Genomic DNA, 57,671 nt, shown 5'->3' on the forward strand with positions numbered 1-57,671 from the left:
GCGGTGCCGGTGACCACCCGGGCGTCGCCGATCGCCCGGTGCGCGGTCAGCGTCTCCTCGATCTCGCCGCGCGGGACGCGGACCTGGCGGACGTGGATCTGCCGGTCCTCGGGGCCGAGCACTTCCAGCAGGCCGTCCTCGCGGAACCGGCCGAGGCTGCCGCTGGGCGTCTCGTCGCCGAGGTCGGCGCGGCGGGAGACACAGACGCGGCCGGGCGCGCCGACCGGGACGAGCCGTCCGGCCGCGTCCCTGATCCGCACCGCGAGTGCCGGGTCGACGGTGCCGGCCAGGTCGTGTCCGGCGGGCGCGTCGCCGGCGCAGCGCCGGGCGGCGATGTCACCGATGCCCTCGGCGCGGTGGACGGTCCACAGTTCGGTGCCGGGCAGCAGGCGCAGGCAGCGGCGTTCGAGCGCGAGGGCGAGCGGTTCGTCGGCGACCACGATCCGGCGCGGCTTCAGCGCGAGGCCGCCGTGCTCGACGGCGTGCAGCACCTCGGTGAGCAGGGCGGGGGCCAGCCGCAGGGTGTCGACGTCCTCGGTGGCGAGGGCGTGCAGCACCGCCTCGCGCAGCGGGCGTCCCGGTTCGGGGACGAGTAGTTCACCGCCCGCCTCCAGGACCCACAGGGCCTCGTCCGGAGCGATCTCGCCGGGGGCCGCGGCGATGAGCACCGGTGCTCCGGGAGGCAGGTCGAAGGCGCGCCGGCGGCGGTCCACCGCGTGCCGCAGGGCGGGGTCCGCGGCCGGGTCGGGCAGCGGCGGCAGCGATCCGGTGCGGTCGCCGCCGCCTATCCGTACGGCGGTGGCGGCCGGGCGGCGCGGGGCGGGTACGCCGGTGAGCGGCTCGGCGGCGCCGCCGACGCGCCGGAGTTCCGCGAGGTCCTCGGGGCGGAACAGGTCGAGCGCGGTGAGCGGGGTGTCGGGGGCGGCGACGGCGGCGGTGAGCAGCCGCTCCAGCAGGGCCGCGAGCCGGTCGACGGCCGCGGCCGGGAACAGGTCGCGGTTGTACAGCCAGGTGCCGCCCATCTCGCGCTCGCCGACGAAGACGTTGAACTCCAGGTCGAAGCGGACGATCCCGGTGTCGAAGGGCACCAGGTCGGCGTCGAGTCCGGGCAGCCGTACCCGCTCGTCGGAGGCGGTCTGGAAGTTGAACAGCACCTGGAAGACGGGGGTGACCGTGGGATTGCGGTCGGGCTGGAGTTCGACCACGAGTTTCTCGAACGGCATGTCCTGGTGGGCGACCGCGCCGACGGCGGTCTCCCGCGCCCGGGCGGCCGCCTCGCGCAGGCCCGGCTCCCCGGTCAGGTCGAGCCGCATGACGAGGGTGTTGACGAAGAAGCCGACCATGTCCTGGAGGCCGCCGTGCGTCTGCCCGGCGGCGGGGACGCCCACGACGATGTCGTCCTGGCCGGTGAAGCGTTGCAGCAGCGCGGCGAACGCGGCCAGCACCACGACGAACGGGGTGGTCTTCTCCCGGGCGGCGAACTCCAGGACCCGTTCGCGCAGTCCGGGCGCGAACCGGAACTCCCGTACACCGCCGTTGGCCCGGTGGTGCACCGGGCGGGCAGCGTCCAGCGGCAGTTGCAGCAGACCGGGCGCGCCGTCCAGCCGCTCGCGCCAGTAGCCGTTCAGCTCCTGGAGCCGTTCGCCGGAGAGCCGGGCCCGCTGCCACCGGGCGAAGTCCAGGTACTGCCGTTCCACCGGTGCCAGGCCGGCCGGTTCGCCGGTGCGTTCCTGCCGGTAGAGGGCGTCCAGCTCGCGGAAGAGGGTGACGATCGACCAGCCGTCGCAGACGATGTGGTGCACGGTCAGCGCGATCAGGTGGTCCTGGTCGCCGGCCCGGACCAGCAGCACCCGCAGCAGCGGTCCGGCGGCCAGGTCGAAGGGCTGCCGTACGAAGTCGCGGACGAGGGCGTCGGCGCGGGCGGCCGGGTCCGGCCCGGCGGCGACGTCGCGCACCTCGATCCGCGGCCGGTACGGCGGACGGACCCGCTGCACGGGGACGCCGTCGGTGCCGGCGAAGACGGTCCGCAGCACCTCGTGGCGCCGGATCACCTCCGCCAGCGCCCGGCCGAACGCCTCCGGGTCGGGTGCCGTACGGCTGCGCAGCACGATCGGGACGTTGTAGGCGCTGCTGCCGGGCACCAGGCGGTCGAGGATCCACAGCCGGCGCTGTGCGAAGGAGACCGGGCCGGTGCGGTTGCCCTCCGTCCCCGCGGAGGCGGCGAGCAGCGCGGCGAGCCGTCCGCGCTTGTCCTCGATGTCGTCGTGGGTCTGTGGGTCCCGCATGGCAGCCGTTCCTTCCGAGAGGTCGTCGGGGTGGTGCCTCAGACAGCGACGCGAAGCTCCTCGGGCACGTCGTCGGCGAGCCGGTGCACCGAGCCGAGCACGATCCACACGGTGGCGGCCCACGCCAGCACGGTGGCCACGAGGAAGGTGGCGGGGGTGCCCGCCGCCGCGGAGATCGCGCTGCCGAGGAGCGGTCCGAGCGCGTTGGCGCCCCAGACGAACGGCAGCGCGACCCCGCCGACCCGGCCCATCGCCTGCGGCGGGGTCGACTTCTGGATCAGGGTCATGATGCCGACGTTGGCGATCGGCACCGTGAAGGAGGAGACGCACTGGGAGGCGATCAGCACCACGATGGCGAAGGTCTTGCCGCCCTGGCCGGCGACCGGGAGCAGGGCGAAGGCGAGGCCCAGCACGAGGTGGGTGAAGATCAGCGAACGGCCCAGGCCGAGCGCGGCGGTGATCCGCCGGGACAGGACGGCACCGGCCACCACGGCGACGCCGCCCGCGCCGAGCGCGAGGCCGACCTGGCCGGCGCTGAACCCGAGGTCGTCGTAGGCGAAGACGATCACCATGGCGAGGACCATGGACACGGCGGTGTTGCCGAAGGCGGCCATCAGGGTGAGGTTGCGCAGCAGCCGGTTGTCGAAGGTGAGCCGGACCCCGCCGCGCAGGTCCTCCAGGGTGGCGGCGAGGCCGCGCCGGGCGGGCGCGGGGGCGGGTTCCGGGGAGCGGATCGACAGCAGGGCGAGGCTGGAGAGCAGATAGGACAGGGCGTCCGCCGTCACGGCCTTGGCCGCGCCGATCCCGGCGACCAGCGCGCCGCCCGCGGAACGCCCGAAGACGATCGACAGCGACCGGCTGAGCTGGGTCTTGGCGTTGGCGTCCGCCAGGTCCTGGCGCTCCAGGAGCTGCGGCAGGTACGCCTGGTAGGCGAGCTGGTAGACGACGTCGAAGACGCCCTTGACCACGGCCACCACATAGAGGTGGGTCAGGGTCAGGTGGTCCAGGGCGGCCAGCAGCGGCAGCGAGCCGAGGGTGACGAACCGCCCGATGTTGGCCAGGTGCATCAGGGGCCGGCGGCGCAGCCGGTCGGTGTACACGCCCATCAGCGGAGCGAGGAGGACGAAGGGTATCCACTGGAGCGCGACCAGCAGGCCGACGCCCAGCGCCCCTTCGCCGAACACGAGAACCGCCAGCGACGGGAGGGCGATGATGCTGATCTCGCTGCCCAGCAGGCTCACCGTCTCGCCGGACCACAGCAGGGCGAAGTCCCGGTTGCGGAACAGCACCGATCTGGTCTTGCCAACCATGGGGTCTACCCAACCTCTCTAGAGCTGTCGGACGCGGTGCGGGGATGCGCGGGGTCCGGCCGCGGTGCCGGTACGCCGGCCGGACCGGCCGCCCGCGGCACCGCTACGCCGGTAGCACCGGCCGCGTACCGGCCGGCCCAGTGTCGGACGGCCGGGTGCCGGACGGTCGGCCGGCGCGGTGCCGCGCCTAGGACACCCGTACCGTCAGGGAGCCGAGACCGGCGGCCCGGGCGACCCGGTCCGCCGCGGCGTCGAGGTCCTCGCGGGCCGGGGCGGAGGCGCCGGGGAACAGGGTCACGGCGAGCTGCCGGTCCGTGACCTCCCAGACGCCGGTGACGCGCCCGCCCACGACCACCAGGGGGGAGATCCAGCCGGCGGTCTTGCTGACCTTGGCCCGGTGCGCGGCGGGCAGGATCTCCTCGGCCTTGGTGCCGGGCCCGAGGATGTACTGGTCGAACCCGCCGAGGAGGTGCACCGAGCGGGCCGGCTCGGTGCCGGCCAGCTCCTCGGCGTGCTCGGTGAGCACGTACGCGGGCCGGCCCTCCACCTCCACCTCGGTGAGCCGGTCGCCGAGTCCGTCCACGAAGGCGCGCAGCACGGTCTTGCGCAGGCTGCCCCGGGAGAGCCAGGCGTCGAACGTCTCCGGCCGGGCGGGTCCGTAGGCGCCGAGGTAGGCGGCCAGCGCCCGGGGGCCGGCCTCGGCCGGGTCGGGCAGCCCCTTCCAGCCGGCCACGCGGGTACGGGGGCTGGTGAAGGTGATCCGCCCGCCCTGGCCGGAGCCATAGCAGAGCGCGCCCTGCCAGGCCAGCGGCTTCAGCAGGGCCCCCCAGCCGGACTTGAGCTGCTTCTCCATCCCGGCGAACCGCTTGTCCCGGATCAGCTCGGCGGCCAGGTCCTCCCGGGACAGCTCGGTCCCGTCGAGGATCTCGGGGACCTTCTCCGCCAGCGCGGCGACCTGCTCCGGTGTCGCGCCGAACTCCCGGGTCCAGGCCGGTTTCTCCCAGGTCCGCGCGGAGGCGAGCAGCGAGAGGAAGTCGGCGCCCTGGGCCGGGGTGACCCAGTGCAGGGTGCCGCGCATCACCCAGGTCTTCATCAGGGCGCCCTCGCGCAGCGCCGCCGCCAGCGGGCCGGTGTCCGCGCTCGCGCGGCGCAGGGCGATCGCCAGCTCGGCGGAGGAGGTCACCTGGGCCTGCACCCCGCACAGCCGGCCGACCACCTCGGCCGGGCCGGGATCGGCGAGCGGTTCCAGGAACTGCCGCCGCAGCCGCCACGCCAGCACCTGATCCCAGCTGACCTTCATGACGTACTCCTCGCTGACTTTCGGAAGGCGACTGTCCCGGCGGGCCGTCCCCGGGCGCCGGACGCGGGGCCGCGCGGGCGGGCCGCCCGGGGCCCCGTGCCCGCTCGCCGGACCGGCCGCCACGCGGGACGTGATAATCCAATGCCCTTGCCACGCACGGCAGTTGGCGCAAAGGGATGCGCGACAGCCTAGCTGACGAGGACCGCTTTCAGGACGGAACCACGCGCGACCGCGTCCAGCGCCGCATCGTGTTCGGCGAGCGCGAAGGTGGTGACCAGGCCGGCCAGGTCGAACCGCCGGACCAGCGCGGGCAGCAGCCGTACGTACTCCACCAGGTGCGCCCCGCTGAAGGCCCAGGAGCCGACCACGTCGAGCTGCCGGTGCACGATCTGGTGCGGGTTGACGAGGGTGTCCCCGCTGTCCGTGTACTGGCCGACCACCAGGTACGACCCGCCGCGCCGGCACAGCCGCAGGCCCTGGTCGACCGCCGCCGGCACCCCGGTGCACTCCACCACCAGGTCGGCGCCCCGGCCGCCGGTCAGTTCCCGCACCCGGGCCAGGGCGGCGGCGGGGTCGGCGGCGCCGGCCACGTCGACGTGGTGATCGGCGATGCGGGACGCGGCCGCGACCGCGAGCCGCCGCTCGGGACCGCCGGCCAGGATCACCCGTCCGGCGCCGGCAAGCTGGGCCAGCGCGGCGGCGGCCAGGCCGACCGGCCCGCTGCCCTGGACCACGACGGTCTCGCCCAGCCGCACCGGCCTGCGCTCGTACAGCGCGTGCACCATGGTCGGTCCGGCGCAGGCGAAGGACATCGCGGCGAGCGGGTCGACCCCGGCGGGCAGCCGGACCACGGTGGTGCGCGGCTGGAGCACGATCCGCTCGGCCCAGGACCCGGCCAGCGCGGGATCGTCCGTGACCGGCCGGTTGACGCCGTAGGTCCGCCGGTTCTCGCACAGGGTCGGTTCGCGGTGGGTACGGCACGGGACGCACTCCCCGCAGGCGATGGAGGACGCCCACATCACCAGGTCCCCGACCGAGAGCGGGTCGCCGTTCGCGTCGCGCTCCGTTCCCGGGCCGAGTTCCGTCACGGTGCCCAGGCCCTCGTGGCCGAGGACCAGCGGGGTGGGGATGGGCAGGTGCCCCTGGCGGAGGTGGAGATCGGTGCCGCAGATCCCGGCCCAGCGGCTCGCCACCACCAGCCCGCCGGGCGGCGCGGGCGGCACCTCGAACCGTCTGAGCGCCAGCGGTTCGCCGAAGCGCTCCAGGACCACCGCGCGGGCCGTGGTCCCGCCGTCCGTCCGCACCGCCGTCATCCGTCGCCTCCTCGGCCTGCGCCCACCAGGGGTTCGTCGCTGACCCGCAGCGGCCGGTTGTCGCGGCAGATCAGGTAGTCGGGCCGGGGTTCGCCCACCGGCCGGGGTTCGTTGCCGACCGCGTTGTAGGTCGCGATCAGCAGCTTGCGCGGGAAGGGTGACATGTTCGGCGCGGAGCCGTGCACGATCTCGGGGTCGAAGAAGACCACCGACCCGGCCGGGCCCTTGGGGCTCTCCATGCCGCCCCCGCGCACCAGGCCGGCGAGCTGCGCGGGCGTGAGGCTGATGTCGTCGGGGTCGAGATGCTGCGCGGACTTCGTGGCGCGCCGTTGGCCGTCGCCCACCAGCCCGGCCCGGTGCGAGCCGGGCACGAAGATGACGGGGCCGTTGAACTCGGTGACGTCGTCCAGGAACACGCCGACGTTGACCAGCCGCGGCTCGGGCAGGTTGTCCGCGAGCCGCCAGGCCAGGAAGTCCTGGTGCCAGGCCCACTGTTCGCCGGTGAACGGCGGCTTGGCGTTCACCTTGAACTGGAAGAGGTACACGTCCCGTCCCAGCAGCCGGCGCACCGGTGCGAGCAGCCGGCCGGTGCGGACCAGGGCGGCGAACTCGGGCTGGCGCAGGTGCGAGCTGTAGACCGCGCGCACGGTGTCGCCGCGCTCCTCCAGGATGCGCTGGTCCCCCGGGATCCGGCTGTCGCGGTCGAACGCCGCCCGCAGCGCGTCGAGTTCCGCCGCCTGGAACACCGACTCGACGAGCAGAAAGCCTCTCTCCCGGTACCGGCGGACCTGTTCGTCGTTCAGTTGCATGCGTCCCCCCTGGACGTGGTGGTGGTCCCGCGAGGCACCGCCCCACCGGACAGAGAAGTCGGACGCCGCGCCAGGCGGCGGTTCAGGACCAGATCGCGAGCGGGCCGCGGCCCGTGACGCCCAGGAAGAAGGAGAGGCTGACCCTCCGGCCCGCGCCGGCGACCGGGCGCACCGAGTGGAAGTTGCGGGAGTCGAACAGGACCGCGTCCCCGGTCTCGGGGGCGACGACGGCCGCGGGCAGGTGCGCCACCGACGCCTCCGCGTAGCCGTACCCGTCGCGGTGGCGCTCGTCGGCCGGGTCCCAGCGGTGGCGGTGGACGACCGTCTCGCCGCCGGCGTCCGGCATGGACAGGTACCAGTTGAAGGTCAGGAAGCTGGCGGGCGGTTCGTCCAGGGCGCCGGGGAACTCCCGGAGCACCTCGTCGAAGTGGATCTTGGCGCCGTGGGTGATCTCCCGGATCATCCCGGCGAACATCGGGCGTCCGCCGGAGGTGGCGGGGACCAGGTCGTCGCCCCAGGCCGCCCGCAGCCGGCCGGCCGCCAGGTCCATCGGGTCGCCGCCGCGCAGCAGCGCCGACCGGGTCCGCACGGACTCCTCGGCGTGCTTCCAGTAGTGCTCGTCCAGACCGTGCGCGCTGTAGAAGTCGTAGGCGGCCGGACCCAGCTTGGCGATCCGGGGGTGAATCAAGGCCTCGTCGTACGCTCCGAGCGGGCAGGTCTCCAGCGCGGACATGACGTCCCGGCAGTCCTGGAGCGAGGAGAAGCCCCGGACGCGGACCGCGCCGACCACACCCGCGGCGAGACGCAGAATATGGTCCCTGGTGAGGGTGTCGGTCGTCTCCACATCGAACAACGTGTAAATAGGCGAGCCGTTCGTGCTGACGTCTTCGAGCGCGGAATCCGTCACTGTCCCGTCCATCATCGCACCCTCCCCGAAGCGAATGACTCTTATTCCCCGGCCGTGCACCCGGCCGATCCCCGGACTTCGCCGGGACTACAGTATTTTCCTCAGCCACCCCGGGCGGCGGAAAGTCTGCCGCCGCCACTCCTGCGGATAACCGACCGACACCTCCTCGAATCTCACGCCGTCGTACACGGTGGTGCGGGGCAGATGCAGATGCCCGTACACCACCGCCTCGGCCCGGAATTCCCGGTGCCAGCCGGCGGTCGCCTCGGTGCCGCACCACTGGGCGAACTCCGGGTGGCGCAGCACGCGGGTGGACTGCCTGACGAGGGGCCAGTGGTTCACCAGGACCGTGCGGCTGCCGCCGAGCGCGGCCAGCTTCGGCCTGGTCTCGGCGAGCCGGGCCGCGCACCACTCGGCCCTGCTCGGGTAGGGGTCGGGATGCAGGAGGTACTCGTCGGTGCAGACCACACCGGCCGCCCGGGCGGCGGCCAGCCCCTCCTCGGGCGTGCGCGCTCCCCTGGGCAGGAAGGTGTAGTCGTACAGCAGGAACAGCGGCGCCACGACCACCCGCTCCCCGTCCCGCTCCCACACCGGGAACGGGTCCTGCGGGGTGAACACCCCGCGGCGCCGGCACACCTCTACGAGCCGTCGGTACCGGGCGTCCCCGCGCGCCGGGTCGGGGTCGTCACGCGTGGTCCACAGTTCGTGATTTCCCGGGACCCATACCAGTGTCGGGAAATGCCGGCCCAGCTCGTCCAGAGTCCATTCCAGCTGCTCCACGGTTTCACCGACGTCCCCCGCGATGATCAACCAGTCGTCGTCGCGCTCCGGCCGGAGCCGGAGGACCAACTCGGAATTCTCTTCATACGACACGTGCAAGTCGCTGATCGCCCACACGTTCCCGGAGGGCCTCACCCGGTCCAACCTACCTCCGCCACTCCGAATCAGGCCAGTGTTCGGCCGAATTCCCCTTCCCTCACCGACGACCGCCGTATCAAGGTACCGGCGAACGACGACTTTTCAAGGGGGTGGCGGCGGAGGGTCTGCTTCCGTAATTCCCGGGCGGGCCGGGGCCCCGGAGGGGGAACACCACGAGGGCCCGTCCGGCGGCTCGCCGGACAGGCCCTGGGTCTTTCCATACGGGTCCGGCGCTCCGGCCCGGCCCCGTGTTCTCGCGTTGGCGCGTTGTCGCGTTGTCGCGTTGTCGCGGTCAGCCGGCCGGGACGGCCGCCTTCGCGTCGCTGTCGGCCGCCGCCTCCCGCAGTACGGCCGGCAGCGCGGTCAGCTCCTCGTGGGTGGGGGCGGTGATCCGCACCCCGGAGACGCGGCCGGGCTCGGTCCCGTCGAAGGCGCGCACCGCGATGCCGGACTCGGCGAACAGCCGGTGGATCTCCCCCGGTTCGTCGCTCTCGACGAACCGGTAGTGCACCGGGACCCCGGTGATGGTGCCGGGGAAGCGGGCGCTGAGCAGACCTTCCAGGCGGTCGGCGCTGTCCAGGAGGGCCAGCCGGGTCCGGTCGATCCAGTCGGTGTCGGACAGCGAGGCGGTGACGACGGCGGCGTCCAGGTAGGACAGCGTCCAGTTGATCTTGCGTTCGGCCACCCGCCTGCGCAGCTCCGTGTTGCGGGTCCACAGCGCTCCGGTGCGCGTGCCGGCCACGCCCAGCAGCTTGTTGGGCGAGCGCAGGACGACGACGTTGTCCAGGCCGGCGTGGACCATGGACAGTTCGCGGTGCTCCGCCATGAAGTCGATGTACGCCTCGTCGACGATGAGGACGGAGTCCGGGTGCGCGCGGCAGAGGTCGGTCAGGTGGTCGCGGTGCAGGTACAGCCCCAGGGGGTTGTTGGGGTTGGAGAAGAACACGTACGGGTATCTGGCCATGGCCGACGCGACGCGGTCCAGCCGGGACTGGGCGGTCTCCGTGACGCCCGGCAGCGGTCCCTCGTGCACGGGGAACCACCGGATGGTGTCGGTGTAGTCGGGGGTGATGACGGCGACCTCGGAGGTCGGCAGCAACTGGGCCAGGACGCGGATGAACTCGGTGATGCCGCGCCCCGGGACCAGGTGCTCGGGCGCGACCCCGAGGAACGTGGCGTACGCGTCGACGAACCGTTCCTCCATGCCGTAGGGGTGGGCCAGGATCTCGCGGGGGTCGACGGACCGCAGGACGGCCTCCACGGCCGGCGGGGGGCCGTAGCGGTTGACGCAGGTGCTCAGATCCAGATGGATGGAACCGGAAAGGGTGCGCAGATCCCCGCCCTGCAACTCGGTGATCTTCATCGGCGGTGTCAACGGAAGCTCCTCAGGGGTCACATGCGTTCGAAGGACCGGAAGCGCTCCCAGTCCGTCACGGCGGTGTCGAAGGCGTCCTGCTCGACGCGCGCCATGTTCAGGTAGTGGTCGACGACGTCCTCGCCGAACGCGTCCTTGGCCAGCTCGCCGGAGTGCCACAGGGCGGCCGCGTCGCGCAGCGAGGCGGGGACGCGCGGGATGCCGGGGTCCGCGTAGGCGTTGCCGGCGCACGGCTCGGGCAGTTCGAGCCGCTGGTCGACCCCGTGCAGACCGGCCGCGATCATGGCGGCGACGGCCAGGTAGGGGTTGACGTCGCCGCCGGGCACGCGGTTCTCGACGCGCAGACCGGCGCCGCGGCCGACGACGCGCAGGGCGCAGGTGCGGTTGTCGTGTCCCCAGGCGACGGCCGTCGGCGCGAAGGAACCGGGCCGGTAGCGCTTGTACGAGTTGATGTGCGGGGCGTAGAACAGCGAGAACTCCCGCAGCCCGGCCAGCTGTCCGGCGAGGAAGTGGCGCATGACCGGGGACATGCCGCCGTCCTCGTCGGCGAAGACGGGCCGGCCCTGTTCGTCGCGCAGCGAGAGGTGGATGTGACAGGAGTTCCCCTCGCGCTCGTCGTACTTGGCCATGAAGGTGAGCGCGGAGCCCTGCTGGGCGGCGATCTCCTTGGCCCCGGTCTTGTAGATCGCGTGCTGGTCGCAGGTGACGAGGGCCTCGTCGTAGCGGAAGGCGATCTCGTGCTGGCCGAGGTTGCACTCGCCCTTGACGGACTCCACGGTGAGTCCGGCGGCGCTCATCTGGTTGCGGATGCGGCGCAGCAGCGGCTCGACCCGGCTGGTGCCGAGGATGGAGTAGTCGACGTTGTACTGGTTGGCCGGTTCCAGGCCGCGGTAGGCGCCGCGCCAGGCGTCCTCGTAGGTGTTGTTGAAGAGCAGGAACTCCAGTTCGGTTCCGACGTACGCGCTCCAGCCGCGCTCGGCGAGCCGGTCGAGCTGGCGGCGCAGGATCTGCCGGGGGGAGACGGCGACCGGGTCGCCGTCGTGCCGGACGAGGTCGGCGAGGGCGAGGGCGGTGCCCTCGTGCCAGGGGGTGAGGCGGAGGGTGGCGGGGTCGGTGCGTACGACGAAATCGCCGTAGCCCTGCTCCCAGGACGAGGTCGCGTAGCCGTCGACGGTGTTCATGTCGGCGTCGACGGCCAGCAGGTAGTCGCAGGCCTCGGTGCCGTGGCCGAGGACTTCGTCGAGGAAGAAACGGGCCGAGAAGCGCTTGCCCTGGAGCCTGCCCTGCATGTCGGGAAAGGCGAGGACGACGGTGTCGATGGCGCCCGACGCGACGAGCCGCGTCAGTTCGTCCACGGACAGCGGCGGTGTGCGGTCTGCCACGGAGCGGGGACCTTCCGGGTTCGGGTGCGGGGTGCGGGGGCTGCGGGCGGCGGCCGGGCGGGTCAGCCGGCCGGGACGCGGGCGGGGAGGCGGAACAGCGAGGCCATGTGCGCGAGGTAGCCGGGCTCGTCGAGCAGGAAGGCGTCGTGGCCGGCGGCCGACGTCGTGTCGTGGTACCGGGTCACCGTCAGTCCGGCGGCGGTCAGCCGCTCGTCCAGTTCCCGGGCGGCCTGCGGCCCGAAGAGCCGGTCGGAGGCGAAGCTGACCAGGTGGACGTCGGGCGTGGCGCCGGGGACGAGGGCGTGCGGCCGGGCGAAGGCGTCGTAGGCGTCCATGGCGGCCGTCAGGGTGAGGTAGCTGTTGGCGTCGAACCGGGCGACCAGCTTGCCCGCCTGGTGTTCGAGGTAGCGCTCGACCGCGAACGGGCCGCGCGCGGCGCTGGTGCCGTCGGGGGCAGGCTGGAACCGCCGGCCGAACTTGGCGTCCAGGGACTCGGCCGACATGTAGGTGAGGTGGGCCAGCATCCGGGCGACGCCGAGGCCGTCCACCGGTCCGGGGTTGTCCGGGTCCTCCGCGTACCGGCCCTGCGCGAAACGGGCGTCGGAGCGGATCGCGGCCCGGCCCACGGCGCTGAAGGCGAGGTTGTCGGTGGTGAGGGCGGCGGCCGTGGCGACCAGGACGAAGCCGGCCGCGTCGCCGGGGTGGCGCAGCAGCCACTCCAGGGCCTGCATGCCGCCCAGGGACCCGCCGACCACCGCGTGCAGCCGGCCGACGCCCAGGTGGGCGAGGAGTTCCCGGTGCACCCGCACCATGTCGCTCATGGTGACGGCGGGGAAGTCCGGGCCGTAGGGCCGCCCGTCCGGTCCCGGGGTGCGCGGGCCGGTGGTGCCGGCACAGCCGCCGAGCACGTTGGCGCAGACGACGTGGAAGTGGTCGGTGTCGATCGGCCGGCCGGGGCCGATCATGGGCTCCCACCAGCCCGGCAGGTCCTCGGGGTCGTGCCGGGCGGGGTGCGCGTCACCCGTAAGGGCGTGGCAGACGAAGACCGTGTTGTCGCCGGAGGGGGCCGGTGTCCCGTACTCCTCGTACGCGACGCGGACGTCGCTGAGGGTCCCGCCGGCCTGGAGCCGTAACGGGCGGCCGGCCGGGAAGAGGTGCGCGAAGCGGAGGTGCCGGCTGAGGGGCGCGGCGACGTCCGGCGGCGCGGGCCTCTCAGGCGGCACGGGAAGGCTGTCCACGGCTGAAATCTCCCTGTCGTCCGTCGTTTCAGCGGTCTGCGGCGCGTTTGCCGGCGGCCGTCCCGAAGGCCCGGAACAGCGCCTGCGAGACCGGGTCCGAGGCCGCGTACCACTCGGGGTGCCACTGGACGGCGAGGGCGAAGGAGCGCGCGCCGGCCACGGAGACGGCTTCCACCACCCCGTCGTCGGCGGTGGCCTCCACCCGCAGTCCGGGCGCGACCCGGTCGATCGCCTGCATGTGCAGGGAGTTGACCCGGACGGACGGCGGGCCGCCGAGGATGTCCCGGAGCCGGCCGTCCGGGGCGAGCCGTATCTCGTGCGCGGGCAGGTACTGCTGGTCGCGCGGGAGCGAGAGGTCCTCGCGGTGCGCGGTGGTGGGCAGGTCGCGCAGGGTGCCGCCGAAGGCGACGTTCAGCTCCTGCAGACCCCGGCAGATGCCCAGCAGGGGCAGTCCCGCGTCGAGGACCGGGCGGACGGCCGCCAGCGCGAGCGCGTCGCGGTCGGGGTCGCGGGAGCCGGAGGCGGGCGGACCGCCGTAGCGCTCGGGGGCCACGTTGCTCTCGTGTCCCCCGAGCACCAGGCCGTCGAACCGCCCGGCCAGCGCGGCGAAGTCCACGGCGGGCCCGGGGATCAGCGCCACCGCGCAGCCGGCCACCTCCTCCAGCGCCCTGACGTACGCGCGGCGGACGGTGGCGTACGGCACCGCGTCCCAGGTCTCGGTGGAGCAGGCGAGGGCGACGAGCGGGCGCGTCATGCAGCGTCCAGGGCCTGGGCGAGGTCGTCGATCAGGTCGCCGGGGTCCTCCACGCCGACGGCCAGCCGGATCGTGCCCGGGGTGACGCCGGCGGCGATCTGGTCGGCCTCGGGGAGCTGGGCGTGGGTGGTCGACGCGGGGTGGGTGGCCAGCGTGCGGACGTCGCCGACGTTGGTGACGTGGGAGACCAGGCGCAGCGCCTCGATGAACCGGCAGCCGGCCTCGCGGCCCGCCGACAGCTCGAACTGGACGAGGGGTCCGCCGTTGCCGCCGAGGTAGCGCTCGACCAGCTCCGCGTCCTGTCCGGTGACCAGGCTCGGGTGGCGCACGGAGCCGACCTTGGGGTGTCCGGCGAGGAAGGCGGCGACCTGGGTGGAGTTCTCGCCGTGGGCCCGCATCCGCAGCGGCAGCGTCTCCAGGCCCTGGATCAGCAGCCAGGCGTTGAAGGGGCTGAGGGCGGGGCCGAGGTCGCGCAGCAGGGTCTCGCGGGCCTTGAGCAGATAGCCGCTGCGTCCCAGCGGGGCCTTGAGGTCGCCGCCGGTGTTCGTCCACACCGCTCCGCCGTGGGCGACGTCCGGGGTGGTCATCAGCGGGTGCCGGGCGGCGTGCCGCTCCCAGTCGAAGCGGCCGGAGTCGACGATCAGCCCGCCGAGGGTGGAGCCGTGCCCGCCGATGTACTTGGTCGCGGAGTACACCAGGATGTGCGCCCCGTGCTCCAGCGGGCGGCACACGTACGGCAGCATCGTGTTGTCCAGGATCAGCGGTACGCCCTCCTGCTCGGCGAGTTCCGCCACGGCCCCGATGGGGAACAGGCGCAGCCGGGGGTTGGGCAGGGTCTCGCCGAACCAGCAGCGGGTGTTCTCGTCGGTGGCGGCCGCGAAGTTCTTCGGGTCCGCGGGGCTGACGAACCGGGTCTCGATGCCGAACCGGGAGAAGGTGCTGGACAGCAGGTTCCAGGTGCCGCCGTACAGCTCCTCGGAGCTGACGATGTTGTCGCCGGCCTGGCAGATGTTCAGCAGCGCCAGCGCGATGGCGGCCTGCCCGGAGGCCACGGCGAGACCGGCCGCGGCGCCGTCCACGGCGGCCATCCGCTCTTCCAGGACGTCGCAGGTGGGGTTGTTGAGCCGGGAGTAGGCGTGGCCGTCCTCGCGCAGGTCGAAGATGTCCGCAGCGGCGGCGGTGCTGGGCAGCTCGAAGGCCGCCGTCTGGAAGATCGGGGTGACGACGGGCGGGGTGGGCCCCATGCGCCACTCGTACCCGGCGTGCACGGTCGCGGTCCGCGGGCTGCGGAACTGCTTGCCCTGGGCGGGTGTCTCATGCGGTGGCATGCGCGGTCTCCCCGGTCGCTGTGGTGGGCGGGTTCAGGTGCGTGTTCGGATCGGTGTCCGTGGGCGTGGTCATGTACCGGACGATGGCGGACATGGCGCTCTGCTGGCCCTGCGGCCCCTTGTGGAACAGGCCGCCGAACTGGGCGTCCACGGCCGCGTACGCGGGGTCGCGCAGCCGGATCGCGCGCGCCTCGGGCAGCCGGTAGAAGGGGGTCCGGGGGTCGAGGTGGTGCTCCAGGTGGAAGTGGTCGTTGTGGATGCCGGTCAGCAGCCGTTCCCACAGCCGGCTCTTGCGGTTGCGGGTCATGTAGAGGTCCACCCGGGAGTCCCGGACCAGCGGGGTGTGCTCCGACAGCTCGATGTACCAGCCGAGGATCTGGAAGCTGGTCAGGTACGGGAGGAACCAGAACAGCACCAGTCCGACGAGCCACCCGCCGTACCACGCGAGGCCGACGACGGCGGCCCAGAAGACCCAGAAGCCGATGCGGTCCAGCCGCTGCTTGCGGCGCTGCACCGGGTTCGCCGCCGCCGCCTGCGCCTTGCCCTCGCCCTTCAGCACGCGGTACCGGTTGCGGACCAGGTAGCGCAGATAGCCCCAGGTCTGCGAGCCCAGCAGCGGCATGACGACGACCCGCCGCACGTACGCCCCGTTGCCCGCGCGCCGGTAGGCACCCTGCTCGATGAAGAAGCGGAGGTCCGGGTCCAGGTCGGGACTGCCCAGCCGCGGGTGGTGGGTGTAGACGTGCGACACCTTGTACGCGTAGTGCTGCTGGAAGATCGGATACGCCGTGAAGACGGTGCCCATGGCCATCTGCCACGTCCGGTTGGCTATGCCCACCCCGTGCGCGCAGTCGTGCAGGATGGTCGACAGGCCGCGCTGGCGGGCCCCGATCAGGACCAGGGCGAGGGGATAGCACCAGTAGGAGCCGTAGACACACAGCAGGATCAGACCCGCGATCCAGACGGCGTCCGCCACCCAGGCGAGCGCCGCGTGCCAGTTGTCCGGGCGGTTCAGCTTCCGCAGGTCCGCCTCGACGTCGGCGGGGAAGCGGTACATGGTGTAGCGACGTCCGTTATAGGCCCACTGCTCGTCTTGCACGTCGTGTCCAGACATGCCGTGGATCTCCTTCCTTTCCGCGACACCAGAATCCAATCAAGGGTGGCATGCGGGGAGTTGGGGGCGGGTAAGCGAAGTGCGCAGCCGCAGAGGGGGAAAGTCAGCGCGTCGTGGACGCGCGCGGGGTGGGTGGGTCTGTAGTGTCCGCCGACACGGCGGACCGGGAGGGTGCCGTCAGGCGGGCCGGCTCCCGGGAACCAAGGTCATATGCCGGTGGCACCCGGGCACCGGCGGGACGGCGCCCCCGCCGGCGGGGTTTGCGGACGGGAAACGCCGTCCGGGCACGGCGGCGGGCCGGCAGCCGGCCGGGTAACGCCCCCGGAACCCGGGTAACGGCCCCGGAACAAAGGCCCGCGCGAACCGGGGTGCGGGGGTGCCGGGCGTCACGGGGTGCCGGCCGGGGAGGCGCGCGGCCGGACGGGCGAGAGTGCCGTACGGCCGGTCAGACCAGCCCGACCTCGTAGGCGCGGGAGACGAGCTGGGCGCGGTCGCGGACGCCCAGCTTGGTGCGTACGCGGTACAGATGGGTGAGCACGGTGGCCACGCCGATGGTCAGCTCGCGGGCCACCTCCTCGGTGGACATGCCGCGGGCCACCATCCGCGTCACCGTCCGTTCCCGCGGGGTCAGTTCGGTCACCTCCGGGTGCGGCGCGGGCTCCGGGGCGTCCTGCGCCCGGAACCAGGTGACCAGGCGTTCGGCGACGTCCGGAGCGAGGACGGTCCGGCCCGCGGCCGCCGCCCGGATCGCGGTGACCAGTTCCTGCGGGCTCGCGTCCTTGCCCAGCAGGCAGTTCGCGCCGGCGTGCAGTACATCGCCGACCGTCTCGTCGGCGTCGGTTATCCGGGTGAACACCACGGTGCGGGGCGGCGCGTCCTCGGTGCGCAGCCGGCGGATCAGCTCCAGACCGGACAGGGCGCGCAGGCTCAGATCGGTGACCACGACATCGGGCCGCCCGGTGCGCACCAGGGCGAGGGCCTCCGTGCCGCTGCCGGTCGTGCCGATCACATCGATGTCCGCCACGGCGTCCAGCAGTGTGCTCAGCCCGTGCCCGATGACCGGCAGTTCGTCGCAGACGAGCACCCGGATGGTCATGCCGTTCCCCGCACGGCCGTGGTGGTCCGCCGATTCGGAATGGCCGGAAACATCGGCTTCCCGGAGGCGCCGGGGCAGAGCCCCGGTGGACCGGTGCGGCTGTGGGTGGGATCTCCGACCGTGCGGCGCAGGCAGACCAACGCGTCTTCTCCTCGGCTCCAGGAGCGCCATGACCCGGTGGTGCGGTCCGTGGCGTCATGCTCGAACTCTCGGCCCATTCACATGAGTTGACGACCCAGGTGGACACTACAGTGATCAACGCCGCACGGCAGGAGCCTTTCCGGCCACGCGGTACCCTCCGCTTCCGCGGCCACTGGAGTTCCCGCCGCCGTCCTCACTAGAGTTGACGACGCGGATGGGGGTTGAAGAGAGGGCAAGGCCGATGGGCGACGACACGCCGGCACTGGGCGGCGCGACGGATTCCGCGCGGACCCTCGCGCAGAAGATCGACCGCCTGTTCACCACAGCGTTCGCGAACGGACGGAAACCCTCCCATGAGGAGGTCGCCACCGCGATCAACATCGCGGCCGGCGAGAAGACGATCAGCGGGACCTACGTCTGGCAGCTCCACACCGGCAAGAAGGCCAACCCGACGAAGCGGCACCTGGAGGCTCTTGCCCGGTATTTCGGGGTCAGCGCGGCCTACTTCTTCGACGAGGTCGAGGCGGCACGGATCGACGAGCAACTGGACCTGCTCATGGCCCTCAGGAAGGCGGGCATCACCGACCTCGCCCTGCGGGCCAGCGCCCTGTCCGAGGCCGGCCGGCGCAGCGTCGCCGCCCTCGTCAGCGAGTTACGGGAACTGGAGGGCCTGGACCCGTCGAACGTCCCGCCGGCCGACAGGCCGGCCTGAGCGCCGCCACCGGCCCGGGCCCCGGGCCCTTCCGCCCCCGCCAGGCACCGGCCGGACGGGCCCGGCAGCCGTGCCCCCCGCGCCGGTCCGCGCCGGTCCGGGCCGGCGGCTGCCGGGACCGGCCGAGGTGTCACCGGCGACGCGCTGTGCCCGCGCACCCCCGGCCGTCGGCGCCTACGCTGGAGGAAGGGGCCCGCGCAGTCGCTCCTGGAGGACCCATGTCGCAGATCGACGACAAACACGACGCGCTGATCTCCCGGGGAGTACTCGACCTGGGCGCCGCGACCGGGGACGAGGAGCCGCTGTACGACGGCGGGGCGTGCCGGGCCTATCAGTTCGGCCGCATCTACTTCCACCCCCGTATCGGTGACGCCTTCGAGCTGCACGGCCTGATCCTCGACACCTACCTGGAGCTGGGCGCCGAACGCAGCGGACTCGGCTACCCGCTCACCGACGAGTCCGACGCCCCGGACGTCGCCGGCGGTCGCGTGAACGGCTTCGAGCAGGGCACCCTCCTGTTCGACCCGGCCTCCGGGACCGAGGTGCGGCTCACCGACCGGGAGGTGCTGCCGCAGGTGATCGTCAAGGTCGCGGACGGGGTGTCCGTGCCGCTCGAACCGGGCGGCAGCCTCGGCCTCGACGAGCTGGCGTCCCAGGTGCTGGGGCCGGACGGCGAGGCCGCCGTGGAGACGGTCCGCGCGCTGCTGCCCGACCTGACGGCGCACCGCGTCTTCGACTCGGTCTCCGCCGGGCAGCTCCAGGCGATGACCGACCGGGCCACCCAGGACGAACCCGACTACACACCGCCGGACTTCAACACCTACCTGGAGATCGACTGCCCGACGGGGTGCGACACCGAGGCGCTCGCCACCGCCCTCGCCTCGGTCCCGGGCACGGTCGAGTACGCCTACACCGTGCCGGTCGCCTCCGATCCGGTGGTCGGTACCGCGAATCCGCTCTTCGCCCAGCAGGGTTACCTGAGGCCGGCCGGGGACGGCGTCGGCGTGCAGGCGGCCTGGGCCAAGGGCGCGGACGGGGGCGGCACCCAGTTCATCGACCTCGAACAGGGCTGGTTCGTCGGCCACGAGGACCTGCCCGCCCCTCTCCGGCTGATCGACGGGGTGAACCGCAACAGCAGCTTCGCACACGGCTGTGCCGTCGTGGGCGAGGTCGCGGGCACCGACAACGCGCGGGGCATCTGCGGGATCGCGCCGAAGACCTCGGCGCGGCTCATCTCGTACTTCCGCCCCACGGAGGAGCTCAATTCGCCGAAGAGCCGGCAGACCGTCGCGGACATGATCATGCGGGCGCAGTCGGAACTCACCCCCGGCGACGTGCTCTTGCTGGAAGTCCAGCTCGTGGCACAGATCGGCGGCACCGACCGCCCCGTACCGGTGGAGACCGACCGGGTCTGCTTCGAGACCATCAGACTGGCCACCGCCCTCGGCGTCGTCGTCGTGGAGCCGGCGGGAAACGGCGCCGCCGACCTGGACGGCTTCGTGGACCATCTCGGCCGGCACGCCCTGAACCGCACGGCGCAGGGTGAGTTCCGGGACTCGCGGGCCGTCATGGTCGGCGCCGCCGCGTCCGTGCCGCCGCACCGCCGCGGGCCGTCCAGCAACTTCGGCAGCCGCGTCGACTGCTACGCGTGGGGCGAGAACATCGTCACCTCGGGCAACCCGAACGCGCCCACGAAAGCCGACGCCTACTGGACCGGACCCTTCTTCGGCAACACCTCGGGCGCGGCACCGATCATCGCGGGCGTGTGCCTGCTCGTCCAGAACCTGTTCACCACGCTGAACCCCGGCACCGGCGGGCCCGGCAGGCTCAGGCCGGCGCGCATGCGCGAGGTGCTGACCGATCCCCGCAACAGTACGGCGGGTGCTCCGGGCGCCTCCATCGGCGTGATGCCGGACCTGCGGAAGCTGATCGCGCACGAGTTCGTCTGATCGGGCGCCGTACGGGCGGTGCCGTCGGCCATCACTGACACGAAGTCAGTGATGACCGAACCCGTCGTGTCCGTGGTCGTCATCACGTCCGTCGTCGCGGTCGTCGTCATGGCCGTGGTGGCCGGGCGGGAGATCGACGGTGTCGCAGTAGATCACCGGTCCCTGGGGTGCGGAGGGGGCGGCGGGGCCGTCGGCGGGGATGCCCTCCGTCTCCATGACCAGCAGGCGCAGCGGTGCTCCGTGCCGTACGGCCGGTACGGTGAGCGCGCCGCTGTAGGACGGCGTGCGGGTCGACTCCGCCTCGGCCGAGGTGAGGACGGTGGCGGTGTCCTCCAGGGTCACCCAGCCGAGGTCGTCGTCGCCGACGACGTCGTGCCGGCGCTGGAGCGTGGCGGTGATCCGCGGCCGCGTCGACGCGGTGGGGTCCCAGGAGGGGCCGGTGACCGTGACGGAGAGCGGCGGGCCGGGCCGGACCGTGAGCTGCCGGTCCGGCAGGGTGCGGACCAGATCGGCGAGGACGACCGACGAGACCTCCTCACCGGGGATCGAGGCGGGCTGGTACCGGACCAGTGCGAGCCGTACGAAGGGCAGGCAGGCGTCCTTGGTGTCCAGTTCGAGGTCGCAGAACCAGCGGCCGCCCGGCTCCCCCGCGTCGAACTGCGGGACGAAGCCCACGACCGTCACGGGCAGCGAGCCGCCGGGCAGAGACAGCAGGAGCTTCCTGGGCTGCCCCACCGCGTTGGTGAACACGTCCGGGGTGGGTGCCACGACGGGCGCGGAGCGGTGGACGGGGTCTCGGCCCATCAGGGTGACCCAGGTGTCGCGCAGGGACGCGGGGTTGCCGCCGGGCGGCTCGCCGAGGACCACACCGAGCAGTTCGCCAAGGCCCGAGGAGAGCCACTGGCGGGCCAGGTACACCCGGATGCCGCCGCCGCGCCGGCGCCGGACGACGGCACCGGACGGCCCGGCGGTCTGCTCCAGGGACAGGGTGGGGACGCAGTACAGGACCCGCGGTGCCGTGGGTGCCGCGCTGCTGGGCACCGAGTGCTCCCGCGCGGCGCCCTGGACGGTCAGCGCGTTCGGGCCGGGTCCGGCGGACCCCGGAGGGGGAGCGGGCGGGAAGCAGTCACCGAACCGGCTGCCGGCCAGCGGGCGGTAGCGCACCTCGCGGTGCTTGGTGTCACCGAACTCGTGCCGGGTGAGCAGGGGCGGCGTCTTGTCGGCCGTGGCCCTGTCCTCGGCCGCCTGGGTGTCGAAGGTCAGGACACCGTCCTGGAGGACGGCGGGGTCCGTGCCGGGGATGCCGGTCCGGGAGGCCCGCGCCGTGAGCAGTCCGAACACCGGCGCGGTCATGGGCCGGGCGACGATTCCGTCGGGCCCCTCGTCCGTCACCTCGGTCCACTCCGCGACCAGGTCGATCCGGCCCGTGCTGCTCTCGTCCAGCGCGATGGTGCCGGCGAGCTGCTCGGACGTCGCGTTCCTGGCGCGGGTCCGCGTCGGCGGGGACAGGGTCAGCACGGGGGTCCGCAGCGGCCGCTGGACCGCGTGGACGAGGGTCAGCTCGTGCCAGGGGGTGAACATCCAGTGGCCGTTGGCCGCCGCCAGTTCCAGCGCGTGCTCGGCCTTGCGCAGCTCTTCCGCCCGCTCGGCCTCGGTGCCCGGCGCCGGTTCCCGGGACCAGGCGGCCATGCCCATGAGGTCGGCGTCGAAGTCGAGGGCGGAGCAGACCCGGACGGTGACCGCGGCGCCCGGTGGCAGCGACACGGTCAGCACCCGGGACGCCCGGTCGAAGCGGGGCGGCGCGGTGCCTTCGGCCAGCCTCAGCCTGAAGGACCGCGGGCGGTGCCAGGCATCGCCGTCCCAGGGGATCAGGAACGGCGTGCCGGGGGGCATGCCCGGCAGGTCCCACAGGGCGGCGCCGCGGGCCAGGGGGTCGGGGAGGCCGCGCATGGGGACGTCCTCGCCCGTGTGCAGGGCGACCACCGCCGGGTGGCCGGGGTCCGTCAACGGGTGGCCGGGGTCCGCCGCCGACGAGCCGACGGTCTCCAGCCGTACGCCCGGGCCGGGATCGTTCAGGGCGCCGCTCTCGCGCACGGCCAGTTCGTAGACCGCGTCCTGCACGGCGTGGTCGGTGGAGCCGATGGCCGCGTCCAGCAGCCCGTGCCACTCCACACACCGCAGCGATGTCTTCGGTGCCACGACGTGACGTTCGTCGGCGCCCTGGTAAGGGACGTGTCCTTCGCGGGTGACCAGCGGCGACCGGTTGAACTCCGCGGCGTACTGCTCCGCCGTGCGGCCGGCTCCCGGGGCCGGCTGCGGGCCGTGGCCGCAGTCGGCGGTGAAGCCGGCCTTGCGCCCCAGGTTGGTGAGGCTCTCACAGCCGGGAACGCCGTCGGCGTCGGCCCCGGAGAAACCCTGCTGCCGCTGTTCCTCGGCATAGGCGGCCCTCGTCATATCGCCGAAGAACCTGTCCACGCCGCCCACCAGGCGGTGGCCCACGGCCATGAGGGCCGCTTGGACGACCGCGATGTCGTCGTTGGTCAGGCCGGGCTTGACACGGGCCAGGAGGACGGTCGGCTCGTTGTCCGCGGGTTCGTCCGGGGCGGCCGGTGGCGGCTGGTCGCCCGGGCTGCTGCGGAGCACCATCCGGAAGGTGGAGGCGCCTTCGGCGAGCGGCAGTCTCGGTACCACCGCCGGCGCCGGGACGGCCTCGAACCGGCGGAAGACCAGCGGCGGATCGGGGACCGCCACACCGGGCAGCCGCATCAGGGCATCGGCCTGCGCCAGGTCGAGTCCGTTGCCCGCCAGGTCGACGGTACGCAGCCGCAGCCGGTAGCGACGGCCGTAGCGCAGGGCCGGCAGCGAACCGCGTGCCGCCCTGACCGTGATCTCCAGCGGCAGTCCCGGCGGCGCCTCGTTCTTGAGGGGCACCGGGGCGTTGGGAGCCTTCTGGGTGTCGGGGTCCCCGTCGTCGGTGTCCAGCACGAGGCCCGGGAGGGGCGCGGCCAGGGACCATCCGCGCCAGACGACCAGCGGTTCGGGTACGTAGAGCGCCGGATCGCCCTGGGGTGAGACCAGGTGGGCCTGGAAGAAGCCCTCGTCGGCGGCCGTCAGCAGGAGTGGCCCGTCCTGGGGCCGCCGGTACTCCACCTCCCGGGCGTGCAGCGAGAACCAGCGCGCGCGGTCCTCGTCCCAGATGTCCAGCCGGTGGCCGCGGACCAGGTCGTCGGCGAAGAGCACGGGGGCGGCCGGCTCCTGCTGGGCGGCCTGGGGCGCCGACCCCGCGGCCTGCGGACCGGCCGCCTCGCCGTGCGGGGACACGGCCTCGCCGTGCGGGGGCGACGCCTCCCCGTGCGGGGGCCGCGTCCGCTGCTCGCGCTGGTGTGCGACCACGTCGCCGAAGGTCCTGTCCTGGTCGGCCGCCCGGTCGAGTGCCGACCGCAGACCGGCCATGCGGTGGTGTCTGACCAGCGCGATCCCATGGGCGCGGACCGGGGACAGCCCGGTGGCCTCCTCGTGGACCTGCAGCAGCTTCAGGGCGGCTCCGTCGACGTCCGCCTGCTCGACGGAGAAGTCGCCCGCGAGCGCGACGAGACCGCGGGCCGGCGACGCCAGCGGATCGGCGACGGCCGGCGGGTCGGCGGCGGTCGGCTGGTCAGCGGGAGGCGGGGGGTCGCCGGCGGCCGGCGGGTCGGCGGTGGTCGACGGGTCGGGGACGGTAGGCGGTGGCGCCGCGGGCAGGAAGATCCGGCGGGCGGGCGCGGGCGGAACCGGGGGAAGGGGGTCCAGGCCGAAGTAGTAACGGGTGAGGCAGGAGACGTTGTACGTCTGGGGGCCCGGCTCGGGGTGCCACACGGGGAGGACGGTCAGCACCTGCCGGCCGTCGGACTCGGGGAGCCCGGCCGGCAGGACGAAGTCCAGCACCAGTCCGAGGCGCCGCAGCAGCACGGGGTGGTCGCCCAGCGAGGTGAGCATCGTATGGAAGTCCAGCAGTGGCCCGGGCGGGGACGCGTGGGGTCCGGCCGCCGGCTGTCCGTCGGCCGGCGGCTCCCCGGCGGCCAGCGACCGACCCCCGGGCGGCGACCCGTCGGTCGCGGACGGGCCGGCGGCCGAGGGCCGGTGGAAGGCGTCCAGCTCCGCCAGCTCCACGGGCACGGCGTTGTCGGTCTGCGCTTCCAGGATGTGGGTCCCCGGCTGGCCCGCGAGCATCTCGGCGTGGGCGCGCCGCAGCATGTCGTTCGTCGGGGGCGGTGTCCCGGGCGAGTCCTTCGCCGCCCTGGCGTAGACGCGCTGGGTGAAGTCGCGGACTTGCCGCGCCGAGTAGCTGCGCATCTCCTTCCTGGGGGCCTCGCAGGTGTAGTGCTCCAGCGGGGTGGCCTCGTGGAAGAGACTCGTCCACAGGGCCGTGTCCGGCGCCGGTCCCCGCGGCTTGAGCGGACCGGTGAAGGGCACGGGCACGGGCGGGGTCGCGGTGCCGTCGGCGGTGGCGAACTGGAAGGTGGCCGCCTTGACCTTCTCGGGCCACCCGAGGAAGTCGGGGAAGCCGGCCAGCGTGGCGTTCACCGCCTCGGCCGGGAGCAGCCGCGGGGCCACGAACACCGACACACGCACCCCGGTGCCGTCGTCCGGGAGTCCGGCCGGGAGGACCGTCCAGTTGATGTGCTGTTCAAGGGGCATGGACATCACCCGTGGGGCTGGGGGGCGTACGCCTCGCAGAATTGGCGCCAGTACGGTTCCCGCGGGACGCACTCGGCGAAGGTCGGGTCGCACGGGGCACCGGAGAAGCTCCGTTCGAGTTCGAGCGTGACGGACTTGCTGAAGAAGGCGATCCGTACGCTGACCGTGAGCGTGCCTTTGCCGTGGACCACCGACTGGTGGCCGCTCTTCACATACGTCAGTTCGAGGGAGAACTCGACGGACACCGTGACGATGCCCAGCACACACAGGAATCCGCTGCAGTGCAGATAACCGGTGAGGGAGACCTCGTCGGGCTGCTTCTCGACCTTTTTGAGCGTGAAGCGGATGCCCGCCATGATCGAGACGCCGCCGCTCGCGACCCCGAGGTTCAGCGCCACGGCGCCGCCGAACTCTATGGCCCCCTCGATCCGCTGCACCCCGGTCGTGTCGAGCAGCATGGAGAAATAGCCGCCGCCACCGAGCAGGGACACGGTGACGTTGAAGGGGTGTTCCCGCTCGGAGACGGAGAAGCGGAAGGTGACGGGCGCGTCGCCGAGGGGGATGGCCAGCTCCGCCGTGAGGGAGACGTTCGCCAGGGTGAAGACGCCGATCGTGAGGGCCGGGAGCGCGAACTTGTAGCCCGCCCGGACACCCTTGTCGTCGACGTCCACGTAGGCGCCGGAGCCGAAGACGTCGGCCGGCAGGGCGTCGCGGAGGGTGTTGATGAACTCCAGGTCCTTCTCGAAGGTCAGCGTCAGTCCGCTGGCCGTGATCTCGGGCTTCCTGCCGGGGCCGGTCTCGAAGGCCAGCTCGGCGATGTCCACGCGCGCGATCTCGAAGAAGGCGAGTGCGAAGCCGTTCAGTCTGCCCCGCACGACGGCCTGGTCGACCGCGTCCTTCGCGCGGACGGTCCGGGCGTCCAGGGTCAGCACGGCATCGTGCAGATCGACGGGGAACGCGTCCGGTTCGCCCGGGTTCGCCGGTCCCGGCTCCCCCAGCCTGGTCTTCCACACGTAGCGCAGCTCCTTGCCCCCTGAGCCCGGCAGGTCGCGCACCCGCAGCACGGGCGCGGGCAACAGGCCGGCGGGGTCGTTCAGGATCGCCTCGATCCGCTCCTCGCTCAGCTCGCGGAGCGTGTCGAGGCCGCCCGCCGCGTCGCGCAGATACCGGTCCAGGCAGATCTTGCCGAGGAGTCTGGCCCCGCCGAACGCCTTGCGCATCTCAACGACGCTCCGGGCGCCGGTCACCGCCCCGGTGGGGTCCGTCTGGAACACGTCCGGAACGACACCCGCCTGCGTGGTGATCAGGCTCAGCTCGGTCTTGGGGCTGGCGACGCCACCGGCCTGCTCTCCGGCGACGGTGAGCGGAATCGGGGGGTTGAGCCCGAGGTAGGCGCCCGCGGGGTGGTTCTCCATGCCCTGCTTGAGGTAGGTGTCGTCGAACTCGACCGGCACCGCGCCGGCGTTCGCGAGGAACTGCTCCACGGCGGGGACCCGCACCGTCGCCGACCGCACGTGGGGCCGGACGGCGACGCGCCCGTTCTGCTGCGAGGTGCGCTCGACGGCGAAGGTCAGGGTGTCGACCGCGTGGCTGGTGCTGCCGGAGGCACCGGCCGGAGGCTGCGCCATCGCCATCACCTGGCCGCGCAGGCCGACCTGCATGCGGCTGGGGATTTCGCGGACCAGCTCCGCCACCCGGGGCTCCGGGTTCTCGAGTGCGTCGGGTATGAAGATCAGGGGCATCTTGAAGCTGACCGCCCGGCCCTCCGAGTCCGTTCCGATCAGGGTGAACTGGTGGTCGGTTTCGTCGAGGAGTTGCACCCAGAAGGCGTCGGTGTCCTCCAGCGGCTTCCTCGGATCGCTGGGGCGCGGCGCCGTCGTCGAAGGCGACTTGATCGGCGGGGTCACGCGGTCGGTGATCCGCAGGGCACGGAAGGGCATCTCCCGTCCGGCGTGCGGGAATCCGGTGTCCGGCCCGTACCGGACCTCCGGCTGCTTGATGATGATGTGCTCCTCCTGCTGGAGGTAGGCGGTGATGCCGTCGTTCGGGGAGGCGACGAACACCCGGCGGAACTCGCGCACGTGAGCGGCCAGGTGACCGGGGGTCACGACGCCGCGGGTCACCACGCGCAGGTACTGGTCGCGGCCCAGGGCCGTGATGTGGTCGTACGCCTCCAGCACCGGGACGGGCCGCCCGGCCAACGGGTACCGGGACTTGTCGTCCTCGGACACCCTCTCCAGCTCCCAGGCTCCGTGCAGATGGGCCGACGCGCCCAGCGGGGTGACGATGAACTGTTCGGCGTGCAGGGGCGCGCTCGGGACGTCGATGGGGCCGTCGCCCGGGACGACGAGTTCGGTCCGGCTGGTGAGGGTGACGAGGTCGTCCAGGTTGCGGGCGGTGAGCGGGGTGTCCGCGAAGCCCCGGCCCGGGAGCGCCGCGACGGCCCGCAGCAGTGCGTCCGCGCCGTGCGCGCCGTGCAGCCGCGCGTGCCACAGCGCGGTGCGCCCGTCGGCCTGGTGGGGCTTTGGCCGGCTCAGCCAGTCCACCTGATCGTCGTAGGTGACCAGCAGCCGGAGGGGCAACTCGATGACGCTTCCGGGAAGCCCGTGGAAGACCGTCGACCCGGCGGGGTCCGGGTTCCCCGCGCCGGGCGGGACCGTCAGCGGCACGAGGTGCTGCCAGTCGAGCAGCGCGTCCAGTGACAGGGCCAGGCCGTCCAGGCCGGCCGGCACCGAGAAGGCCAGCGTCGTCGGACCGGCGGTGACCGCTGCGACGGGAACGGGCGGCAGCGGGCTCCCCAGGAGGAAGGACTGCTCGACGACATGCTGCGGCGGCAGCACGGCCAGGACGAACGCCGGCGTGCCCGGCACCCGTGGCACCAGGCGGTGACCGTCGTAGCGCAGATTGACCAGGCTGATGTCGACGACGAGCATGTCCGCCGGCCGCACCACCCGGAAGGGCCCCTCGGCGAGGTCCTGAACTTCGCCCGGAGCGGGCCGCGGCGGCCTCTCCGGGCCGGGGCCGGGCGGACCGGGCGGCCGGTCTCCGTTTCCGCGGCGGGGCCCGCCCGGGCCGTGCCGGTGCCCGCCGAAGGCGCCGTCCCCGCCGCCGTGGTCCCCGCCGCCGCCGTGTCCACCGCCGCCGTGGTCCCCGCCGGGATGGCCGCGCTGCCCGAGCAGCCGCGGGACGACGGGGCGGGCGATGTGGATGGCCATGGGGAAACGCCTCGATCGAGGTCGTGAGGATCGTGCACAGCGCGTGCGGCGACGCCGCCGCTCCCTCCCCTCGTCCCTCCATTTTCGCCCCGGCGCCGGCTTCCCGCCACCGCGCGCCGGCGCTGCCGCGTCCGCCTGCCGGGGCCGGGGCGAAACCTCCGCCGGTCCTACGACGATGCCCTGCACGCTTCCCGCCGGGCGGACTCGGCGCCCACCCGACCGGCCGCACGGGTCCCACGTCCGGCCCGACACCGATGGCGACCCGGCGGGCCGCCCCCGATGATGGTGCCGAACCCCCGGCACGCAGCGGCCCGCCGCACACCTGCGGGTGACGGCCGGCGGCCTCAGGAGGTGATCGGGTGCGCAATCCCCCCAAGTGGCACACCTACGTGGGCCCGAGAACACGACAGCCCGCGCAGCGGACCTGGCACGGGCATGTAACCGTGGTGGTGATCGTGCTCGTGCTCCTGGCGACGACGGTCCTGCTGAGCCTGTTCGGCCTGGAGGACTTCGCGCACGCCCTGACCTTCCCCGGTCGCGTCACCGGCGCGGTCCTCATCGTGGTCTCGGGCACCACGCTGCTGGCCGCCGCCGCCGTCGTGGACCACTGGGTCGGGCGCTGCTTCCCCTTCTCCGGCCTGGTCGCGCTCATCGGTGCGTTCGCGGCCCTGCTGACCAACGCCCTGCTGCTGGCCGAGATCCTCAAGGAGGGCGAGTCCCTTGTCTATCCGCTGCTGTTCGGCATGCTCACAGCGGGTTCGGCATGGGCTGCCTTCGCGGTGTGGCGGGCCTCGGTCACGGTCCCCGCGCCCAAGCGGCTGGCTGTCGCGGTGGTCGTCCCCACCGTCATCGCGATCGGCAACTTCGGCTACCAGACCCTCTACCTGCCCTACCAGCGGCAGACCCAGCCCGTCATCTCGCTGTCCATGGGCAAGGCGGTGCTGAGCAAGGACCGCAAGGCGTTCGCCGTTCCGGTCGACATCACCCTGCAGAACCACAGTGACGCGGGTTTCTACGTGCTCGGCACCGAGTTCCACGCGATGGGGCAACGGGTGAGGCTCAGTTCCAAGGACCGGCTGCAACAGCAGTGGCGTGCCGATGCCAAGCAGTGGTCCAAATCCGAGGAAATCAATCCCCTCGCGCGCAAGGCGGTCCACCAGCCCGGCGAGTTGCTGGAGGCGAAACCGTGGATGCCCTTCGGCCAGTGGATCGAAGCGAGTGACACCTTCACCACGCGACTGGAGCTGCAACTGCCCATCACCACTCCGTACGAGCAGGTGGCGCTCTACAGCACCGCGAGCCTCGCGCGCAAGGACCGGCTCGCGATGGAGCCCCCGCTCAAGTTCGTGACCTCCTCGTGGGAGATGCCCCATGCTCCGGACTGGGTGAAGGAGCAGGAGAAGGACGGCCTCGACTTCCTCATCTACCAGGCCAGAGTGCACGAGAACAACGCGATCGACGAGCGCACGAGAAGGGCGCGCTTCGTCAACGTGCTCTGGAAGTTCGGCAAGAACGGCGCGAGTCTGGCGACGTCCGTCGTGCCACGGGGTGAGGAAGGACTCGTACTCACCCCGTCGCAAGCGACCGAGACGCTGAACCGGTACGGCCTGGTCGACCTCATGGCGGGCCCGTACGAGCGGAACCTGTGGGACATCAAGAACCAGCGCTGACGGCTGCCGCCGCTCCGGTCCCGCCGGTGTGCCGCTCCAGTCCCTCCAGCCAGGCCACCAGGGCGAGCGAGCTGTTCATGCGGTCCCAGGAGTACGCGTCCCCGATGCCGAGCCGGGCCTCGTGCACCGCCCGGCACAGCGTCTCCACGTCGAACATCTCCGCGACCAGCGGATGCCGGGCGGAGCGGCACAGGGCGATGAGTTCGTCGCCGTGTGTCCGCAGGCCGCGGGCGTAGAGGTCGTTGAAGGGGACCTTGTACGACCGGCCGCCGATCGGCGCGGGGAGCAGGTCCGCCATGGCCTCGCGGAGGACGGCCTTGGGCCGGCCCGGCCGGAACGCGGCCGCGAGGGGGACGCGGCGCATCGTGGCGACGACCTCCGGGTCGAGGAACGGGTGCGAGAGGAAGAACCCGTCCCGTCGCGCGCGGTGCCAGGACAGCGGGTCGGGAGCGGCGAGGTAGTTGGCGGCCTCGTACAGCGACTGCTCCGGTCTGCGCCCGAAGACGAACCGGCTCTCCGCGGCACCGGCCTGCCGGTAGCCGTGCGCCCGCGCGAAGCCGGACCGCAGCCACGGGGGCCGGCCGAAGGTGCCGAGGCCGCCGAGCACCGTCCGGCCGCGCACCAGTGCGGTGCAGCGTTCGGCCGTGAGCGGAAGGGCCGGCTGGACCACGTAGGCCCGGACGACCTCCCGCAGGCCCCGTTCGCTCCCGGCGGCCCAGGCGCGGGCCTGCCGGGTCAGTTCCCCGAGCCGGCCGGTGCGGGCGAGCCGGTGCAGGTGGAACGGGTTGGCGTCCGCGACGGGGTCGGCTCCGCAGCCGGTCAGGAGGGTGTCGCAGTCCAGTCGCGCGGCCTCGGAGTGGAGTCTGCTCCAGAACGGGGCGCGGAAGGCGTGCGCGTGGGGTTCCTGGGTGTCGCCGGCGTGGTGCCGGAAGTCGTCGAAGTCGCACACGTCGTCGGCGTCCACGACGACCGGGCGGGCGGCGGGCGCCTGCCGGCGGATCTCCGCCAGCGCGAGGTCGAGGTACGGCCGCTCCGCCGCCAGTTCGCCGCGGGAGAAGCGCCCGGCGAGCAGCACGAGGTCCCCGGCGCCGGCCCGCCCTTCGGCCAGCAGGCGGGCGGCGAGCAGGGCGACGCTGGTGGAGTCGGTGCCGCCGGAGACATGGCAGGCCGTCGTGGTGCCCATCCGGCGTCCGACGGCGTCCTCCAGCGCCCGGCGCAGCTCGCGGGCGGCCTGGCGGAGGTCGCCGGCCGCCGGCTCCGGCGGGTCGGCGGCCGGGCGGGCGGGGCGCGTACGGCTGAGCAGCCGCCCGTCCGGGGCAAGCTCCACCACTTCCCCGCCGAGCACGCGGTGCACCCCGGTGAACGGGGTGAGGTCCGTGTGCGGTTGTGCCAGGTTCCCGGTGAGGTACCGGCAGAAGTAGCGCGGTTCCAGCCCGGTGGCGCTTCCCAGGCTGCGGGCGGAGGTGCTCACGGCCCGCACGCGGCCGCCGGACGCCCGGAAGAACAGGGGGATGCGGGCCTGTCCGTCACGGAGCAGGAAGACGCGGTCGCGGCAGACCAGCACGGCCGCGTAGTCGCCCGCCGGCGGCGCCGGGGCGGCTCCCCGGCGGCCGAAAGCGTCGAGGAGGCGATGGGCGCCCGCCGTCCGGTCGCGGGCCGAGCCCACCCAGCCGACGACGGCCGCGGTGCCGGCCGGTGAGGAGACCGTCGTCACGAGTCCCCGGCGCGCCATGGCGCCGGCGGCCCGGAAGGCCGGTGCGCCGCCGTCCCAGTCGAGGCGGAGCGCGTCCATGTCACCGTCCCCCGCCGTCGATGACGAGCACCGGGGTGAAGGAGTGTCCGCGCGGGTCGGCGTCCGGGACGCACACGCCGGCCGAGTCGGTCCAGGCGTGCAGGGCCAGCGGGTGTTCGCGCACTCCGATGTGGAGCGTGGCCGCCAGACCGCGCCGCCGCAGCAGGACGAAGGCGGTCACGGCCTCGGACTTGCAGTCGCCGTCGACGAGCCAACTGCCGCGGCTGTGCCGCAGCACCGCCCGCTTCAGCCGTCCGACCTCCGCCGCGGAGGGCCGGTCGGCCCGGGCGTACCCCGGAGCGGCCAGGGACAGCAGCCGCAGGACGCGCCCGAACCCGATGGTCCGGATCAGCAGGTGCACCCCCCGCAGCCAGAGTCCGACACCGGCGTCCGCGCGCCTCCTCCGGCGGCCCGGCACACACCCGGCCCGGGTGAGAGCGGTGACGAGTTCGGCGCGTTCCTCCGGGCTTCCCGTGGTGAGCTTCCGTACGTCGGCCGCCGCCATCCCGAGGAAACGGGTCCGCTTCCAGTCGGCGATCAGCGCGCCGTCGGACATGCGGGTGACACGGCAGTGCGGTGACAGGATCCTCGCCACGGCCGCCAGGCCGTCACCGTCCGCTGCCACCGCGCATCCTCCAGGGTGTTGCCGTGGACGGTGTCAGGACTGGTACCCGTGACCGTCGTAGAGTCCGCCGCTGAAACCCCGGATCAGCCGGCCGTTGCCGAGCCGGACCAGCCGGCGCGACGTGCGTCGCCGCAGCAATCGGAGAAACATCGCCTACCTCCAGAGCCTGGCCCGACAGATCAACTCCAGGCTACGCCGCCCGGCATCCCCCGCAACCGGACCACGTCCCAGGACGAACGAGGCATAGGACGCGGACCGGGCTCCCGGCCGCGGTACGGCCCCTCGTCCACGACCCGCCACGCGCCCGGCCGCTCCGCCGGAACCGTCCCAACGCGGCCTCGACGCCCGGCTAGACCGGCGCGGGTGCCTCCGCCCCGGAGGCCGGCCGGACGAGCGACCGCAGCTTCTCCCGTGTCTCCGGATCGGTCGAGTAGACGACCGTGCCGACCATGCCCCGGGTCAGCAGCACCTTGTACGTGTTGCGGACGAGCCGGTCGATCTCGCTGTCCGGTGTGGCCTTCGTGAAGACGGGGTCCTTGGACGCGGTGCGGTCCACGACCCAGCGGTCCGTACGCCACACCAGGTCGGGGCCGATGATCACGCCCGACCAGTCGTACTCGAAGCCCTGCGCGGTGTAGACGCAGCCGACCTGGCCGAATCCTTCCGGTTCCGTGGCCCACAGGGGCGCCGGCGGGGCCCCGAACACGGACCGGTCGCCGTACACGTTCCACGGCCGCGCCCAGTCGCCGATGACGACGTCGGCGGGGAGCGCCGTCATCTCCGGGGTGACCCTGGTCGTCCACTTCCAGCAGTAACCGGCCGACATCCGGGCGCTGTAGCCCTCCGCGCGCCTGGCGACGAGGAAGTCCTCCAACTCCTGAGGGCTCTCGGCGGTCCGCAGTTCCAGCTTGCCGTCGGGCTCCCAGGGGCTGGGCGTGCCGCCCTCCAGGCCGAGCAGGTCGACGACCCACTTCTCGTACGCGTCGCTGCCGCCGCACCGGAACTGGCCGTCCAGTTCGACGACCGTGCAGTCCAGTCCCTGCGCGGCGGCGGCCCGCCGGATCTCCTCCTTGGTGCCCATCTCGCCGGGCCGCACCACCTGGTGCTGGTCCAGCAGGAACACCGGCACCCGGGCGGCATCGATGAGTTCCGAGACCTGCGGCCGGCCGGTACGCAGCTCGGCCTTGGTGTAGCGGTTGGCGGAGGTCTTCCGCAGCCGGTGCGCCTCGTCGCAGATCAGCACGTCGATGTCGTTCGGTTCGGCGTCCATGAAGCTGTTGAAGTACTTGAACAACTGCTGCACTTCGCGCTTCTTGTGCCCGGCGACCCTGCGCATCGTCTTGGTGAACGACGCCGACCCGGTGGCGTGCAGCGCGGACACCCCGCGCCGGTACAGCTCGCCCAGCAGCGACATCGCGACGACGCTCTTGCCGGACCCGGGACCGCCGGTCACCACGACGACCTGCTTGTGGTTGCCGCGCCTGGCCTTGCGCACGGCGGACATCACCATCTCGTAGGCGACCCGCTGTTCGGCGAGAAGGACGAACTGCTCGCGGTCGCGGATCTCGGCCGCTGCGACGGCCATCAGCTGCTTGGACGGCCTGATCCTGGCCTCCGCCAGCATGTCGGCCGCCTCGGCACCGGGCTTGGCCGCGAGCCGGGAGCGCAGGAAGTCCAGGAAGGCACCGCGCTGGTCGCCCGTGTACATCCGGCCGTACTGGTCCTCCTTGACGCTCCGGAGCCCGGCGATACGGGACTCGGTCGCGTTGTGCAGGAAGGCCACACCGGCGAGGGACTCGGGCCTGCGCTCCAGGGCCGCGTTGAACGACAGCAGGTACTCGCAGTAGCCGCGGACCTGTTCGACCGGGTTGAGGACGGGCTGCGGATAGGCGTCGAGCCGGCACAGGAGAGGGTCGTCCTCGTCCGGGCGGGCCGCGCTCCACTGCTTCAACTCCACGACGACGTACGACGGCTGCCCCGTGGCCGGGTGCACACCGGCGAGGACGGCGTCGGCGCGCTTGCTGGTGAGGGGCAGGCTGTACTCGATGACGACCTCGACCTCGTCGAGCCCGGCCTCCAGGAGGGCGTTGACCAGAGCGGGGAGGCTGCGCTCCCAGGACCGTATCTCCGCCTGTGCGGGCGTCCGGCCGTGCAGGTGGCGGAAGTTCTCGGTCAGGTGCAGCGCCAGCGACCCTTCGAGGATGCGGGCGGCCACGGACGCCGCGGACTCACGGAACAGCAAGGAAATGCCCCCAGGCAGCACGAAGAAGACTCGTGCGGGTGGGGGCATGTCCTCCGGTGTCCACCGCGCGCCGCCGCGAAGGCGGGTACGGGGCGGATCAGGAAGCCCGTCGGGCCGCTGAGATGTTCGGCCGACATTCTAGGTGAGCGGGGCGATCAAGAGGAGGCGGTTCCGCACGGACTCGGCCACGGCTGACGATGAGGGGGCGGACGACTTGATGCTCCGGCGGGGCTCGGGTGGTTACGGTACGAGGACGACCTTGCCGACCACGGTGCCGGATTCCGCCAGGCGTACCGCTTCCGCGACTTCGGTGAGCGGGATGCGGGCGGCGATCTGCGGGGCCAGGCGGCCCTCGGCGAGGAGGGCGAAGACCTGGCCCAGGTCGGTGTGCAGCCTGGCGCGGAAAGTGTCGAGCCGGCGGTGTCCGGCCCAGATGTTGTAGAAGTGGGCGCCCTTGCCGTTGGGCAGCGCGTTCCACAGCGTCAGGCGGGTGAGCAGCTTCAGGACCGGCGCCTTGGAGGAGCCCTGTACGTCGCGGGTGGAGGCGGTGCCGTAGGAGACGAGGGTGCCCTTCGCGGCGAGCAGCCGGTAGGAGGTGACGATGCCCTCGCCGCCGACGTGGTCGAACACCGCGTCGTAGCCCTGCGGCGCATGTCCGCGCAAGGTGTCCGCCAGGTCGGGGGCGCGGTAGTCGACGGGCTCGGCGCCCAGTGCCCGGACGGCGTCGTGATGCCTGGCCGAGGCCGTGCCGACGACCCGGGCCCCGGCGATCCGGGCGAGCTGGACCAGAGTGGAGCCGACACCGCCGTTCGCGCCGTGCACCAGGACCGTCTGGCCGGCGCGGACCCTCGCCAGGCGGTGCAGCATCTGCCAGGCCGTGATCCCGTTGACCACGAACGTCTCCGCGTCGGCGGAATCGACGCCCTCGGGCACCTCGGTCAGGTCGCCGGCGTCGACGGTGACATGGCTGGCCCAGCCACCCGTCTTGGTAAGGACCGCGAAGCGCCGTCCGAGCAGCCCGCCGGGCACGCCCTCCCCCGCGTCCACGGCCCGTCCGATCAGGTCGTAACCGGGGACGAACGGGAAAGGCGGCTGGTCGTAGTACTTGCCGCGCCGCATCTGCTGCTCGGCGAAGGACACCCCGGCGGCCTCCATCGCCAGCACCACCTGCCCAGGGCCGGCCGGACGCGCGGGCCGGGACCGGAGCTGAATGCCGTCCGGCTCGACCACACCGGGCAGCACCGCTTCCGTGACGGTCGTCGGGCCGGCGGGGACACGGGTGAAGGGGTTGTTCATGGCAGTCTCCTAATTGTGTGTGGTTGAACACTCACTTGTGGGGGCGAAAAAACGGGCGGCCGCCGGTACGCCGACACAGGGCCGCCCGCGGGGCGTCTTCAGTAGTGCGTGATGCCCGCTGTCAGGGTGCGGGTCCAGGGTGCCGACACGGCGTCGGCGTCGATGGAGACCAGCAGATGACAGAGCATGCCGATGGCGAAGAACTGCTGGACCTGTTCCTCGGTGCCGCCCGAGGCACTGCGGACGTACTCGACCGTGCGGGCGTACCCGGCCCGTACCGCCTCCCTGATCGCCGGTTCGGAGACGGCGGCCGCCTGGGCGTGCAGTTGGACCAGCATGAGGTCGTTGTCGCTGATCAGACGGGCGTAGGCGTCACCCATCGACGCGAGGACCGCTTCGGGGGCGGCGCTCTCGGCATCCGCCGCACCGCCTTCGAGGGCGGCGCGGACCCGGACGAAGCAGTGCTCGACGACCGCGGTGAACAGCGCCTCCTTGTTCGGGAAGAGGCGGTACACATAGGCCTGCGAGATGCCGGCGGCCTTGGCCACCTCCGTGGTGGTGGTGCCGAAGTACCCCCGGGCCGCGAAAGCCCCGATGGCCGTGCGGAGCACCGTCTCCCGGCGTTCTTCGGCTGTGGACAGTTGGCGCCGTTCCGTCTTCATGTGAGTACTCAACCACTCACTCAGGCGCCCCGTCAAGCGCGACGACAGGGGCACGCAAAAGCAGGCGCCAGGTGGGCGTGCTTGACGAGCAGTAGTGAGAGTGATTGACTACTCACATGTTGAAGACGTGGCCAGCTTGCCACCACGCTGAGACACCTCGTAAGTGAGTGAATAACCACTCCATTGCGCATCCGAAGAACACTTCTCAACCCACTCGGAGAGCTCCCGTGTTCACCTTCGCCACCGCACTCCTCACCGCCCTCCCTCTGGCCTTCGGCAGCGGAACCCCCGCGCCGGTCGGGATCGACGAGAAGGCCCCGGTCATCACCCGGGACGACATCGTCATCGACGCGCCGCTGAACCGTGTCTGGCACATCCAGACGGACGTCGGGAACTGGCCCGCCTGGCAGCCCGGGGTCAGCTCGTCGGTCAAGCAGACGCCGGGGCCGCTGCGCCCGGGCTCCTCCTGGGTGTGGTCCACCGAGGGCCTGGAGAACATCACCTCGACGGTCAAGCAGGTGCAGCCGCGGCACCGCATCGTCTGGGGCGGGCCGGCCCAGGGCATCACCGCCGTCCACGTGTGGACCTTCACCCAGGCCAGGGACGGTGTGCACGTCCACACCGAGGAGTCCTGGACCGGCGAGCCCGTCACCGCCAACACCGCCTACCTCCAGGCGGCACTGGACGCGTCACTGGACGGCTGGCTGCACCACCTCAAGCAGCGGGCCGAGAAGCAGCCCCGCCCCGAGAGCGACAGCCGCCCCTGACCGGCCTGGTCAACGGATCCGGCCGGCCTGCTCCCCCGGCCGGCCACTGCGCTCCCGGGCCGGCCACCCCGCTCCCCCGACCACCGCGCTCGCCCACAGGCGAACGCACCCGGCCCCCGGAGGCGGACGCACCCGGACCGAGGGGCTATCGCCGGTGGTCGGCGGCGGCCAGCATCCCGTACGTGGTCAGTCCGTAGCACAGGTGCGGCACCACGTCCGAGGCCCAGTCCTTCGCCGACCAGCTCTGCGGGTCGCTGATGCCCAACCGCGCCATCGGCAGGTCGGTCGCCACCATGGCCAGGGCGCCGGTGACCGCCCCGCCCAGCCACCACGGCGGCCGCAGACCCAGGCCGCGGGTGAGCGAGACCGCCACGCCGATGCCGCACCCGACGGCTATGCCCGACAGCGCGCCCAGCCCCGCCAGCCGGTTGTCCCGGGTCTCGCCCGTTCCGGGAACCGGATGTCCCGCGTCCTCGGTGATCTTGTCCACGGTCCGGGCCGGGGTCTGGCTGGAAGGTCTGCCCCGCAGCGCCATGTCGGCGTAGGTCACGGCGTTCAGTACCGTCGTTCCGGCGGCTCCCGCGGCGCCACCGCGCACTATGTTCTCCTTCATGTCCGGCCGGGTTTCCCTCGATCCGCAGCCGAATCAGGCGGACGGGTGCGGCTGTCGAGCGGCCGGAGGAGTCGGTTCCGCCGACCGCGGCCCGACGCGGCCCAGCGGCCCGGCCGCCCTGGCCTCAGCCACCGTGCGCCACCATGACCGACGGTCCGGTGGACCGCCCGACCGGAAGAGCGACGCTCGGTGGACCGCCCGACCGGGAGAAGGCGGCAGGCTCGCGTCGTAGCGGCGGGCCCCGGCTGCGCCACCGGTTCGCCGGGGCCGGCCCGGTCAGCTCCGGGGTGCGGACGGTATCCGCTCCCGGTGCGCGGGCTCCTGGCCCGCCTTGTCGACGACGCCGAGTTCCAGTTCGGCCTCGCTGGACAGCAGCGTTCCGGTCTTCCCGTACGAGGTGTCCCTGGTCAGATAGCTGCGGGAGCCGAGGAAGGAGAAGTCCTCCGCGTCGAAGACCCACTCGGTCCGGACGCCGTAGCGCGTGTCGTCACGGGCGATGCCGAGGCCCCGGCGGCCGATCGCGTCGTGGGCCTGCGGGGCCGGGGTGACGCCCGGGATCCGCGCCGCGGCCTGGTAGAGGGCGGCGGCCGTGCGCGGCGGCATCATCGCGCCGAGCAGGGACCCGATCTGCTCGAAGACCGCCTGGTCGCGTCCGCGGCTCTCGGCGTGCGGCGTCTCGGCGTACAGGTAGGCCAGCAGTGCGTCGGGGTCGGTGGGCAGCGAGCCGAGCCAGCGGTAGGTGGGCCGGCCGAGGCCGGCCGGGGTGCCGTCGGTGTCCCCGAAGTCGGCGTTGAGGGGGAAGGTCTCGCCGTCCTCCCGGATCAGTCCCAGCTTGCGCAGGGGTCCCGGCTGCTGCGCGATCCACGTCTCACGGTCCAGCAAGGGGCCGAGTACGGCCTTTCCGCTGGTGAGGTCGGCCCCGCGGGTCTTCTCCCGGGCGTAGACGAACTGGTCGTCCCGGACCGTGGGCGTGTCGCGCCGTGCCGCGGCGTCGGAGATGCGGCCCAGCAGCGCCGCCACGGGCCGCATGTCCGCGGCCGCGCGGTGCGGGGCGGTGCCGGCGGACTCGCCGTCGCCGCCGTTCAGGACGGCTCCCGCGGCCAGGGCGCAGGCCAGGGTCAGCGCGGTCGCCGGTGCCAGGAGCGCGGGCCGCAGCAGCCGGCGGGCCGGGCCGGTACGGGTCGCCCGGGTCGCCTGGTCTCGGTCGATGTGGTGCATCAGCAATTCCTTGCGCCGGAGGTGCTGCTCGTGCGGGAGGTCCCGGCCGGCCGGGGCCGGCAGCAGGCGCGCGAGCTCCTCGCGGTCGCCGTCGTGCTCCGGGGAAGTGCCGGTGGTGTGGTCGTTCATATGAGCTCCTCCCGTACGGGCAGGGCCGCGATCGCGGCCGCACTGGTCATCTCTCCGCGGCGGGCGGGTGGTTCCCGGCCTTCCTCCGCGAGGTGCGCCAGCTTCTTGCGGGCGCGCGACAGGCGGGAGCGCACCGTGCCGACGGCGATGCCCAGGGCCTCGGCCGTCTGCTGGTAGTCCAGGCCGGACCACACGCACAGGGCCAGCACCTCCCGCTCCTGGCGGCGCAGCCGGCCGAGGGCGGCCTGTACGGCGCGCAGGCGCCGTGCGTCGTCGATGCGTCCGACCGTCCGGGGCGCGAAGTCCTCCTCGGCGGGCGGCTGCGGCTGACGCGCCAGGAAGAGCTGGCGCCGGCGCAGCGCCCGGCGGGCGTTGTCCGCCTTGTGGGTGGCGATGCCCAGCAGCCAGGGCAGCAGGGAGCCGCCGTCCTCGTGCACCCGTGCGCGGGTCCGCCACGCGGTCAGGAACGTTTCGGACATGACTTCCTCGGCCGCCGACCAGTTGCCGGTCAGCCGCAGCGCGTGGTGGTACACGGCGCGGGCGAACTCCTCGTACAACTGGGCGAACGCCTCACGGTCCCCCTCGCGCACGCGTCGGCGCACCTCGTTCTCTGAGTTCCTCACGCTCACTTCTCTCCACGGCACGCACGGGGTTCCTGTGGCCTGTGTCACGCGGGTCATGGCTGCGCACGACGGGGGGACGGCCGGCCGCGCCCGGATACGGGGTACGGCTGGCCACGGCCCGGATACGGCTGGTCGCGGCCGGAGTACGGCCGTGAGCGCGGAAGGCGTCAGCCGGCCGGCGTGCCGATCTGCCGGCGTTCGAGCATGGAGCGCAGCTCGGAGACGACGTGGACGACGGCCGCGCCGGCGGGACCGTCGAGCGTCTCTCCGATCAGCTCGGCCAGTCCGTCGCCGAAGGTCTGCTCGGCCGTGCCGAGGAGCCGCGCGCCGTCGTCGGTCAGGGCCAGCAGCGAGGACCGGCGGTCGGACGGGTTCGGCTGCCGGACGAGCCAGCCCTGCTTCTCCAGACGGTCGACGCTCTTGCTGGCCGCGCCGACGCCGATGGCGAACTCGGCGGCGAGGTCCGCCACGCGGGACCCGGGATGGTCGCGCAGATGGCGCAGGGCCTCGAACTGTGACGTGACGATCCCGTGCCGTTCGCGCAGTCGGTCGTTGAGGGCGTTGTACAGACGCGTCTCGCAGCGGACCAGATCGGCGAAGAAGCCGACGAGGTCGATCACGCCACCAGAGTTCGCTTCCACAGAATTAGCTTCCACGGCATATAGTCTAGGCGAAGCCACCTACGGCAGGAGCATCGCATGAGCAAGGAACAACGGGCCCGGGTCGACGCGATGATGCGGCAGCCGCGGCCCGAGGGCCCCCGGTCGGTCGAGGACCTGCGCGCCGGGTTCACGGCGCTGATGGCCCGGATGACGGTGCCCGGCGGCATCCGCACCGCACGGACGACGCTCGGTGACCGGCCCGCCCTGCGCGTCGAGCCGGACGGCGGGCCGCGCGCCGGGACGATCCTGTACTTCCACGGCGGCGGCTGGGTGTACGGCTCCCCCGAGACCGCCCTGCCGCTGACGGGACACCTCGTGGCCGGGACCGGCTTCAGGGCCCTGTCGCCGGACTACCGGCTGGCCCCGGAGCACCCGTTCCCGGCCGCGATCGAGGACACCCTGAGCGCCTACCGCGCCCTCCTCGACAGCGGCACCGACCCCTCGGCCGTCGCGTTCGCCGGCGACTCCGCCGGCGGCGGCCTCGCCGTCACCACCTGTCTGGCCGCCCGTGACGCGGGCCTCCCGCTGCCCGCCGCCATCGTGGCGTTCTCCCCCGGTCTCGACGCCACCCGCTCGGGCGAGAGCATGAGCACCAAGGACGGCATCGACCCGGTCCTCACCCGGGCGGGCGTGGAACACACCGGGGCCATGTACCTCGCCGGGGCCGATCCCCGCCAGCCCCTGCTCAGTCCCGCCGTCCTCGCCGACCTCACCGGCTTCCCGCCGCTGCTGATCCAGGTGGGCACGAACGAGATCCTGCTGGACGACTCCACGCGCCTCGCCGCGCGTGCGCGGGCGGCCGGGGTGGACGTCATCCTGGACGTCACCGCCGACGTGCCGCACGTGTTCCAGGCGTTCACCGGCCTCCTGGACGAGGCGGAGGAGGCGCTGGACCGCGCGGTCCTCTTCCTCACCCAGCGTCTCCGCGCCGGCCGTACGACGCACACGTCGGCGGAGCGGGGACTCCCGCCACTGGCCGGTCCCGTCCGAGCGGGAGGGACCTCGCGGGCGGCCTCCGGGCAGCCCCTGGAACCGGCTGTCCAGGGCGCGGAGCGGCCCGGCGCTCCCCACTGAAGCCGGCCCGGCGAAGGAGCGGGTCCGCGGCCGTCGAGCGGCGGACGGGCCGACGGGCCAGGCCGGTGCCGCGCCCGCCCCGCCCGCTCTGCCCCGCCCGCCCCGCCCGCTCCGCCCGCTCCGCCCGCTCAAGGCGTCCCGGCCAGCCCGGTCTCATGCCGTCTCGGTTTGCTAACCTGCCCCGATGGACGAGGTGTTGGACGAGGGCCCTTTCTTTCACGGCACAAAGGCCGATCTGCGCATCGGAGATCAGCTCACCGCCGGGTTCCGTTCCAACTACCGGCCCGAGATCGTGATGAACCACATCTACTTCACCGCGTTGCGCGACGGCGCGGGGCTCGCCGCCGAACTCGCCGCCGGTGACGGGGCCCCGCGCGTGTACGTCGTCGAACCGACCGGGGAGTTCGAGAACGATCCGAACGTCACCGACCGCAAGTTCCCCGGCAATCCCACCCGCTCCTATCGCAGCCGGGAACCGCTCCGGATCGTCGGCGAGGTCACCGACTGGACGCGACAGACACCCGAAGCCCTCCAGATGTGGCGGGACCGGCTGGCCGCGATCCGTGTGGACGAGCGCGCCGAGATCATCAACTGAGGGACGTCCGGGGCGACCTGCGTCATACGACGGGTGGGCGCGGGCCGGTTCACCGGCGGCCCCGTCCGCCACCGGCCGTGCCGGCACGGCTGTTTGTGCGGGGAACGCCAGGGCACAAGCGGGTTACGGACGGCCCCTTTCCGGTGGCACCGTCGCGTGTCCCCGGACCACCGCCCAGGTCGCCGGAGCCCCGCGCCCCCGTCTTCCCGGCGGGCACGGGAGCCCGCCGACGGCTCGGAAGGCGTGCCGGTCCTCCGCACACCGGCCGAAGGTGAGAGCATCCGCGTCATGGACGACGGACACGGTGACAGGGCTCGATGGTGGGCGGCGCTGCGCCGGACCCCGGTGGCCGTCTGGAACGACGACATCACGGACTGGGCCGCCGCGCTGACCTATTACGCGGTCCTGGCCCTGTTCCCGCTGCTGCTGGTGATCGTCTCGATCCTGGGCCTGACCATGCCCACGGCCCAGCCGGAACTCATCGACCGCATAGCGCGGGCCACCCCGGTCGCGTCCCGCGCGCTGCTGCGCGACGCCCTGCGGCAGATGGCCGGGCAGTCGTCGGCGGCCTGGACACTGGTCTTCTTCGGAGGGGTGGGAGCCCTGTGGTCGGGATGCAGCTATCTGAGCGTCTTCCGGCGGGCGCTGCACGCCATGCACCAGGTCAGCGCGCACCGGCCGGTCTGGCGCACCGCTCCGCGCATCATCGCCACGGCCCTCGTCCTGATCTTCCTGCTGCTCACGTCGACCCTGGCGCTGTTCCTCACCGGGGGCCTGGCCCGGCGGCTGGGCCGGGCGCTGCAACTGGGTACCGGGCCGCAGGAGGTCTGGGACACCCTGCGCTGGCCGGTCGTGGCCGTGGTCGCCGTGATCCTGGTGCTCGTCCTGTACCGCTCGGGCCCGGCGTCCTCCCGCCCCGTCAAGAGGATGGCGGCCGGCGGCACACTGGCGGTGGCGCTCCTGCTGACCGCCTCGCTCGGCTTCGCCCTCTACACCGCCCATGTCGGCACATACCACCGTCTGTACGGTTCGCTGGCGGGCGTCGTGGTCTTCCTGGTGTGGCTGTGGCTGTCCAACCTGGCCCTGCTGGCCGGCGCCCAGTTCAACGCGGAGCTGATGAAGCCCGTACGAGGAGAGCCCGTACGAGGAGAAGGCGACGGCGCGCACGTGACCGTCGCCCGCCACGGTGAGCCGGGCTGACAGCACCGGGCAGCCGACCGGCGTACGGGCGGCTGCCGGGCCGGGGGCCGTCAGGAGGTGGCGAGCATGCCGTCGCGCAGGCGGGCCAGGAGGCGGGAGATCAGCCGGGAGACGTGCATCTGGGAGACCCCGAGCCGTTCGCCGATCTGGGCCTGCGTCAGTTCCTCCACGAACCGCCAGTGGATGATCTGGCGGTCACGTTCGTCCAGCGCGGCGATCATCGGGGCCAGGGCGTGGAAGTCCTCGACCAGGCCGAGGGCCGCGTCCTCGTCGCCGATGAAGTCCGCCAGCGCGGCCTCACCGTCCTCGCTGCCACTGATCGCCGCGTCCAGCGAGGCGGACTTGTAGCCGTTGGAGGCGAGCTGGGCCTCCACGACCTCGTCCTCCGGGAGGCACATCAGCTCGGACAGCTCTTTGGTCGACGGCGCCCGGCCCAGCCGGCTGCGCAGTTCCTCGTTGGCGCGGGCGAGCTGGACGCGGGCTTCCTGGAGCCGGCGCGGGACGTGCACGGCCCAGGAGGTGTCGCGGAAGAACCGCTTGATCTCGCCCACGATGTAGGGCACGGCGAACGACGTGAACTCGACCTCGCGGGTCAGCTCGAACCGGTCGATGGCCTTGATGAGCCCGATCATGCCGACCTGGACGATGTCCTCCATCTCCTCGGGGCCGCGGCTGCGGAACCGGCCGGCCGCGTAGCGGACGAGGGACATGTTCATCTCGATCAGCGTGTTCCGGGCGTACTGGTACTCGGGCGTACCCTCCTCCAGCACCGCGAGCTGGTCGAAGAACACCTTCGACAGCTCCCGCGCATCCTTCGGCGCGACCTTGGAAGGGTCGGCGATCTCCGGAACGTCCACCGTCTGTCCGGCGGTTCGCACGGTCGTCGTCATCATGGGTCCCTCTTCCCCGCTCGCTTCGTCGTCACCGGCCCATCGCCCGGCGAGGCGCGTCTACCCCGTTCGCCGTCCGGCATTCCTCCCTTTGCCGCCGGTTCCCTGCCGGGGCGTGGCTCAGGCGTCGATGATGACGGGGATGATGAGGGGCCTGCGGCGGTAGGTGCGGAACGCCCAGTTCGCCACGGCCCGGGAGATGAGCTGTTCGAGCTGGCGCGCGTCCCCGACGCCTTCCTCGGCCGCGGTGGCCAGGGTCTTCTCGATGACGGGGACGACCGGCTCGAAGGTGGTGTCGTCGTGGACGAAACCGCGGGCCAGGAAGTCCGGGGCCTCGGCCAGGGCACCGGTGTCCGCGTCGACGATCGCCACCACCGTGACCACGCCTTCGGCGGCCAGGGTGAGGCGGTCCTTAAGGGAGGCCTCGGTGGCGCCGCCGACTTCCATGCCGTCCACGTAGACGTTGCCGGCGGGGACCTTGCCGGTGATGGACGCGCGCCCGTCGACCAGATCGACGACGACACCGTCCTCCGCGATGACGACCCGGTCGGGATCGACGCCGGTACGGATGGCGAGGTCGCCGTTGGCCCGCAGGTGGCGCCATTCGCCGTGCACGGGCATGACGTTGCGGGGTTTGACGATGTTGTAGCAGTAGACGAGTTCGCCGGCGCTGGCGTGTCCGGACACGTGCACCTTGGCGTTGCCCTTGTGGACCACGTGGGCGCCCCACCGGGTGAGTCCGTTGATCACCCGGTAGATGGCGTTCTCGTTGCCCGGGATGAGGGAGCTGGCGAGCAGGACGGTGTCGCCCTTGCCGATGCGGATCATGTGGTCGCGGTTGGCCATCCGGGACAGCGCGGCCATCGGTTCGCCCTGGGAGCCGGTGCACACCAGAGTGATCTTGTGGTCGGGGAGCTTCTCCAGCTCCCGCGTGCTCACGACCAGACCGGACGGCACCTTCAGGTACCCCAGGTCACGGGCGATGCCCATGTTGCGCACCATCGACCGGCCGACGAAGGCGACCTTGCGGCCGTGCTGGTGGGCGGCGTCCAGGACCTGCTGGATGCGGTGCACGTGGCTGGCGAAGCTGGAGACGATGACCCGCCGCGGTGCCGTGCGCATCACCTGCTCGATCGCCGGGTTCAGCTCCCGCTCGGAGGTGGTGAAGCCGGGCACCTCGGCATTGGTGGAGTCGGTGAGGAACAGGTCCACACCCTCCTCGCCGAGGCGGGCGAAGGCGCGCAGATCGGTGATGCGGTCGTCGAGGGGGAACTGGTCCATCTTGAAGTCGCCGGTGTGCAGCACCATCCCGGCGCCGGTGCGGATCGCGACCGCGAGGCTGTCCGGGATGGAGTGGTTGACCGCCACGAACTCGCAGTCGAACGGCCCGAAGCCGCGCCGGTCGCCTTCCCGCACCCGCACCGTGCGCGGCCGGATGCCGTGTTCCTTGAGCTTGGCCTCCAGGAACGCGAGCGTCAGCTTGGAGCCGACGACGGGAATGTCGGACCGCTCGCGCAGCAGGTACGGCACGCCGCCGATGTGGTCCTCGTGGCCGTGGGTGAGGACCACGGCCACGATGTCGTCCAGCCGGTCCCGGATCGAGGTGAAGTCCGGCAGGATCACGTCGACGCCGGGCTGGGTCTCCTCGGGGAAGAGGACCCCGCAGTCGACGATGAGCAGCTTGCCGGCGTACTCGAAGACGGTCATGTTGCGGCCGATCTCACCCAGGCCGCCCAGGCCGATGACCCGCAGCCCTCCTTCGGGAAGGGGTGGTGCGGCTTTCAGCTCGGGGTGCGGATGACTCATACGGTGAACGGTACCCGCAGAGCGGGGCGGGATGATCCACTGTCTGTGCGATTGTCTGTGCGATCTCCTTGGCGAGAGGGTGAGGGGACAGTGCGGGGTCACCGCCGGGCGCCGGGCGGGGCCAGGAAACCCGTCCGCCTGAACGCGTGCAGATAGGTGTCGAGCAGGCCGGCGTCGACGGGCGGGCAGACGAGTCCGCTGCCGGCGAGTGCCGCGTCGGCGTGGTGCTGGCCGAAGGCGGGGAAGACCCCGTCGGCGTACATCTGTTCGACGGACATTCCGCTGTCACCGGTCGGTTCGGCGAACATGGCCACGTACGGGGCCATCGGGTGGTCGGGCCGGCGGGCCGTCAGGTCCGCGAGCATCTTCGTCCAGGCGTCGTAGGACAGCGTCCGGACCGGATAGCCCATGGCCACCAGGCGTTCCACCAGCAGGGGCAGGCGGGCGTCACGGGGGTTGGCGAGGTGGTAGACGCGCCCGTCGGGTTCCTGGTGGGTGATGATGTGGGTGATCGCGTCCGCCGTGTAGTCCACCGGCACCAGGTCCAGCGGCAGGTCCAGGTCCGGGGCGAGACCCGTCTCCGCGATGGTGCGGAAGAGGGCGCACATCAGGGTGCCGGTGTTCCACACCCCGCGGTCCGTGGTGCCGGCCACCTCGTGGGGCCGGTGGATGGCCACGGGCAGGCCGCGCCGTCCGGCCTCGGCGACGAGGCGTTCGGCGACCCACTTGGTCTCCGGGTAGCCCAGGGCCAGGTGGCCGGCGTGGTCGAGGGGCGTGTCCTCGTCGACGTGTCCGACGCCGGCGACACCGAAGCCGGCGAGCACGGCGAGCGTCGAGATGTAGTGGACCGGCTTGGTGACGTGCTCGCCCGCCAGCTTCAGCACGGTGCGGGTGCCGTCGACGTTCACCGGCGCGAGCGCCCGGTAGGGATAGGCGAAGTTGACCCGCGCACCGCAGTGCACGACGAGGTCGGTGTCGCGGGCCAGGCGGTCCCAGTCGCGTGCGCTCAGGCCGAACCGGGGCTGCGCCAGCTCCCCGGGGACGGGTACGACGCGGTCCATGAGCGGCTCCGGGTCCACGCCGTAGCGGCGCATCCGGGCGGCCAGGCGTCCGAGGGCCCCGGCCGGATCGCCGGCGCGGATCAGGCAGTGCACCCGTTCCACGCCGTGGCGGAGCAGCCGGTCGGTGAGGTGGACGCCCAGGAAGCCGGTGGCGCCGGTCAGCAGCACCTGCCGAGGTGCGCGACGGTTGCCGGTGGTGGGGGCGGTGTAGCGGAACTCCGGGCCGAGGCGGCTCTCGGCGGTGAAGTCGACCCCCGTGTCCCCGGGGACCTCGCGTCCCGCCAGGAGTTCCGTCACCAGCGCGGCGAAGTCCCGCAGGGTGGGGTCGGCGACCAGGCAGCGGATCATGGCGCGTCCGGAACCGCCGGGCAGCGCGAGCCGTTCTCGTGCCGCGGCGGTGATCTGGGTGGCTCGCAGGGACGTGCCGCCGAGCGAGGAGAACCGCGCGTCGCGGCCGGCCCCGTCCACCCGCAGGACCTCGCGCCACACTCCCGCGAGCACCTCCTCCACCTCCCCCCGGGCGGCGTCGTCCTCGCCGCCCGCCGGGGTGGCGGGCGGCGTCGGGGCGGCCAGCGCCCGGCGGTCGACCTTGCCGCCGGAGGTGAGCGGGAGGCTGTCCACCAGGGTGACGCGGCCGGGCACCATGTAGCTGGGCAGCCGGTCGCGTACGTGCTCGTGCAGCCGGGTCACGAGGTCGCCGTGCCGCCCCCCGGAGTCCGCCACGACAGCGGCGACCAGACGCTGTCCGGCCCCCTCTCCGACGACGTCGGCCGCCGCCTGGCGTACCCGGGGGTGCGACGACAGCACCGCCTCCACCTCGTCCAGTTCGACGCGGTAGCCGCGGAGCTTGACCTGGCGGTCGCGGCGCCCGAGGAACTCCAGCACCCCGTCCGCGCGCCAGCGCGCCAGATCGCCGGTGCGGTACAGCAGTCCGCGCACCGGTCCGGGACTCCACCGGTCCGGCATGAAGTGCTCGGCCGTCCTCCGCGGGTCGTCGAGGTACCCGAGTGCGACCCCTTCCCCGCCGACCCACAGTTCGCCCGTCTCCTGCGGGGCGGCGATCGTGCCGTCCTCGCGCACCACATAGGCGGTCGAGCCCGCGACCGGCGTCCCGATGGGCACCCGCTCGGCGCCTGCGGGAAGGCCGTCCACGCGGTACACGGTGGACAGGGAGGAGTTCTCGGTGGGGCCGTAGCCGTTGAGGAGGGCTCCGGGCCGGCCCCGCTCCAGCACCGTGCGCACCGCCCGGGTACCGAGCACGTCGCCGCCCGCGACGAGCAGGCGCAGACCGGCGAACATCCGCGGCGCGACCAGCGCGTGCTGGTGGAACAGACCGGCGCTCAGCCACATCACGCTGACCCGCCGGGCGCGCAGCACGTCCTCCAGCGCCTGGCTGTCCAGCAGGTCCGCGTCCTGCGCGAGCAGCAGGCAGGCTCCGTTCCCGAGGGTGGAGAAGATTTCGAAGCAGGAGACGTCGAAGGTCGGGTTCGTGGTCGCGAGCACGCGGTCGCCGGACCGGATGCGCAGTTCCCCCGGCCCGCGGGCCAGCCGGGTCTGCCCTCGGTGCGGGCACACCACGCCCTTGGGGGCGCCGGTCGACCCGGACGTGTAGATGACGTAGGCCGCCTGGCCCGCGTCACGCTCGCGCCACCACCGCGGATCGGCTTCGGCGGGAGCCGTGAACAGCTCGTCCGCGCGGACGGCCGTCGTCGGCTCCGGTACGTCCAGGGGCTCGTCCCCCGCGTGCACCGCCAGCCGCGCCCCGGCGTCCCGCAGGATGCGGTGCAGCCGATCGGCGGGCTGGTCCGGGTCGAGCGGCAGGTAGACGCCGCCCGCGTGCAGCACGGCCAGGATGGCGGCCACCGCCTCCGGGGACCTGCGCATCACCACGGCCACCACGTCCCCGGCGCCGGCTCCGCGGGCCCGCAGTCCGGTGGCGCCGCGCCGGACGCGCCTGTCCAGCTCCCCGTACGTCCAGGTCCCGCCGTCCCACTCGACGGCCGGGGCGTCAGGCCGGGCACGGACCTGTTCGGTGAAGAGGTGCGGGATGGTGACGTCGCCGGGACAGGTGGCGGCCACCTGGTTCCAGTCACGGGCGTGCTGGGGCAGGGCGGCGGGAGCGGGAGCGGGGGTGTTCCGTGTCGTCACGACGGCTCCTTGATCGGTACGGGGGGCGGGGGCGGGGCGGGTGCCGCCCCGCGTCGCCCTGGCCGGGAAGCGGGGCGGTGCCACCCCGCGTCGCCTTCGCCAGGAAGGTGACGCGGGGAAGGCGACGCGGGGCAGCGGGGAAAGCGCGGGCCGGGCGCCGGCGGAGGGGACCCCTAGGGGGCTCGCCTCTCGGCCACGACGCTGTGCACGGACGCCTCCCGGCGCAGCAGGGCGACGGCGAGGGCCGTGGCCATGTCCCTGATCGCTTCGAGCGGCGGGCTCGCCCCCTGGGGGAAGTGCACGTCGATGTTGCTCTTCAGTTCCAGGACCCAGCGGGCCGCGTCCTGAGGTGAGGGAAGGATGCGTTCGTCCCGGATCAGGAACCCGGCGTCGCGCAGGACACCGGTGAGGTATCCCAGCGACTTGCGGTGTTCCAGGGCGAGGTGGTCCGCGTCGTGGGCCGGTGGCGGCGCGGCGGCCAGGAACTCCTCGCTGTAGACCGTCTCCGAGACGACCAGCAGCCCTCCCGGCCGCATGCGCCGGGCCAGTGCCGCGGCCGCGCTCTCGTACACCTCCGGCGGGAAGTGCGTGATGGCGCCCCGGGCCACCACCAGGTCGTAGGGCTGGTCGCGGTCGGGCAGTTCGGCGATGTCGGCGGCGTCGCAGAGGTAGAAGCGGACGCGGTCCGTGCCGCCTGTCTGCCCGGCGCAGTAGGCGAGCTGCTCGGCACTGATGTTGATGCCGTCGAGCCGCGGGCAGTCCGGGAAGACGTCCGCCAGGTGGAGCAGCGTCGCGCCCCAGCCGCAGCCCACGTCCAGGATCCGCCGGGGAGCGGGCTGCCCGGACAGGAAGCCGGCGGCTACGGCGAGTTGCCGCTCCAGGTAGCGGTGTCCGGCCTCGTCCAGGGACACGGGGCGGGGCGAGTCCGGGTGGTCGAAGACGCCCCACTGGAAGTGCAACCGCTCGCCGAGGACCTTCCGCCAGTCACCGGGGGCGTCCTCGTAGGCCCGGACGACGTGCTCGCGGAAGGGGTCGGCGTGGCGGCTGGGGAGCACCTCGTAGGCCGGACCGCTGACACCGTTCATCGTGTTCGCTCCCTTCGGGCGGGGGTGTGGGGTTCGGCCGGCCGGCTCACCACGCGGCGCCGGCCGGCTTCTCGTCGGCGGTGGCCCGCCACACCTCCAGCAGGGAGCCCGCGACACGGCGGCCGTGGAACAGCGCCTCCTGCGGGTCGTCGCCGCGGTCGAGACCGTCCTGGACGACGGCCAGGGCGAGTTCGTTCAGCGCGTCGTCGCCCGGGTCGTCGTAGTAGTCGAGGAACGGCCGCGGGACCGGGGCGTCCGCGTCGCGCAGCCGCCGTGCGACCGCGGTGGCGCCGGCGTAGTAGACCTGCATGTCGGTGTGGGTCGCCAGGGCCGCCGCCGCCTGGCTCGCGCACATCGCGGTCCAGGAGACGGTGCCGTGGAAGGAGTAGGCGCCGAAGTCCGTCGAACGGCGTTGCAGGTCCGCCCCGTTCATGCCGAGGGCGTCGGCGACGCGCAGCAGTTTGGGGGTCGCCTCGTGGACGATGCGCCCCAGGGTCACCCAGAGTTCGGCGGCGGGCGCGGCGGGGAACCGGGTCAGCAGCGTGCCGTACGCGACGAGTTCGACCGCGTGGGCCTGGTACTCCAGCGCGACCAGGCGGCGCAGTGGTGCGAGGGCGCCGGGTCCCGTCAGGGGTGCCAGCGTGAGCGGGCTCCCGGGTTCCGTTCCGGCGACGGCCCGGCGGACGCCGTCGGCCAGGGACTTGGCGTCGTCGTAACCATGCGAGGTCATGTGAGGCCCTTCTTGTCGTGTCTTGTCGTGTCTTGCCGTGTCGTGTCGTAGCCGCGCCGGCCGGCACTGCGCACAGCGCGGGTGAGGGAACGGGCGGGCGACCAGGGGGCGGGAGTGCCGCCCGGGTCCGGTGGCGGGAGGTAGCCGGTCGCCCGCAGGCGGCCGAGGTAGAGGTCGACCAGCCGGTCGTCCACCGGCGGGCACGCCGGACCGGCGGTGGCCGGCGGGTGGCCGGCGCCGGTGCGGCCGGGGTGGGGGCGGGCGGCGAAGTACGCCTGCGCGAGGGTGGTGCCGGTGTCCGGCAGGGGCGCGGTGAACAGCGGGAGGTAGGGGGCCATCGGGTGCCGGGGGTCGGCCTTCGTCGCCCGGCCGACCGCCTCCGCCCATTCCGGGTACGGGACGGTGCGCACGTCGTAGCGCATGGCTCGCAACCGGTCTACCAGGAGCGGCAGTTGGCCCGCGCGGGGATTGGCGATGTGATGGGGGCGGCCGTCGGGCCCGGCGTCGGTGATCGTGCGGACGATCCGCTCGGCCGTGTAGTCCACGGGTACGAGGTCGAGCGCCAGGGGTGTGCGGGGGGCCGTGCCGGACTCCGCGATCGTGCGGAACAGCGCGCACATCAGGGTGTCGGTGTTCCATATCCCGCGGTCGCGGGTGCCGGCGATCTGTGCGGGACGGTGGACGGTGCCGGGGAGACCTTGCCGTACGGCGTCGCGGACCAGTTCCTCGGCGACCCACTTGGTCTGCAGGTAGCCGAGCGGGAGCGGACCGGGACGGCTCTGCGCCGCGTGCCCCGTGGTGCGGCGGACCCCGGCGGGCCCGGAACCGGCGTCGGTCCCCAGGGCGGAGATGTGGTGCACGGGCTTGAGCCGGTCCGCGGTGGCCAGCTCGACGACCGTGCGGGTGCCGCCGACGTTGACCGGCGCCAGTGCCTCGTAGGGGTAGGCGAGGTTGACGAGTGCGCCGCAGTGCACGATGAGGTCGCACCCTGCCGCCAGCCGGTCCCAGGCGGCCTTGTCGAGTCCGAACCGTTCGGCGGACAGGTCTCCCGGGATCACGGTCACCCGGTCGTCCGGACATCGTGGATCGACTCCGAACCGCCGCATGCGGGCCGCGACGCGTGCGGCGCCGCGTGCCGGGTCCGGGGTGCGGGTGAGGCAGTACACGCGCTCCGCGCCGGCCCGGAGGAGGCGGTCGACGAGGTGGACGCCGAGGAAGCCGCCGGCCCCGGTGACGAAGACCCGGCCCAAGGCGCCCGCCCGCGGTCGCGGACCGGCGAACGACGGCGTCGGCCGCAGTCGCGCCTCGGCACGCGGATCCGGCGTCCCGCCCGGGGCGGGCGCCGCGCCTCGCGCGGCGAGAGCGCGGATCCGCTCGGTGAAGGCCGCGAGCGTCCGGGCGCCGAGCAGCTCGCGGACGAGCGCGCTGCCGTGCTCCGGGCCGAGGCCGAAACCGTGCCGGACGGCCGTGGCGGCCTGCGCGGCCGTCAGCGAGGTGCCTCCGAGGACGAAGAAGTCGTCGTCCCGCGCCACGGCGTCCGTGCCGAGGAGGTCGCACCAGATCCGTGCGACGGCGGTCTCGTCCGCGTCTTCCGGGGCGCGGCGCCCGGGGGATGCGTCCTCGGGCCGGTCCAGCCGGGCCAGGAGACGGGCACGGTCCGCCTTGCCGCTCGTCGTCAGGGGGAGTTCCAAGACGCAGACGACTCTGCTGGGCACCATGTGCGCCGGAAGACGGTCCCGGACGTGGTCGGACAGGCGGGTGACGAGTGTGGCGGCGTCCGTGCGGGGCGAGCGGACCACGACCGCGCCGAGGTGCTTCCCCGGTCCTTCGCCCAGCACGCCGACGGCGGCCTCGCGCACCCCGGGATGGCTGGACAGGACGGCCTCGACCTCGTCCAGCTCCACCCTGAAGCCGCGCAGTTTCACCTGCCGGTCCCTGCGGCCCAGGAACTCCAGTACGCCGTCGGCACGTCGCCGTACCATGTCGCCCGTCCGGTAGAGCCGGGCTTGCGCGTCGTCGCCGAAGGGGTCGGGGAGGAAGCGCTCCGCGGTCCGCTGCGGATCGTTGAGGTAGCCGAGCGCCACGCCGTCCCCGCCCAGCCAGAGTTCCCCCTCCTCTCCCGCCCCGGCGGGGGTGCCGTCCGGGCGGAGCACGTGGACGGTGGTGGCGGGGACCGGTGTGCCGATGGGGACGAGTTCGGCGTGCTCGGGCAGCTCGCGCACCACGTGGGAGGTGCTGATGACGGTGTTCTCCGTCGGCCCGTAGCCGTTGACCAGGGTGCCCGGCGGGCCCTGGGCCAGCACGGCGCGGACGGCGCCGGGGCCGACCGAGTCGCCCCCCACCATCAGGCAGCGCAGACCGGCGAACATGTGGGGTGCCGCCTGCGCGTGCACGTGGAACAGTCCCGCGCTCAGCCACAGGGTGGTGATGCGGTGCTGCCGGAGGCGCCGGGCCAGCGTCCCGGTGTCGAGCAGGTCCTCCGGTTCCGGCAGGACCAGGCAGGCTCCGTTGAGCAGGGTGCAGAAGATCTCATAGCAGGAGACGTCGAACGTCGGGTTCGCCGTGGCGAGCAGGCGGTCGCCGGGCCGCGGGACCGCCGGGTGGTCCGCGGTGACGAAGCGGACCAGGCCCCGGTGGGAGCACAGCACTCCCTTGGGCGTGCCCGTCGAGCCGGACGTGTAGACGAGGTACGCGGCGTCGGTCGCCGTGCGCCCCGCGGACCGCGGCCGTTCCCGCCGTAGGACCTCGCCGTCCTCCAGGTCGGCCTTCCCGTCTTCCAGGTCGTCGGTGGTGACGCGGAGGAGGGGCGGCAGGGAGGGGTGGGCGGGGGTGTCCGGTGCGGTCACGAGGCAGGCGGGCGAGGCGTCCCCGAGCATCGTGGCGAGCCGCCGGGCGGGGGTGCGGGGATCGAGCGGGAGGTAGACGGCGCCCGCCTCCAGGACGGCGAGCGCGGTCACCACCCACTGCGGGGAGGACTCCAGCAGCACGGCCACGATGTCGCCGGCGGCCACACCGCGGGCCCGCAGGCCCGCCGCGGCGCACCGCACCCGGTCGTGCAGTTCCCGGAACGTCCAGTGGCCGTCGCTCCACACCAGCGCGGCGGTGTCCGGTGACCGCACGGCCTGTGCGGTGAAGAGGTCGGGAAGGAGGGCGTCGCGCGGGTAGTCGGTGCCCGTGTCCGCGGGTGTCTCGCCGCGGCCGGGCGGCCGGGGTGCCGTAGACGGCATGACCGGTCCTTTCGTGCGGAACCTGCTCGGTGTCGGGGAGGGGTGCCACGGTCAGCCGGTGAGGACGACCTTCCCGTCGCGCCCGGACCGCCGCGCTTCCTCGACGGCGGCGGGGAAGTCGGCGAGGTCGTGGCGTGCCGCGACGTCCAGACCGGGCAGACCGCGGGCGAGGGCGTCCCCGACCTCCCGGGTGAGACGGCCGAGTGCCTGCTCGTCCAGGCGGTCCACACTCGTGGGCAGCCAGAAGCCGCACACGCGCACCTGGTGGAAGACCAGGTCGTCGGGGCTCACCGGGAGCGGGTCGCCGGACAGCATGCCGTAGGAGACGAACCGGCCTCCCGGGCGGAGACAGCGGAGCGCGGCGCCGCCCAGGTCCCCGCCCACCGCGTCCAGTACGGCGTCCACCCGCTGCCGCCCGGCGACGTCCGCCACCGCGGCGGCCAGTGCGCCGGCGGAGCCGGTCAGCACCGGTTCCGCGCCCGAACGCGCCAGCTCCCGCGCCTGCCCGGGGCGTCTGACGACGGGCAGGCAACGGATTCCACGCTCACGGGCCAGATGGATCATCATGCGGCTCACGGCCGACCCGCCCGCGGTGAGGAGCAGGAGGTCACCCGGGCCGAGGGCCACCTCGCGGACCAGCAGCACGGCGGTGAACGGGTTCACCGTGAACTGGCAGGCGGCCTCCGTGGGAAGGCCGTCCGCGACCGGCACCACGGCGTCGGCCGGGACACAGACGTGCTCCTGCCACGTCCCGGTGGCGGAGACGGCCACGCGCGTGCCGGGCGCCGGACCCGTGGTGCCCGGTCCGAGGGCGTCCACGGTGCCCGCCCCCTCGAAGCCGGCGACCGCCCAGCCGCCGCCCCCGGCACCGGCGTCCGTCCGCACGGTGAAAGCGGCCTCGCGGCCGTACGCGCCCTGGACGAACAGGAGGTCCGACGGATTGACGGGGCGTGCGGCCAGACGCACCCGCACCCGGCCCGGGCCGGGCTCGGGCCGCGGCAACTGTACGAGACGGAGCACGCGGGCGGGATCGCCGTACCCCTGGAAGACCAGCGCGCGCACGGTCAGTCCCTGCCGGCGCTCAGACAGCGGCCCATGGCCTGGCTGAGCGAGCCGACCGTCTCGCGGCCGCTGTGCACCACCTTGTTCACGAGCACGTGGGTGGCGTCGCCGTCCCGCAACGCGTCGGCCAGTTGCTCCGCCGAGCCCGCGCCGCCGGAGGCGACGACCGGGAGCCGGGAGGCGCGGGATACGGCCCGGGTCAGGTCCAGGTCGTAGCCGATGCCCGTGCCTTCGCGGTCCACGTTGTTGGCGAGCAGCGCCCGGACGCGCAGGTCCCCGAACCGCCGGGCCACCTCCAGGGCGTCCAGCGCCGTACGGGTCGCGCCGCCGTCGACCAGGGTGTGCCACCCCTGTTGCCGGTCGCCCGAGCAGTTGACGACGCCGAGCAGCCGTGCGGCACCGAGCAGGCGGACCGTGTCGGCGACGCGGTCGGGCTGCCGGACCATGCTCGTGCTGACCGACAGCGCGTCGGCGCCCGCGGACAGCACCTCCGTACAGGTCTCGGCCGGGGGCAGCACGCCGTGCTGGACGGAGACGAGCAACTCCAGGCCGGTCTTCTTGAGTTCGCGCAACAGGTCGGACAGGTAACCGGCCTCGGGCCAGGGGTCGACGACGTCCAGGAACAGTTGTCCGGCGCCGTCCTGTGCGTAGCCGGCGGCGATGCCGGCCACGTCGAGGGGGTCGGCCAGGCCCGGGATCCCGGACGGGCTGGTCGCCACCCCGTCGCACACGTCGATGCAGGGAATCACCCGCCGGGCCAGCCGGGCCGGGGACATGCCGGTGGTGGTGTCGTATCGCATGGATCATCCGCCTTGGAGGTAGTGCCGCAGCCGCCGGACGCGTGCGCTGCGGGGTGCGAGGTGGTGTGCCACGGCCAGAGCCGACGTCATGGCCGCTTCCTGTGTCTCCACCGGTGTCGTGCAGTGCCCGAGGAAGAAGAGGCGCTGCCCCTCCCCCACCGCGCCCAGCGTCTGCCGCGCGAGGCTCGCCCGCGGGGTGGGCAGCGTGGCCCGGAACGAGGAGCGGGCCAGTTCCGCGCGGGGCCGCCCGGAGCGGTGGTCGAGCTGGCTGACGAACAGGTCGAGGCCGAGCGAGGGTCCGTACCAGGTCGTCGTCTCGCTCCGGTTCCCGTCCAGGGTGGTGTTGGCGGTGGACCACAGGCTCCGGTCCCCGGGCATCCCGTAGGGGTCCCGGTGCAGTACGTAGGTCACGTCCCGGTACTCGACGGCCGCCAGAGCGGCTCGCCAGGCGTCCGCTCCGGCCAGCCCGTCGATCACCGCCCCGGCGCGGTCCGCCGGGAGGGCCAGGGCGACCGCGTCCACCCGGTCGACGGCGCCGGTGTCCTGCACGAGCGCGAAACCGTCCGCTTCCCGGCGCACGGCGCGCAGGCCGGTGCCCAGCCGCACGGTGGCCGAGCGCGCGCCGGCGGCGAGTCTCTGGACGAGGGCACCGGTGCCCGACCGGAGGTAGGTCGTGCGGGCGGTCCGGTCCGGCCGGGTGAACGTCGCGCCGACCGCCCGCGCCGACAGGCCGCGCGCCTCCCCCAGCGTGACGCCGTGGAGGGATGCCGGCAGTGCGCACAGCAGGCGCTCCGCCGGGGACGGTTGCAGGTTCCATGCGTCGAGGACGTCGCCGAGCGTGACCTCCCAGGACAGCCCCTCGGTCTCCCACCGGGACGACTCCTCGGCGAACCGGACCACGGCCTCGTGCACGGGGCCTTCGGCCGTGACCTGCCGCGTGGCGCCGGCGGGCTCCGCGGGGGAGACGTGCCGTGCCGGGCCGGCGGGCTCCGCGGGGGAGACGCACAGAGCGGCACCTCCCTGGTGCTCGAACACCGTGCGGGAGGCGGTGACGGGTACGAGGTCCTCCCCCGGCAGTCCGGCCATGGCCGCGATATGCCGCCAGACCGGGGAGACCTCGGCCGGTGTCTCCCTGACACCGAGGTCTACGACATGAGTGCGGCCGTCGGCCGTCGTCAGGACGGAGTCGGCGTTGCCGCCCAGCCGCGGGCGTTCCTCCAGGAGCAGGACCTCGTGGCTCCCGTCGAGCAGCCAGGCCAGCGTCAGGCCGGCGATACCGCCGCCGGCTATGCCCAGGCGCACGGTCGCGTCACCTCAGCCGGTCGCGCGGGTCCGCGCCCGGACGGACGGCACCGAGCCCCGGCCCGAGCGCGCGGAGGGCGAATTCCGGCCCGGTGAACGCGTCATCCGCCGCGCGATCCGGGAAACGGGCGGGGAGTACGGGACGGAAAACGGTCTGACGTGTGGTCAACCGGGCGACAGCACACGCGGGGTCGCTATTCAATGACCTCTCCTTTGCGATAACCGAGGCACGTGGAGACGTGTGCCCGGGCCCGGAACGCGAAAACGATCCGCATGCCGGTACCTTCGATACGGCACCCTGCCCTTTGGTACCTGTCGGCTGGAAGCAGGCGACACATTCCGAGGATTCGTCAAGCCGACGGATCGGGGCGGGAGTGCGCGGGCGGGACGCGAGTACGGCAGGCGGAGAAACCGACGGGATACCGGACGGGCGCCACCGTCGAAAAGAAGGGAACAATAGCCATGCCGCCACCAGCACTGCCCGGACCTTCCGCACCCGTCCCCCGTCACAGCCTCTATGCCGAGGAGCTGCACCGTGCCCAGCGAGGAAGAAGCCTGCCGTCAGGAGA

Annotated in this window: 42 protein-coding genes (2 of these 42 only partly in view); 8 read left to right on the forward strand and 34 right to left on the reverse strand. The window is 73.1% G+C overall.

Going from position 1 to position 57,671, the window contains the following annotated elements; translation table 11 throughout:
* The 14 genes from ACZ4SV_RS12655 to ACZ4SV_RS12720 all read right to left on the reverse strand — a co-directional run.
* A protein-coding gene (locus ACZ4SV_RS12655; RefSeq protein ID WP_468003808.1) for a condensation domain-containing protein crosses the window boundary here: on the reverse strand, positions 1-2,285 show its 5' portion. The gene continues 1,291 nt to the left of window position 1, outside the view; 2,285 of the gene's 3,576 nt are visible here — the first part of the coding sequence; the start codon lies at positions 2,283-2,285; its stop codon lies beyond the left edge, outside the window.
* Between the two features lie 38 nt (positions 2,286-2,323).
* The gene (locus ACZ4SV_RS12660; protein ID WP_468003810.1) at positions 2,324-3,595 is read right to left on the reverse strand and encodes an MFS transporter; all 1,272 of its coding nucleotides are present in this window, start codon (positions 3,593-3,595) and stop codon (positions 2,324-2,326) included.
* Positions 3,596-3,782: 187 nt separating this feature from the next.
* Positions 3,783-4,895: a DNA glycosylase AlkZ-like family protein gene (locus tag ACZ4SV_RS12665; RefSeq protein ID WP_468003812.1), complete on the reverse strand. Its 1,113-nt coding sequence runs from the start codon at positions 4,893-4,895 to the stop codon at positions 3,783-3,785.
* Positions 4,896-5,083: 188 nt separating this feature from the next.
* Positions 5,084-6,208, reverse strand: a complete 1,125-nt coding sequence (locus ACZ4SV_RS12670; RefSeq protein WP_468003814.1) for a zinc-binding dehydrogenase — start codon at positions 6,206-6,208, stop codon at positions 5,084-5,086.
* Positions 6,205-7,017: a phytanoyl-CoA dioxygenase family protein gene (locus ACZ4SV_RS12675; protein WP_397969669.1), complete on the reverse strand. Its 813-nt coding sequence runs from the start codon at positions 7,015-7,017 to the stop codon at positions 6,205-6,207. The genes ACZ4SV_RS12670 and ACZ4SV_RS12675 overlap by 4 nt, the downstream gene beginning before the upstream one ends.
* Before the next feature lie 82 nt (positions 7,018-7,099).
* The gene (locus tag ACZ4SV_RS12680) at positions 7,100-7,939 is read right to left on the reverse strand and encodes a 2OG-Fe(II)-dependent halogenase WelO5 family protein (RefSeq protein WP_468003817.1); all 840 of its coding nucleotides are present in this window, start codon (positions 7,937-7,939) and stop codon (positions 7,100-7,102) included.
* Positions 7,940-8,011: 72 nt separating this feature from the next.
* Positions 8,012-8,773, reverse strand: coding sequence for a metallophosphoesterase family protein (locus tag ACZ4SV_RS12685; RefSeq protein WP_468003819.1), 762 nt, complete (start codon positions 8,771-8,773; stop codon positions 8,012-8,014).
* A gap of 361 nt (positions 8,774-9,134) precedes the next feature.
* Positions 9,135-10,217: an aminotransferase class I/II-fold pyridoxal phosphate-dependent enzyme gene (locus ACZ4SV_RS12690; protein ID WP_468003821.1), complete on the reverse strand. Its 1,083-nt coding sequence runs from the start codon at positions 10,215-10,217 to the stop codon at positions 9,135-9,137.
* A 17-nt stretch (positions 10,218-10,234) separates the two neighbouring features.
* Entirely contained in the window at positions 10,235-11,599 is a 1,365-nt protein-coding gene (locus tag ACZ4SV_RS12695; RefSeq protein WP_468003823.1) for a glutamine synthetase family protein, read from the reverse strand.
* Positions 11,600-11,661: 62 nt separating this feature from the next.
* The gene (gene metX, locus ACZ4SV_RS12700) at positions 11,662-12,837 is read right to left on the reverse strand and encodes a homoserine O-acetyltransferase MetX (RefSeq protein WP_468003825.1); all 1,176 of its coding nucleotides are present in this window, start codon (positions 12,835-12,837) and stop codon (positions 11,662-11,664) included.
* 28 nt (positions 12,838-12,865) lie between these two features.
* Positions 12,866-13,591: a gamma-glutamyl-gamma-aminobutyrate hydrolase family protein gene (locus ACZ4SV_RS12705; protein WP_397939108.1), complete on the reverse strand. Its 726-nt coding sequence runs from the start codon at positions 13,589-13,591 to the stop codon at positions 12,866-12,868.
* Positions 13,588-14,919, reverse strand: coding sequence for an O-acetylhomoserine aminocarboxypropyltransferase/cysteine synthase family protein (locus ACZ4SV_RS12710; protein ID WP_365872788.1), 1,332 nt, complete (start codon positions 14,917-14,919; stop codon positions 13,588-13,590). The genes ACZ4SV_RS12705 and ACZ4SV_RS12710 overlap by 4 nt, the downstream gene beginning before the upstream one ends.
* Positions 14,906-16,033 (reverse strand): fatty acid desaturase family protein, encoded by a 1,128-nt coding sequence (locus ACZ4SV_RS12715; protein WP_468003829.1) that lies wholly within the window; start codon positions 16,031-16,033, stop codon positions 14,906-14,908. The genes ACZ4SV_RS12710 and ACZ4SV_RS12715 overlap by 14 nt, the downstream gene beginning before the upstream one ends.
* A gap of 445 nt (positions 16,034-16,478) precedes the next feature.
* Complete coding sequence (locus tag ACZ4SV_RS12720) at positions 16,479-17,129, reverse strand: response regulator (protein WP_468003831.1); 651 nt, start codon at positions 17,127-17,129, stop codon at positions 16,479-16,481.
* Between the two features lie 382 nt (positions 17,130-17,511).
* Between ACZ4SV_RS12720 and ACZ4SV_RS12725 the strand changes: the two genes are divergently transcribed.
* Together ACZ4SV_RS12725 and ACZ4SV_RS12730 are read left to right on the forward strand one after the other, a co-directional pair.
* Positions 17,512-17,982, forward strand: a complete 471-nt coding sequence (locus ACZ4SV_RS12725) for a helix-turn-helix domain-containing protein (RefSeq protein WP_365872782.1) — start codon at positions 17,512-17,514, stop codon at positions 17,980-17,982.
* A 218-nt stretch (positions 17,983-18,200) separates the two neighbouring features.
* A complete protein-coding gene (locus tag ACZ4SV_RS12730) occupies positions 18,201-19,931 on the forward strand; it encodes a S8 family serine peptidase (RefSeq protein ID WP_468003833.1) in 1,731 nt (576 codons plus the stop codon).
* A gap of 45 nt (positions 19,932-19,976) precedes the next feature.
* On the opposite strand, the gene ACZ4SV_RS12735 is transcribed toward ACZ4SV_RS12730, so the two are convergent.
* Entirely contained in the window at positions 19,977-24,608 is a 4,632-nt protein-coding gene (locus tag ACZ4SV_RS12735) for a hypothetical protein (RefSeq protein WP_468003835.1), read from the reverse strand.
* 5 nt (positions 24,609-24,613) lie between these two features.
* Positions 24,614-27,823, reverse strand: a complete 3,210-nt coding sequence (locus tag ACZ4SV_RS12740) for a hypothetical protein (RefSeq protein ID WP_468003837.1) — start codon at positions 27,821-27,823, stop codon at positions 24,614-24,616.
* A gap of 359 nt (positions 27,824-28,182) precedes the next feature.
* Here ACZ4SV_RS12740 and ACZ4SV_RS12745 point away from each other — a divergent pair, with 359 nt between their 5' ends.
* Positions 28,183-29,493 carry a hypothetical protein gene (locus ACZ4SV_RS12745; RefSeq protein WP_468003839.1) on the forward strand — a complete coding sequence of 437 codons (1,311 nt, stop codon included), beginning with the start codon at positions 28,183-28,185 and terminating at the stop codon, positions 29,491-29,493.
* On the opposite strand, the gene ACZ4SV_RS12750 is transcribed toward ACZ4SV_RS12745, so the two are convergent.
* The 5 genes from ACZ4SV_RS12750 to ACZ4SV_RS12770 all read right to left on the reverse strand — a co-directional run bounded on the left by ACZ4SV_RS12750 (position 29,477) and on the right by ACZ4SV_RS12770 (position 36,110).
* The gene (locus ACZ4SV_RS12750; RefSeq protein ID WP_468003841.1) at positions 29,477-31,285 is read right to left on the reverse strand and encodes an asparagine synthase-related protein; all 1,809 of its coding nucleotides are present in this window, start codon (positions 31,283-31,285) and stop codon (positions 29,477-29,479) included. The genes ACZ4SV_RS12745 and ACZ4SV_RS12750 overlap by 17 nt on opposite strands.
* A 1-nt stretch (position 31,286) precedes the next feature.
* Positions 31,287-31,910 (reverse strand): lasso peptide biosynthesis B2 protein, encoded by a 624-nt coding sequence (locus ACZ4SV_RS12755; protein ID WP_468003843.1) that lies wholly within the window; start codon positions 31,908-31,910, stop codon positions 31,287-31,289.
* 349 nt (positions 31,911-32,259) lie between these two features.
* Positions 32,260-34,152, reverse strand: coding sequence for a DNA/RNA helicase domain-containing protein (locus ACZ4SV_RS12760; RefSeq protein ID WP_468003845.1), 1,893 nt, complete (start codon positions 34,150-34,152; stop codon positions 32,260-32,262).
* 240 nt (positions 34,153-34,392) lie between these two features.
* Positions 34,393-35,448, reverse strand: a complete 1,056-nt coding sequence (locus tag ACZ4SV_RS12765; protein WP_468003847.1) for a medium chain dehydrogenase/reductase family protein — start codon at positions 35,446-35,448, stop codon at positions 34,393-34,395.
* Positions 35,449-35,546: 98 nt separating this feature from the next.
* Positions 35,547-36,110 (reverse strand): TetR/AcrR family transcriptional regulator, encoded by a 564-nt coding sequence (locus ACZ4SV_RS12770; RefSeq protein ID WP_365872764.1) that lies wholly within the window; start codon positions 36,108-36,110, stop codon positions 35,547-35,549.
* 227 nt (positions 36,111-36,337) lie between these two features.
* Between ACZ4SV_RS12770 and ACZ4SV_RS12775 the strand changes: the two genes are divergently transcribed.
* Positions 36,338-36,877 carry an SRPBCC family protein gene (locus ACZ4SV_RS12775; protein WP_468003850.1) on the forward strand — a complete coding sequence of 180 codons (540 nt, stop codon included), beginning with the start codon at positions 36,338-36,340 and terminating at the stop codon, positions 36,875-36,877.
* A 145-nt stretch (positions 36,878-37,022) separates the two neighbouring features.
* Here the strand turns inward: ACZ4SV_RS12775 and ACZ4SV_RS12780 are convergent, their stop codons facing one another.
* The 4 genes from ACZ4SV_RS12780 to ACZ4SV_RS12795 all read right to left on the reverse strand — a co-directional run bounded on the left by ACZ4SV_RS12780 (position 37,023) and on the right by ACZ4SV_RS12795 (position 40,080).
* A complete protein-coding gene (locus ACZ4SV_RS12780; RefSeq protein ID WP_468003852.1) occupies positions 37,023-37,490 on the reverse strand; it encodes a hypothetical protein in 468 nt (155 codons plus the stop codon).
* A gap of 276 nt (positions 37,491-37,766) precedes the next feature.
* Positions 37,767-38,837 carry a CU044_5270 family protein gene (locus tag ACZ4SV_RS12785; RefSeq protein WP_468003854.1) on the reverse strand — a complete coding sequence of 357 codons (1,071 nt, stop codon included), beginning with the start codon at positions 38,835-38,837 and terminating at the stop codon, positions 37,767-37,769.
* The gene (locus ACZ4SV_RS12790; protein ID WP_365872804.1) at positions 38,834-39,439 is read right to left on the reverse strand and encodes an RNA polymerase sigma factor; all 606 of its coding nucleotides are present in this window, start codon (positions 39,437-39,439) and stop codon (positions 38,834-38,836) included. The genes ACZ4SV_RS12785 and ACZ4SV_RS12790 overlap by 4 nt, the downstream gene beginning before the upstream one ends.
* 188 nt (positions 39,440-39,627) lie before the next feature.
* Complete coding sequence (locus ACZ4SV_RS12795) at positions 39,628-40,080, reverse strand: MarR family winged helix-turn-helix transcriptional regulator (protein WP_468003856.1); 453 nt, start codon at positions 40,078-40,080, stop codon at positions 39,628-39,630.
* A gap of 78 nt (positions 40,081-40,158) precedes the next feature.
* On the opposite strand from ACZ4SV_RS12795, the gene ACZ4SV_RS12800 reads away from it, so the two are divergent.
* From ACZ4SV_RS12800 to ACZ4SV_RS12810, 3 genes are all read left to right on the forward strand, one after another.
* Positions 40,159-41,196, forward strand: a complete 1,038-nt coding sequence (locus ACZ4SV_RS12800; RefSeq protein ID WP_468003858.1) for an alpha/beta hydrolase — start codon at positions 40,159-40,161, stop codon at positions 41,194-41,196.
* A gap of 184 nt (positions 41,197-41,380) precedes the next feature.
* Entirely contained in the window at positions 41,381-41,791 is a 411-nt protein-coding gene (gene arr / locus ACZ4SV_RS12805) for an NAD(+)--rifampin ADP-ribosyltransferase (RefSeq protein WP_468003860.1), read from the forward strand.
* Positions 41,792-42,079: 288 nt separating this feature from the next.
* Positions 42,080-42,991 carry a YihY/virulence factor BrkB family protein gene (locus ACZ4SV_RS12810; RefSeq protein WP_468003862.1) on the forward strand — a complete coding sequence of 304 codons (912 nt, stop codon included), beginning with the start codon at positions 42,080-42,082 and terminating at the stop codon, positions 42,989-42,991.
* A 50-nt stretch (positions 42,992-43,041) separates the two neighbouring features.
* On the opposite strand, the gene ACZ4SV_RS12815 is transcribed toward ACZ4SV_RS12810, so the two are convergent.
* The 9 genes from ACZ4SV_RS12815 to ACZ4SV_RS12855 form a co-directional block, all read right to left on the reverse strand.
* Positions 43,042-43,884, reverse strand: coding sequence for an RNA polymerase sigma factor SigF (locus ACZ4SV_RS12815; protein ID WP_365872750.1), 843 nt, complete (start codon positions 43,882-43,884; stop codon positions 43,042-43,044).
* Positions 43,885-44,001: 117 nt separating this feature from the next.
* Positions 44,002-45,687 (reverse strand): ribonuclease J, encoded by a 1,686-nt coding sequence (locus ACZ4SV_RS12820; RefSeq protein ID WP_365872747.1) that lies wholly within the window; start codon positions 45,685-45,687, stop codon positions 44,002-44,004.
* A 98-nt stretch (positions 45,688-45,785) separates the two neighbouring features.
* On the reverse strand, positions 45,786-48,896 hold the full coding sequence (locus ACZ4SV_RS12825; RefSeq protein WP_468003864.1) for an amino acid adenylation domain-containing protein: 3,111 nt from the start codon (positions 48,894-48,896) through the stop codon (positions 45,786-45,788).
* Positions 48,897-49,069: 173 nt separating this feature from the next.
* Positions 49,070-49,981 carry an SAM-dependent methyltransferase gene (locus tag ACZ4SV_RS12830; RefSeq protein WP_468003866.1) on the reverse strand — a complete coding sequence of 304 codons (912 nt, stop codon included), beginning with the start codon at positions 49,979-49,981 and terminating at the stop codon, positions 49,070-49,072.
* A 46-nt stretch (positions 49,982-50,027) separates the two neighbouring features.
* The gene (locus tag ACZ4SV_RS12835; protein WP_365873639.1) at positions 50,028-50,711 is read right to left on the reverse strand and encodes a hypothetical protein; all 684 of its coding nucleotides are present in this window, start codon (positions 50,709-50,711) and stop codon (positions 50,028-50,030) included.
* Complete coding sequence (locus ACZ4SV_RS12840) at positions 50,708-53,938, reverse strand: amino acid adenylation domain-containing protein (RefSeq protein WP_468003868.1); 3,231 nt, start codon at positions 53,936-53,938, stop codon at positions 50,708-50,710. Before ACZ4SV_RS12840 ends, ACZ4SV_RS12835 begins: the two co-directional genes overlap by 4 nt.
* A 51-nt stretch (positions 53,939-53,989) precedes the next feature.
* Positions 53,990-55,000, reverse strand: a complete 1,011-nt coding sequence (locus ACZ4SV_RS12845; protein WP_468003870.1) for a zinc-dependent alcohol dehydrogenase family protein — start codon at positions 54,998-55,000, stop codon at positions 53,990-53,992.
* A 2-nt stretch (positions 55,001-55,002) separates the two neighbouring features.
* Complete coding sequence (locus tag ACZ4SV_RS12850; RefSeq protein WP_468003872.1) at positions 55,003-55,800, reverse strand: HisA/HisF-related TIM barrel protein; 798 nt, start codon at positions 55,798-55,800, stop codon at positions 55,003-55,005.
* Positions 55,801-55,803: 3 nt separating this feature from the next.
* Positions 55,804-57,102: an FAD-dependent oxidoreductase gene (locus tag ACZ4SV_RS12855; protein ID WP_468003874.1), complete on the reverse strand. Its 1,299-nt coding sequence runs from the start codon at positions 57,100-57,102 to the stop codon at positions 55,804-55,806.
* A 535-nt stretch (positions 57,103-57,637) separates the two neighbouring features.
* On the opposite strand from ACZ4SV_RS12855, the gene ACZ4SV_RS12860 reads away from it, so the two are divergent.
* Positions 57,638-57,671, forward strand: the start of a protein-coding gene (locus ACZ4SV_RS12860; protein ID WP_468003876.1) for a helix-turn-helix domain-containing protein. Its footprint extends 398 nt past the window's final position; only the first 34 of its 432 coding nucleotides appear in the window; it begins with the start codon at positions 57,638-57,640; the stop codon falls past the right edge of the window.

This window comes from Streptomyces sp. NPDC027672 (assembly GCF_055566335.1).

Coding starts and splice junctions, on each gene's coding strand:
- ACZ4SV_RS12835 (WP_365873639.1), bottom strand. CDS start 50,711: ATGACCTCGCATGGTTACGACGACGCCAAGTCCCTGGCCGACGGCGTC.
- ACZ4SV_RS12830 (WP_468003866.1), bottom strand. CDS start 49,981: ATGAACGGTGTCAGCGGTCCGGCCTACGAGGTGCTCCCCAGCCGCCAC.
- ACZ4SV_RS12770 (WP_365872764.1), bottom strand. CDS start 36,110: ATGAAGACGGAACGGCGCCAACTGTCCACAGCCGAAGAACGCCGGGAG.
- arr (WP_468003860.1), top strand. CDS start 41,381: ATGGACGAGGTGTTGGACGAGGGCCCTTTCTTTCACGGCACAAAGGCC.
- ACZ4SV_RS12675 (WP_397969669.1), bottom strand. CDS start 7,017: ATGCAACTGAACGACGAACAGGTCCGCCGGTACCGGGAGAGAGGCTTT.
- ACZ4SV_RS12750 (WP_468003841.1), bottom strand. CDS start 31,285: ATGGACGCGCTCCGCCTCGACTGGGACGGCGGCGCACCGGCCTTCCGG.
- ACZ4SV_RS12810 (WP_468003862.1), top strand. CDS start 42,080: ATGGACGACGGACACGGTGACAGGGCTCGATGGTGGGCGGCGCTGCGC.
- ACZ4SV_RS12680 (WP_468003817.1), bottom strand. CDS start 7,939: ATGATGGACGGGACAGTGACGGATTCCGCGCTCGAAGACGTCAGCACG.
- ACZ4SV_RS12720 (WP_468003831.1), bottom strand. CDS start 17,129: ATGACCATCCGGGTGCTCGTCTGCGACGAACTGCCGGTCATCGGGCAC.
- ACZ4SV_RS12800 (WP_468003858.1), top strand. CDS start 40,159: ATGAGCAAGGAACAACGGGCCCGGGTCGACGCGATGATGCGGCAGCCG.
- ACZ4SV_RS12710 (WP_365872788.1), bottom strand. CDS start 14,919: ATGCCACCGCATGAGACACCCGCCCAGGGCAAGCAGTTCCGCAGCCCG.
- ACZ4SV_RS12815 (WP_365872750.1), bottom strand. CDS start 43,884: ATGATGACGACGACCGTGCGAACCGCCGGACAGACGGTGGACGTTCCG.
- ACZ4SV_RS12705 (WP_397939108.1), bottom strand. CDS start 13,591: ATGACGCGCCCGCTCGTCGCCCTCGCCTGCTCCACCGAGACCTGGGAC.
- ACZ4SV_RS12780 (WP_468003852.1), bottom strand. CDS start 37,490: ATGAAGGAGAACATAGTGCGCGGTGGCGCCGCGGGAGCCGCCGGAACG.
- ACZ4SV_RS12820 (WP_365872747.1), bottom strand. CDS start 45,687: ATGAGTCATCCGCACCCCGAGCTGAAAGCCGCACCACCCCTTCCCGAA.
- ACZ4SV_RS12765 (WP_468003847.1), bottom strand. CDS start 35,448: ATGAACAACCCCTTCACCCGTGTCCCCGCCGGCCCGACGACCGTCACG.
- ACZ4SV_RS12670 (WP_468003814.1), bottom strand. CDS start 6,208: ATGACGGCGGTGCGGACGGACGGCGGGACCACGGCCCGCGCGGTGGTC.
- ACZ4SV_RS12840 (WP_468003868.1), bottom strand. CDS start 53,938: ATGCCGTCTACGGCACCCCGGCCGCCCGGCCGCGGCGAGACACCCGCG.
- ACZ4SV_RS12850 (WP_468003872.1), bottom strand. CDS start 55,800: ATGCGATACGACACCACCACCGGCATGTCCCCGGCCCGGCTGGCCCGG.
- ACZ4SV_RS12725 (WP_365872782.1), top strand. CDS start 17,512: ATGGGCGACGACACGCCGGCACTGGGCGGCGCGACGGATTCCGCGCGG.
- ACZ4SV_RS12665 (WP_468003812.1), bottom strand. CDS start 4,895: ATGAAGGTCAGCTGGGATCAGGTGCTGGCGTGGCGGCTGCGGCGGCAG.
- ACZ4SV_RS12730 (WP_468003833.1), top strand. CDS start 18,201: ATGTCGCAGATCGACGACAAACACGACGCGCTGATCTCCCGGGGAGTA.
- ACZ4SV_RS12660 (WP_468003810.1), bottom strand. CDS start 3,595: ATGGTTGGCAAGACCAGATCGGTGCTGTTCCGCAACCGGGACTTCGCC.
- ACZ4SV_RS12715 (WP_468003829.1), bottom strand. CDS start 16,033: ATGTCTGGACACGACGTGCAAGACGAGCAGTGGGCCTATAACGGACGT.
- ACZ4SV_RS12785 (WP_468003854.1), bottom strand. CDS start 38,837: ATGAACGACCACACCACCGGCACTTCCCCGGAGCACGACGGCGACCGC.
- ACZ4SV_RS12740 (WP_468003837.1), bottom strand. CDS start 27,823: ATGGCCATCCACATCGCCCGCCCCGTCGTCCCGCGGCTGCTCGGGCAG.
- ACZ4SV_RS12735 (WP_468003835.1), bottom strand. CDS start 24,608: ATGCCCCTTGAACAGCACATCAACTGGACGGTCCTCCCGGCCGGACTC.